Origin of the sequence: Mesorhizobium sp. M0698 (assembly GCF_040320455.1) — a bacterium.
Lineage (GTDB): Bacteria > Pseudomonadota > Alphaproteobacteria > Rhizobiales > Rhizobiaceae > Mesorhizobium.
On the sequence record NZ_JAMYPQ010000006.1, the window covers coordinates 225,028 to 270,009 of the forward strand.

The following is a 44,982-nucleotide window of genomic DNA, read 5'->3' on the forward strand; positions in this document are numbered from 1 at the left end:
GGGGCCGGAGCATTCGTCGGCCCGGCTCGAGCGCTTCCTTCAGCTTTGCGCCGAAGACAATATGCAGGTCGCCAACGTCACGACGCCAGCCAACTATTTCCACATACTGCGCCGGCAGTTGAAGCGGGACTTCCGCAAGCCGCTGATCCTGATGACGCCGAAGTCGCTGCTGCGCCATAAGCGGGCGGTATCGACGCTGCCGGAGATGTCGGGCGAAAGCGCCTTTCACCGGCTGCTGTGGGACGATGCCCAGCTGCTGTCGGGCCAGGCCATCAAGCTCACCAAGGATTCGAAGATCCGCCGTGTCGTGCTCTGTTCGGGCAAGGTCTATTACGACCTCTACGAGGAGCGCGAGAAGCGCGGCATCAACGACATCTATTTGCTGCGCGTCGAGCAGCTCTATCCGTTCCCGGCCAAGGCGCTGATCACCGAACTGTCGCGCTTCCGCAATGCCGAGATGGTGTGGTGCCAGGAGGAGCCCAAGAACATGGGCGCCTGGTCGTTCATCGATCCGTATCTCGAATGGGTGCTGGCGCATATCGACGCCAAGCATCAGCGGGTGCGCTATACCGGCCGGCCGGCGGCCGCCTCGCCGGCGACCGGATTGATGTCGAAGCATCTCGCCCAGCTTGCCGCCTTGCTCGACGACGCGCTTGGTGAATAGAACAGAACCGAAAGAAACGGACAGGCACAATGGCAACCGAAATCCGCGTCCCGACACTTGGTGAATCCGTCACCGAGGCGACCATCGGCAAATGGTTCAAGAAGGTCGGCGACGCGATCGCCGCCGATGAGCCGCTGGTCGAGCTCGAAACCGACAAGGTGACGGTGGAAGTGCCGGCCGCCGCCGCGGGCACGCTCGCCGAGATCGCCGTCAAGGAAGGCGAGACGGTCGGCGTCGGCGCACTGCTCGGCACGATTTCGGCAGGCGCCGGCGCGGCAGCCAATGCCGCCGCTCCGGCAACGAAGCAGGAGGCGGTGTCGCAGGCCTCGGCTCCGACTGCGGCCTCGAGCGTCAGGCAGGCCGCTGCCGAGACGGCCAAGATCGCCGGCGACGCCGGCGCGATCGAGACGCGCACCATGCCGCCGGCGCCGTCGGCGGCAAAGCTGCTGGCCGAGCACAATCTCGCAGTCGACCAGGTGTCGGGCTCGGGCAAGCGCGGCCAGGTGCTGAAAGGCGACGTGCTCGACCTTATCGCCAGGGGCGCGCCGTCGCAGCCGGCCGAAATGCCGAAGGCAGCGCCTGTACCGGCACCCGTTGCCGCGCGCGCGCCGTCCCCGGCCGACGATGCGTCGCGCGAGGAGCGCGTGCGCATGACCAAGCTGCGCCAGACCATCGCGCGCCGCCTCAAGGAAGCGCAATCGACCGCCGCCATGCTGACCACCTTCAACGAGGTCGACATGAGCGCGGTGATGGCGCTGAGGAGCAAATACAAGGACGTGTTCGAGAAGAAGCACGGCGTGAAGCTCGGCTTCATGGGCTTCTTCACCAAGGCGGTCACCCATGCGCTGAAGGAGATCCCGTCGGTCAATGCCGAGATCGACGGCACCGATATCATCTTCAAGAACTACGCTCATATCGGCGTTGCCGTCGGTACAGAGAAAGGCCTTGTCGTGCCGGTTGTGCGCAATGCCGACCAGATGTCGATCGCCGAAATCGAGAAGGACATCGGCAGGCTGGGGCTTGCGGCGCGCGACGGCAAGCTGTCGGTTGCGGATATGCAAGGCGGCACGTTTACGATTTCCAACGGTGGCGTTTACGGGTCGCTGATGTCGACGCCGATCCTCAATGCGCCGCAGTCCGGCATTCTGGGTATGCACAAGATCCAGGAGCGGCCGGTGGTGGTCGGCGGCCAGATCGTCATCCGGCCGATGATGTATCTGGCGCTGTCCTACGACCACCGCATCGTCGACGGCAAGGAAGCGGTGACGTTTCTGGTGCGGGTCAAGGAAAGCCTGGAGGATCCTGAGCGGCTGGTGCTCGACCTCTAGGGGCGGCCGACGTGAGCCGGAGCATGGATCTGCGCCGCCGGATGAGTTCGTCTCGTTTCCGGTCCGGTTTGTTTGTCACAATCTGCGCACTCGGCGTGCAGACGGTCTCCGCGGCCCTCGCCGCCTGCCCGCTCGAGCTCGCCGTCTATGGCGATCCTGAAAACGCCGCCGAGATCGATTTCAGGCCGACCGGCGAGTCGGCCGCCGTCACCAACAGCTTCAAGATGGTGCTCGACAAGGGCGTCGTGCTCGACGGCATCGTCATGTGGACCGAGGGCGCGGCGCGGCCGCATGGCTCGCTGATGTACAAATGCCCGGCCGGCGACGTCACCGGCGACGAGCTCGCCGCCTGCACCGTGTGGGAGGGCGTCATCTACACTGCCGACGACCAGGGCAATATCGCGTTGCTGCCGGGCGAAGGAAAGGATGCGCCGAAGAAGCTGATCTTGCCTGACTTGGGAGCGTCGTTGCAGATGTCGGCCGCCTATGGCGCCAACGGCTTTTCCCAGGTGCCCTGGGACGTCTTTGCCCTGAAGGGATGTCAGGAATGAGCGCGAGCGGAAAGATCCTGCTGGTGACCGGCGGCAGCCGCGGCATTGGCGCCGCTACATGCAGGCTTGCCGCCAAGGCCGGCTATCGCATTGCGGTCAATTACGCGTCGAATGCAAAAGCCGCCGAAACGGTGGTCGCCGACATCGAGGCTGCTGGCGGAGAAGCCTTCACAGTCAAGGCCGATGTCGGCAGCGAGACGGACGTATTGGCCATGTTCGAGGCTGTCGATGGCCGTTTCGGTCGACTCGACGCGCTCGTCAACAATGCCGGCGTGGTCGACCAGAGCGCGCGCGTCGACGAGCTTAGCGCTGCAAGGCTGGAGCGCATGATGCGCATCAATGTGATCGCGCCGATGCTTTGCGCCCGCGAGGCGGTGAAGCGGATGTCGACCAGGCATGGCGGCAAGGGCGGCGCCATCGCCAATGTTTCTTCGATCGCGGCAAGGCTTGGCGGGCCGGGTCAATATGTCGACTATGCCGCCTCGAAGGGCGCGGTCGATTCCTTCACCATCGGGCTTGCCCGCGAAGTGGCCGGCGAAGGCATTCGTGTCAACGCGGTCAGCCCGGGCATCATCGACACCGAAATTCATGCCTCCGGCGGGCAGCCGGATCGCGTCGAGAGAATGCGCAAGGTGGTGCCCATGCAGCGCGTCGGCACCGCCGAGGAAGTCGCAGCCGCAATTCTCTGGCTGCTGTCGGACGAGGCGTCCTACACAACAGGCGCCAATCTGGAAATCGGCGGCGGCCGCTAAAGCAAAAGGGACAGTATCATGGCCTATGACGTCGTTATCATCGGATCGGGACCAGGCGGCTACGTCTGCGCCATCAAGGCGGCGCAGCTCGGTCTGAAGACGGCGGTAGTCGAAAAGAACCCGACCTTCGGCGGTACCTGCCTCAACATCGGCTGCATCCCGTCAAAGGCGCTGCTGCATGCGTCCGAGATGTTTGCCGAGGCCGGCCATTCCTTCGACGCGCTCGGCGTCGAGATCGGCGCGCCCAAGCTCAATCTTGGGAAGATGATGGCACACAAGGATGCGACGGTGACGGCCAATGTCAATGGCGTCGCCTTCCTGTTCAAGAAGAACAAGATCGACAGTTTTCGTGGCACCGGCAAGGTGGTTGCGGCCGGCAAGGTGTCGGTGACCTCCGATGACGGCAAGGTCGAGGAGATCGAGACCAAGAACATCGTCATCGCCACCGGCTCCGACGTCGCCGGCATTCCCGGCGTCAAGGTCGATTTCGACGAGAAGGTGATCATCTCGTCGACCGGCGCGCTGTCGCTGGACAAAGTGCCGGGCCATCTGGTGGTGGTCGGCGGCGGTGTCATCGGTCTGGAGCTCGGCTCGGTATGGGCGAGGCTCGGCGCCAAGGTCACCGTTGTCGAGTTCCTCGACACCATCCTGGGCGGCATGGACGGCGAGGTCTCCAAGCAATTCCAGCGCCTGCTGTCGAAGCAGGGCTTTGAATTCAGGCTGGGCGCCAAGGTGACCGGCGTCGCCAAGGCCAAGAAGGGGGCGACGGTCACCTTCGAGCCGGTCAAAGGCGGTGCGGCCGAGACGATCGAGGCGGACGCGGTGCTGATTTCGACGGGACGACGGGCCTATTCGGACGCTCTCGGGCTGAAGGAGACCGGCGTCGACGTCGATGAGCGCGGCCGGGTCAAGACCGACGGCCATCTCAGGACCAACGTGCCTGGCATCTATGCCATCGGCGATGTCATCGCCGGGCCGATGCTTGCACACAAGGCTGAGGACGAGGGCGTGGCGGTGGCCGAAACCATCGCCGGGCAGGCCGGTCATGTGAACTATGACGTGATTCCGAGCGTCGTCTACACCACGCCGGAAATCGCCTCGATCGGCAAGACCGAAGAAGAATTGAAAAAGGCCGGCGTCGACTACAAGGCCGGAAAATTCCCGTTCAGCGCCAATGGCCGCGCGCGCGCCATGCTGCACACCGACGGCTTTGTGAAAATCCTGGCCGACAAGGCCAGCGACCGTGTGCTCGGCGTCCACATCGTCGGCTTCGGCGCCGGCGAGATGATCCACGAGGCGGCGGTGCTGATGGAGTTCGGCGGCTCGTCGGAAGACCTTGCCCGCACCTGCCACGCCCATCCGACAATGTCGGAAGCGGTGAAGGAGGCGGCACTGGCGACGTTCTTCAAGCCGATCCATATCTGAGCGGTTGAATCGCAGGCGACGGTGGCGATTGGCGAAAGCGGGCTGGTAGCCAATCTCCCCCAAGTGGGGGAGATGTCCGGCAGGACAGAGAGGGGCGCGAAGGATCACCACAGACGGCTTCCATTCTGAACCGCAGATGGATTCCAGGGTCTCCGCGATGTCGCTTCGCTCCTGCTCCGCGCTGGATGACGAAGATGAAGTTAGCCCATGGCTAATCGCAGCTCAGAGCATCGACTGCTGCTCCCAAAAACGAAACGGCCCGCCTTTCAGCGGGCCGTTCATATATTAAATCAGCAGTCTGATCACTGAGCCGGCGCCGGCGCTGGTGCTGGTGCTGGTGCCGGGGCTGGCGCAGGGGCCGGAGCGGGTGCTGGCTCTGCCGGAGCGGGAGCCGGAGCGGGCGTTGCCGGAGCTGGCGCAGGAGCCGGTTCGGCTGGCTTCATCGGCTCGGCAGGTGCTGGGGCCGGAGCCGGTGTGCTGGCTGCGGGCGGTTCGGCAGGCGCAGGTGCCTCGCTACGTCTTCCAAAAACATAATAGGCGACAATTGCCAGGATAACGACGACCAGTGCAATCAGCCAGCCGCTGCCGCCGCCGCGTGGCCGTGCGGTACCCGGTGAGGTGAATGGGTCGTTCGGATTGGGTGTGTTCGCCATAAAAGTGTCCTCCGTGGATGAAAAACATCAAGTAATAGCCATCAACGTACAATCGTTGAATCGGTTTCACATTAGGCGTTGAAAACGCCGAAAACAGGGCAATTCTGATCTGGAATCGCTCGCAGGCATGCATTTCCACCGCAAAATGGGTTCGATCGAGCCAAACCGAACCTTTTTCGGTTTCTTGGCACGAAGCGCGGCTGGTCCGCCGTCGCGCCACGAGTAAGGGCTGGTCCCGCCTCGGCAATGATTCGGTGTGCAACTCCGCCGTGTCGTTCAGTTGACGGCGGTCACCGTATAGCCGGTCTTGCGGAAACCCTCGACCAAGCCTTGCGCTCCGGGAAGGTGCATGGCGCCGACCGCCATGAAGACATTGCCGTGGGCGAGGATCGGCGCTGCACGATCGACCATCACCTTGTTGCGGCTGGTGATCATGGTCTGCTCGAATTCGGCGTAACCCGATTGGTCGTCGACCTGTTCGGGGATGACGGCCCGAAACAGCGGTACATACATGCCAGTGTCGCCACGCCGGTAAAGCACGATCATGGTTTCGTTGACGTCGTTCACCTTGTCGCCAAGCTTCAGCGTATCGACCAGCCCCTTCAGGTGAAAGGCGATCGGCAGCGAAGCCATGGCGCGCAGCTGGTCGGCGATTGTCTCCAGCCCCTCGACCGATTTGCCCGAAGCCTCGGCGTCCTTGGCAAGCTTGACGTCGAGCACCGGCGCACCGCCAGCCTGGCGGGCGACTTCGCATACAGGTAGCGCCACCATCGCCGACAGCAACCAAGGTTTCATCTTGGCGACGGTCGCTGGCGGGATGCCACGCGCATCGAGCGCCTTGTTGACCACCGCCGCATCCTCCGGCGACAGCAGCGACGAAAGCGTCGTCTTGTCGGTGAACATCATCAGATCCGGCTCTTTCAGCAGTGCTGCCATCATCTTCTGCTTGTCGAGCACTTCGGTGGTCTCGATGATGACGGTGCCAGCCGCATCGAATGCCTTCTGCGCGGCGGGTGGCAGCGTGGTGACGCGCGGGTCGGTAACGTGCATGGTGCCGAACAGGAAGGACGGTTTTTCGCCCGATTTTTCGAGCTTCCACAGCAGGCCCTTGCCGTTCGGCGTCGCTGCCGCGTCTGCCTCGATCTTGCGGTAGGCAGCCGGGTCGTCCTTTTGCAGCGCGCTCAGCATATCGCTACCGCCGCAGGCCGAAGTCTCGGCGCGTGCCTTGCCCGCGGCGAGCAGCGCGACGATGAGGAAAGAGAGGAAAAACAGGGCGTTGAGCGCGACGAGCAGCTTCAGCGACATATGGGTCGCGCGGTCGGCGATGGCGATGAGGCGTTTCATGCTGCGCTTCTAGGCGCAAAAAGCGGCAAAACGGTTAACCGGCGCATCAAAATTGTTGCGAGATGGCCACCGACACATGCATCGATCACGCACGAGGATGAGCTGCTTCGTAAATCTCGAGCAGCCTGGCGGTGTCGACGCCGGTGTATATCTGGGTTGTCGACAGGCTGGCGTGGCCGAGCAACTCCTGGATGGTGCGCAGGTCGCCGCCGCGCCCTAGCAGATGCGTGGCGAAGGAATGGCGCAGCGCATGCGGCGTCGCCGTGTCGGGCAGGTTGAGCGCCGAGCGCAGCTTGGCCATGTCGCGCTGGACGATTGCCGGGTTGAGCGGGCCGCCGCGGGCACCGCGAAACAGCAGGCCCTTGGGATCGAGATGCCAGGGACACAAGCGGCGGTATTCGGCAATCGCCCGCAGTGCCACCGGCAGCACCGGCACCAGCCGGGTCTTGCCACCCTTGCCGGTGACGCGCAGCACGGTATCACCAGGTGAGGAAAGATCGGCGCCCGACAGGCCGAGCGCCTCGGAGATCCGCAAGCCGGACCCATAGAGCAGGGTCAGCACGGCGGCGTTGCGCGCGGCAATCCACGGCTCCTCCGCCAGTTGGCCTTCCACCGAGACGACGTGTTTTGCATCGCTTGCGGTCAGCGGCTTGGGCAGCGATTTCGGCTGCCGCGGCGCGCGCAAGGCTGTCGCACCTGCCGCATTGGCGAGGCCGCGCCGTTCCAGGAAACGCAGCAGCGAGCGGATGCCGGCCAGCCCGCGCCCGAGCGTGCGGGCGCCGGCGCCCTCGGCACGGCGGGCAGCGAGAAAGCCGCGCAGATCGGCGGGGCGCAGATCGGCGATGTCGGAAATGCCGGGCGAGCCGCCGCAATGGCCGGTCAGGAAATGCAGGAACTGGCGCGTGTCGCGCTCATAGGCCTCGACGGTTTCGGGCGATAGCCGGCGTTCGCGCGCCAGCATCTTCAGCCAGGCCTCGCGCGCCGCCTGCAGGTCGGGTTTTGCCGGTATGAGGAATTCCTGCATTGCACTCTTCCAGTTCCCCGCCATCTTCCGGCACGCGGGTTAGGAAGCGGTGAAGAGCGGCGTCATTGAAATGACGACGGGCTGGGGTTAGAGCAAGGCAAAGGATTTTCCGCAGATGATCAAGCCGCAAAACCCCGTCCAGATGGCCGTGATCGGTGCCGCGCATGGCATCAAGGGCGAATTGCGCGTCAAGAGCTTTACCGGCGACCCGCTGGCGCTGGCCGATTACGGTCCGCTCTACGCCAGGGATGGCCGCGCCTTCCAGATCGTCGACATCAGGCCCGCCAACACCGTGGTGGTGGTGCGGTTCAAAGGCGTCAACGACCGCAATGCCGCCGAGGCGCTGGCCGGCACCGAATTGTTCGTCGACCGTTCGGTGTTGCCCGATGAGGGCGAAGAGGATGAATTCTACCATGCCGACCTCGTCGGACTGGAGGTCAAGGATGACATCGGTGCCATCATCGGCAAGGTCGTCACCGTGCATAATTTCGGCGGCGGCGACATTCTCGACGTGACGCTGGCGGGGCGCAAAGGCGTGCTCATCCCGTTCACGCAGGCCGCCGTTCCGGAAGTGTCGATCGCCGGCGGCTTTGTCCGCGTTGATCCAGCCGCCGCAGGGTTGGTCGAGGACGAGGACGGCGAGCCTCCCGCTGACGACGGTTTCGACCCCAAGGGCAGGCCGCGCGGGCCGAGGGACGCCGGAGGCAACCGGTGAGTTTTTCGGCTTCGGTGCTGACGCTCTATCCCGACATGTTTCCCGGCGCGCTCGGCCTGTCGCTGGCCGGCCGCGCGCTCGAGACCGGCATTTGGTCGCTCGAAACGATCCAGATCCGCGACTTTGCCAGCGATCGTCACCGTACCGTCGATGACACGCCGGCCGGCGGCGGCGCCGGCATGGTGATGCGGGCAGACGTGCTGGCCAGCGCCATCGACCATGCCTCGCCGGCAGCCGATCCACGTCCGCGCCTGCTGATGAGCCCGCGCGGCAAGCCGCTGACGCAGGCACGGGTGCGCGAGCTCGCCGGCGGGCCGGGTGCGGTGATCGTCTGCGGCCGCTTCGAAGGCGTCGACCAGCGGGTCATTGAATCGCGCGGCCTCGAGGAAGTTTCGATCGGCGACTTCATCCTGTCCGGCGGCGAGCCGGCGGCACTCGTGCTGCTCGACGCCGTGGTGCGCCTGCTGCCCGGCGTCATGGGCAATGCGGTATCGGGCGAGGAAGAGAGCTTTGAAAACGGCCTGCTCGAACATCCGCATTATACGCGGCCGCAGGAGTTCGAGGGCCGGCCGATTCCCGAAGTGCTGATTTCGGGCAATCACAGGAAGATCGCGGCTTGGCGGCGGGCCGAAGCGGAGAGGCTGACGAAGGAGCGACGGCCGGATCTTTCAGCCGCTCAGCCCTTGTCGAAATAGTAGAAAGCCAGGAACAGGCCGACGGCGATGACGAAGCCGCGCACCGCGTTCTGCGGCACGCGCCTAGCGATCCAGACGCCGGCATAGCCGCCCAGCGCGCCACCCGGGATCATGATGATCGCCTGCAGCCAGGCAATGACGCCGCCCGAGACGAAGACGAGGATGGCAACCGCAGCGATGACCACGGCCAGCATGTTCTTCAGTGCGTTCAGCCGGTGATAGTCGCCGGACTGGGTGAGACCGAGCGTCGCCAGCATCATGACGCCCATGCCGGCGCCGAAGAAGCCGCCATAGGCGGCGGTGGCGAACTGCGCCAGCGACCCGACCAGAGAACCCACCGCGGCCTCATGCTCCGGCTTGGGCGCCGGCTTCAGCCATGGCCCGGCAGCAAACAATGCGGTTGCCGCCAGCAGCAGCCACGGCACCAAGGCGCGGAAGGACGGGTTGTCGAGCCCTAGAAGGATGAGCGCGCCAGACAGCGCACCGAGAGCCGAAATGAGGCTGAGCAGCAGTGCGCCGCGCCAGAAATGCTTGATGTCGTGCCAATAGGCGAGCGTCGAGGTGATGTAGCCGGGGAACTGCGTCACCGACGATGTCGCATTGGCGACGATCGGCGGCAGGCCGGCCAGGGTCATGGCGCCAAAGGTTATGAACGTGCCGCCGCCGGCAACGGCATTGACCGCGCCTGATAGAAAGCCGGCGAGAAAGAGCAGGACCGCGTCCAAGATTGGCATGAGGGGTGTCGTCGCTGGAGGAAAATGCTTATCTTCCGGCTTAGGAAGCTTGACGCGCGGGCGCAACCCCCTGGACCACAAGCGATCACGGGATTGCCACAGCGGGCGCCAGCCCAAGAAGCAGCGCAAAAAAGAAACGGCCCAAAAAAGAAACGGCGAAGACGTGACAAAGCGCCGAAATAGCTGTATGTGCGCGCCGAACCGGAAGAAAAATCTGCCAAGAGCGATCTTCTGGCCCGTCAACAATGACGGTGTAGTCGCCCCTGCCCGATGTTCTCGAACAGACGTTCTCGAACGAAGGGCATAGCCGAGCGGTCGATGCGACTGCAAGGCGAGTGTCGGGCGCTCTGACTGTCGGAAGAACAAGAAGTGGATTTTTGAGATGGACATCCTCCGTCAGATCGAGGCCGAGCAGGCCGCCAAGATCGAAGCCAAGCGCAAGCTCCCCGAATTCCAGCCCGGCGATACCGTGCGCGTCCAGGTCCGTGTGACCGAAGGCACCCGCACCCGCGTCCAGGCCTATGAGGGCGTCGTCATCGCCCGCGCCGGCGCTGGCTTCCAGGAAAACTTCACCGTCCGCAAGATCTCCTACGGCGAAGGCGTGGAGCGGGTGTTCCCGGTCTATTCGCCGATGGTCGAGGGCGTCGAGATCGTGCGCCGCGGCAAGGTGCGTCGCGCCAAGCTGTACTATTTGCGAGACCGTCGCGGCAAATCGGCCCGCATTTCGGAAAACACCGGCGTGCGCGCCCGCAAGCTCAACGACGAAGAGCGCGATGCGCTGAACGCCGAGAAGGCGCGCATCGAGGCCGAGAAAGTGGCCGCCGCCCAGGCGCTGGCCGCCGAGAAGGCCGCGCAGGACGCCGCCGAGAAGAAGGCCGCCGACGAGGCCGCCAAGGCCGCGGAAGCAACTGCCGCCGAATAAGGCGTCTTCAAAACTCATGGTTTTGGAAAGGCGGCTTCGGCCGCCTTTTTATTTCACGAGGTGGATTCGATTTTGCCGGTCCGCAATCGATACGGATCGTTCTGTAATTGCCGCCGTTGAAAGCATTGGAATTCATTTTCGTGCCGAGCGGCGCATCAGAGCGGCTTGCAAGGCGCCTGCGGAAAGCTAAAGTCGGCGCCGGATTTCCTGCATGCCTCGGTCGATCGAGGCGGTTCAGTTCCTGGGGAGCATAGTCATGATCAATTCGAAACTGCTGCTGGCCGGCCTGCTGGCTTGCCTTCTCGTGCCGGTCGCGGCTCTGGCGCAGGCGCTGCCCGACCTCGGCGGCAAGAAGGTGGTGGTGGTGACCGAAAACGCCTATCCGCCGCTGCAGTTCATCGATGCCAAGACCGGCAAGCAGATCGGTTGGGAATATGACGCGATGAACGAGATCGCCAAACGGCTGAATTTCAAGGTCGAGTACCAGAATACCTCTTGGGACGCGATGATCCAGGCGGTTTCCGACAATCAGTACAACATCGGCATGACCGGCATCACCATCAAGGACGACCGCAAGCAGAAGGTCGATTTCTCCGATCCGTATATGCGCTCGGAACAGTTCATGCTGGTGCGCGGCGACGAGAAGCGCTTCACCGATGCAAAGACGTTCGCCGCCTTCAAGGACGGGCTGATCGGCGCGCAGGCCGGCACCACGCCCTTCTACACCGCCGTCTACAGCGTGCTCGACGGCAACGAGCAGAACCCGCGCATCAAGCTGTTCGAGACGTTCGGCGCGACGGTGCAGGCACTGAAGGCCGGCGACGTCGACGTCGTGCTCACCGACGGCACTGCCGGCAAGGGCTATGTCGATGCGTCCAATGGCGGCCTTAAGCTGATCGGCGGCCCACTCGGCACCGAGGATTTCGGCTTCATCTTCCCCAAGGGCTCCGACCTGGTGAAGCCGGTCAACGCGGCAATCGCCGCGCTCAAGGCCGACGGTACGCTCGACGCGCTCAACAAGAAGTGGTTCCTTGATTACAAGATGGGGCAGTAGGCCCGCTTGTTGCGCGCATTTCATGACGATTGTGCGCGGGAACTCGCGCTGACTCTGCGCTCGTACACCCCCCTCTGTCCTGCCGGACATCTCCCCCTCAAGGGGGGAGATCGGATTTCGCATCGGCTTTCGCCAATTTTCAGTGTTGCAGAACGGGCCGCGAGGTCAAAGCTGCCGATCTCCCCCCTGGAGGGGGAGATCGCCGGCAGGCCAGAGGGGGGTGTGACAGAACGCTGCCTTCGTGACTCTGTTATCGGTACCGCTTGATGCCGTCGGCGCCTCTCGCCTCAGCCAAATCCGACTTCCCGTGGTGGCTTGCCGTGGCCGTGGCGATCGCCTTGGCCGCCGCCATCTTCATCGCTGCCAGCGACCTCTATGCCCAGGTCTTCGCAACCGTCGCCAAGGGCATCGGCGTCACCATCTTCGTCACGGTGGTCGCCTTCGCGCTGGCTTGCGCGATCGGCCTCGGCGTCGCGCTGATGGGCCTGTCGGGCTCACGCTGGCTCAGCCAGATCGGCCGCTTCTACGTCGAGATCATCCGCGGCGTGCCGATGCTGGTGCTGTTGTTCTGGATCGCCTTTGCCGGGGCGCCGGCCTTCGTCGCGGCATGGAACGCGCTGACGGCGCCGCTGCAAAGCGCCGGCCTCTTCGGTGAGCTGCTGGTACGCGACGTGTCGTTGCTTTGGCGCGCCGTCATGGCGCTGACCATCGGCTATTCCGCCTTCATCGCGGAGGTGTTCCGCGCCGGTATCCAGGCGGTCGAGAAGGGGCAGATCGAGGCGGCCAAGGCGCTCGGGCTGACGCGCACCGAGCGCTTCCGGCTGGTCATCTTTCCGCAGGCGATCCGCACCATCCTGCCGCCGCTCGGCAATGATTTCGTCGCCATGGTCAAGGATTCCTCGCTGGTCTCGGTGCTCGGCGTCGCCGACATCACCCAGATGGGCAAGATCTACGCCGCCGGCTCGTTCCGCTTCTTCGAAACCTATTCGATCGTCGCCTATATCTATCTCATCCTCACCGTCGGCCTGTCGTTGGCCTTGCGGGCGCTGGAGAAGCGGCTCCGCCACCAGCATGGGGAATAGAAGGCAGGCGAAAACGGCGCTACCATCGAGCGGACGCGACCGGGGAGGACCATGATCATCGACAAGGCCAATGCGGCGCTGGAAGCGGTCTATACGGCCGACACGCCTGAGACGCTCGCCAAGGCCTATGCGCAATGGGCCGCGACCTATGACGGCGAAACCGCGGCCCTCGGCTATCTCCTGCCGTTCCTGATCACCGCCTGGGTGGCGCGCCATGCGCCGCCGGGCGAAGGGCCGCTGCTCGACGCCGGTTGCGGCACCGGCCTGTCGGGGCCGTCCCTGAAGGCACTCGGCTACCACGATATTGCCGGGCTCGACCTGTCGCAGGACATGCTGAAAATCGCCGGCAGCCGGCAGGCCTACAGCGAGCTGAAACAGGCGATGCTCGGCGGGCCATTGCCTTGGGCGGACGGGTATTTCCGCGCCTTTTTCTCGACCGGCGTGTTCACCATCAGCCACGCACCGGCGTCGGGCCTGCATGAACTGGTACGCATCACCAGGACGGGCGGCCACGCCATCTTCACGGTCCGCGACCAGGTGTTTGAAAGCGGCGGGTTTCAAGCCGTGTTTGGCGAACTGGAGCAGGCGAAAAAATGGCGGCCGGTCGAGGAGAGCCCGTGGTTCCGCTGCTACGCAATCGCCGAGCCCGACGCGCTGGTGAAGACCTTCGTGTTCGAGGTGCTGTGAGCGAAGGCAGACGCGATTGCTGAAAAGCCAAAACATTGATATGAGCAGCGCCATGGAAGAGCTTTTTGGCGATCCGGCCTATAAAGGTTTCGTGCTGCAGGACAGGAAGCGCCTGCCGTCGCGATTTTCCGCGCGCGTCTGCGGGGCGCTGACCAGCCGACTTAGCTAGGGCAGACTCGCCAGGCTGTTTCGCCGGTCCGACCGGCGTCGTTTTCCCTTTTTAAATCGACGGATTTACGCACATGAGCGCACCGCGCACCCTCTACGACAAGATTTTCGACGACCATGTTGTCGATCGCCAGGACGACGGCACCTGCCTGCTCTATATCGACCGCCATCTGGTCCACGAAGTCACCAGCCCGCAGGCTTTCGAAGGCCTGCGCATAACCGGCCGCAAGGTTCGGCATCCGGAAAAGACGCTGGCCGTGGTCGACCACAATGTGTCGACCTCGCCCGAGCGCAAGTTCGGCATCAAGAACGAGGAAAGCCGCATCCAGGTCGAGGCGCTGGCCAAGAACGCCAAGGATTTCGGTATCGAATATTATTCCGAGAAGGATATCCGCCAGGGCATCGTCCACATCATCGGTCCCGAGCAAGGCTTTACGCTGCCCGGCATGACCATCGTCTGCGGCGACAGCCACACCTCGACGCATGGCGCGTTCGGGGCGCTGGCGCATGGCATCGGCACCTCGGAAGTCGAGCATGTGCTGGCGACGCAGACGCTGATCCAGCGCAAGGCCAAGAACATGCTGGTGCGCGTCGACGGCGCACTGCCGGAAGGCGTCACCGCCAAGGACATCATCCTCGCCATTATCGGCGAGATCGGCACGGCCGGCGGCACCGGCTATGTCATCGAATATGCCGGCGAGGCAATCCGTGCGCTGTCGATGGAAGGCCGCATGACGATCTGCAACATGTCGATCGAAGCCGGCGCGCGCGCCGGCCTGATCGCGCCCGACGAGACCACCTTCGCCTATGTCAAGGACAAGCCGCGCGCCCCCAAGGGCGAAGCCTGGGATGCCGCGCTCGCCTACTGGAAGACGCTGCAGTCCGACGAAGGCGCGCATTTCGACAAGGTGGTCGTGCTCGACGCGGCAAAGCTGCCGCCGATCGTCTCCTGGGGCTCCTCGCCCGAGGACGTGGTCTCGGTGCAAGGCATCGTGCCGAACCCGGACGACATCACTGATGAGAACAAGCGCACCTCCAAGCAGCGCGCACTCGACTATATGGGCCTGAAGCCGGGCACCAAGATCACCGATATCGAACTCGATCGCGTCTTCATCGGCTCCTGCACCAATGGCCGCATCGAGGATCTGCGCGCCGCCGCCAAGGTGATCGAGGGCAAGAAGGTCAATCCGCGGGTCAGTGCGATGATCGTGCCGGGCTCCGGCCTGGTCAAGGAACAGGCAGAGGCCGAAGGCCTCGACAAGATCTTTGTCGCCGCCGGCTTTGACTGGCGTGAGCCGGGCTGCTCGATGTGCCTTGCCATGAACGACGACCGGCTGAAGCCGCATGAGCGCTGCGCCTCGACCTCGAATCGCAATTTCGAGGGGCGCCAAGGCTTCAAAGGCCGGACGCATCTGGTGTCGCCGGCAATGGCCGCGGCGGCGGCGATCGCCGGCCATTTCGTCGACATCCGCGAGTGGAAATAGGGCAGGCGCGCGCAGTCGGATATGAGGAGCCGAGCCGCAATGCGGTTCGGGCATTCTTCAGTCGGGCCGCCTGACGAATTCGTGGAATCCCTCACGACGGCCGGGTTGGTCCTTTGCGACGACCAGCGCCAGTTGGCGCTCGTCGAAGAGTTTGAACCATTCGTCCCATTCGACCAGTTCGTAGCCGCCGGCATTGACCGGGCGTTCGGCCTCATCCTGGTCCTGGTAGGCATGCTGGCCGAAGACCAGCCTCAGCATGGGCTGCGTTCCGGCTTCGGGCGACACGTCGACGATCGCCGGAAAGCCGGCGCGTGCCGCGGCCCATGAGCGAATTGCATCGTGATTGGTCAGCATGATCGTGTCGGCCATCGGAGCGTCTCCTGGTTGCCGTCGTGAAACGCCGCTCGCCGTTCGCGGTTCCGCCCAGCGGCTTTGTCGACGCACCTGTCGTATATTCGATTTCGCTTAACCGCTTGTTTGGGCTTCCGCTCTAAGGTCCTCCAAGGGGAAGCGAGGGGAAATTACAGCGCTTGGACACCGACCTGCTCATAGCGCTGCTCAATCCAGGCATCGCCCTCACACTCGGCGCGGCATTTCTCGTGCTGTGGTTCTATCAGCGCCACCGTCCCTATCTGGCTGTGCTGGCGGCGGGCTACTCGGCCTCGGCCGCAGGCTTCCTGCTCCAGTATTTCACGCTGCCGGTCGGCATGGCACCGACCAAGCTCATCTCGATCCTGTGCTTCACCTTCGCCACCTGCTGTCTCGCCGGCGCGGTCATTGCGCGCTATGGGCGGCGCGTGCCTTACCCGGCGGTCGGCATTCTGGCCTGCGGCGGCCTGGCCGCGTTCTCGTGGTTTCTTTTTGCCCGGCCGGATCTCACCTGGCGTATCCTTGCCATCAATTTCAGCTTCGGCGGCATCAGCCTGGTTGTCGCCGCCGAGTTGCGCGTGGTGCGCAACAACGGCCCGACAGAAATGATCCTGTTCGTGCTGTCGCTGCTTTCCGGCCTGAACTTCCTGGCGCGGACGCTTGCCGTTGTCATCGCGCATGGGCCGTTCACCAGCTATGAAGGGCTTTACTCCTCGTCCTACTGGACGACGGCTCTGCTGTCGCATGCATTGCTGTCGCTGCTTATTGCGCTTTGCCTGTTCGGCGCCGCCGCGCTCGATGTGATGAAGGCCCTGAAGACCGAAACCCTGACAGACCCGCTGTCGGGCCTGCTCAACCGCCGCGGCTTCGAGGAGCGCGCCGTGCTTGTCCTGCAGCACTGTGCCACGACGCAATTGCCGGTTGCGCTGGTGCTTGCCGATCTCGATCATTTCAAGGCGCTCAACGATCAGCATGGCCACGCGGCCGGCGATCGCGTCATCGCCGACTTCGCTGCCAAGCTTTTGTCGGCTGCAGGTACGCGCGGCGTTGCCGGCCGTATCGGCGGCGAAGAGTTCGCCGTGCTGTTGCCGCTCAGCGACCTTGGCGCGGCAAGACTGTTTGCCGAAGCCATTCGCACGGTCTATTCGGCGGGCAGAATCGACGGACTTCCGCCCGACACAAGAGTGACCGCGAGCTTCGGCGTGGCCGCCCGCACCAGCGACGAAGGGCTGGACCCGCTGATGCGCCGCGCCGACGAAGCGCTCTACAAAGCCAAAAGGAGTGGCCGCGACAGCGTATACCTGTCCTATCAGCGGCCTGAAACGGTCGTCCTTCCCAATCGGACCAGTGCTGGCTGAGCGTCAGCGGCGGCTTCGAATTAACGTCTTTTTCGCGCGTTGGTGATTTGCTGTTCGGGGGGAGTGCCAAAACGCCATGGGCAGCGCTAATTTCATCCTGCTGATTAACCTGTTCGTTGCCGGGCTGCTGGCGGCGGCCTTCATGACGATCGCGGTCTATGACGCCGGCCGGGTGTCGGCACGCTGGCTGGCGTTCGGCTATGTGCTCGGCACGGCTTATTTCGCGATCGAGTTCAGCATTCCTGCCTTCGACAATGCGCGCCCCGTGGTTGTCGCCGCCTTTGCCGCCTTCCTTGGCGCTACCGTCGCCTTCAATGGCGGGCTTGCCCATAAATACCGCGTTTCGCCGCCTTGGCCGCCGATGCTGTTCTTCCTGGTCTTCGCCACCCTCGCGGTCTACTTCGTGCAGGACCTGCCACGCCAATCCTTTGTGCGAATGGCGGCCTACCAGCTTCCCTATGCGGCCATGCAGTTCACCGGGCTGGCGATCGTCTTGTCGTCCAGGCAAAGACGCGAGCGGCTCGACTATATGCTGATGGCTGTCCTGGCGGCCAGCACCTTGCAGTTCGCCAGCAAACCCTTCATCGCCCATGCGCTTGGTGGCTGGGGCGCCAATCCGCAATCTTATGCGCAGACCAGCTATGCGTTGGTGTCGCAGTCGGTCGGCACCGTGTTCGGCCTGGCGCTTGCGCTGGTGACATTGGCTATCCTGGTCCGCGACGTGCTCGCCGAGGCGACGTCGAAATCGGAAACCGACACGCTTTCGCGGCTGCTCAACCGTGGCGGCTTCGAGCGCCATGCCGAGATCGCACTGCGTGACGCCATGCGGCGCGCCGTTCCAGCGGCACTGGTCATTGCCGATCTCGACCATTTCAAGCGCATCAACGATACTTACGGCCACGCGTCGGGCGATCGGGTCATCGAGACCTTTGCCGGTTTTCTCCGCGATGCCGCGGCCGACCATCATGTCGCCGGCCGCATCGGCGGCGAGGAATTCGCTATTTTCCTGCCGGGGACCAATCTAGCCGCCGCCCGGCTCTTTGCCGAGGGCACGCGTAGCGCCTTCGGTGCCACGCCGATCGACTGCCTGCCCGCGGATCACCGCTGCAGCGCCAGCTTCGGCGTTGCCGAGCTTGGTCCGGGCGAAAGCTTTTCCGACCTGCTGCGGCGCGCCGACAAAGCGCTCTATCAGGCGAAGGGCAGCGGTCGCGATTGCGTGCGTGTCTCGGTGGGGCCGGCTGTTGCCCTGCCGGCGCCGTCAACCAAGGGCGGCGTGGCCGTCAGCGGCAGGGGCTGAGCTCCGGCATTTCGCCGTCGGAGAGGCCGTACATATAGCTGCGGCCCTTGACGAAAACCGGCGGCCTATAGCAGTCGCCGCCGCGGACATCGTCCGATTCGTTTTCGTAGATCACGTCGGGCTGGCCGGCGCTGGTGTAGTCGGACAATTCCTTGGCCAGCTTGCCCTCGCCAACGAGGATACGCTTGTAGCCGGCGGCGCTGTCGATGACGAGATTGCCGAAGGAATCGGCATAGACGCGGTCATGATGGCGCGTCCCGGCGAATGCCGGTGCGACGACGCCGACGGCGAGCGCCGCCAATAGGAACCAGGGAAGGCGCGATCCTGCTGAATTCGAATGCATGGCGTGCTGCTCCATTGCTGAGAGGCAAGCCTCCTCGAATCAGAAATTAACCTTTTATTAACCTTTGTTAAGAGGGCAACCGCAGCAGGGGCGAGGTCTCGGAAAATATGGTTAATACTCGATCGCCCACCGGCCATCATTCGGCCATGCCTTGTTCCCACCATCCCCAGCATCGGGCGCGACTCAAAAAGCATGAAATCCGGTGGCTTGCCGGAGCATCGCGGCGGGCTCGATACGCGGGGGGAAAGCAGCAAATGAGATTACGCCGCACGTTTCGGATGGCGTTGGCCATTCCGCCGCTGCTGGCTGCCGCCGCCTGCGCGCCGCAGACCAGCGCGCCCAAGCTCGGCAACACGGCCGCCGCTTCCGTGTCGCTTGCTCCCGCCGCTAGCGAACCGACGGCACCGCAGCCGCGCACAGCTACTTACAACTGCGCCGACGGTAGCGTGATGACCATCGAGAATCTCGGCACGTCGGTGCGCGTCCTCGGCCAGAACGGCGCCAGCGCCGAGCTGCCGGCGTCACCGGCCAATCAGACCAGCCGTTACGGCGAGGCGCATGACGCAATCGTGATCGATGGGCGTGAGGCGCTGGTGATGAAGGGCGGTGCATCACCGCTGGCCTGCAAGCGCTGATCCGCCCCTTGCGCCAGCCATATTTTGCAGTGCGGCGACATTGTGCCGGCGCAAGGCGACAGCCCTAATCGATTGAAGATGAAAGCCTTGCTTTCATCAGACTAAATTACGTTTTCGAAACGGTTTTCCGGCTTTGACGCGGTGCAAAAAGAGCATTAGAAACCGGCTGTCCGAAGTCGCAACCGGAAGCGGTAATGCCGCATTCCCACCTGAGGCTCCAGAGACGCCGAACTGGGGGAGCCATGAGCAAATCACCAGCCACCCGCGAATTTGCCAGACGTGAACGGCCGCTTTCGCCGCATCTGACCGTCTATCGGCCGCCGATCACCATGACGATGTCGATCGTCCACCGCATCACCGGCGGGGCGCTCTATTTCGGCACGCTGCTGGTCGCGCTGTGGCTGATGGCGGCGGCGAGCTCGGAGGCGACCTTCAATGCCGTCAACTGGGCCTTCGGCTCGTGGCTGGGACGGCTGGTGCTGTTCGGCTACAGCTGGGCGCTGATGCACCACATGCTGGGCGGTGTGCGCCATCTTATCTGGGACACTGGGGCAGGGCTGGAAAAGCATACCGCATCGAGGATCGCCTGGGCGACGCTGGCCGGCTCGGTCACGCTGACGCTGCTGATCTGGATCGCCGGCTACATGGCGCGGGGAGCCTGACATGAACGGCAAGAACACCGACATGCGCACGCCGCTGGCCAAGGTCCGCGGCCTCGGTTCCGCCCGCGAGGGCACCGGCCATTTCTGGCGCCAGCGGCTGACGGCGATCTCCAACATCCCGCTGGTCCTGTTCTTCGTCGGCTTCCTGATCGCACTCAACGGCGCCAGCTATCTCGAGGTGCGCGCCGCACTTGCCAATCCGTTCGTTGCACTGGTGCTGGCGCTGGTGCTGTTGTCGGTGCTCTACCACATGCGGCTCGGCATGCAGGCGATCATCGAAGACTATGTGCATGGCGAAGGCACCAGGCTGGCGCTGCTCGCCCTCAACACATTCTTTCCCGTAGTCGTCGGCGTCGCTTCGGTCTTCGCCCTGCTTAAACTGGCATTTGGAGGCTGATTTTTTGGCCAAGGACGCGAAGAACGCCAACACGGCTTCCGCCTATAGCTATGTCGATCACAAATTCGACGTCGTGGTCGTCGGCGCCGGCGGCGCCGGCCTGCGCGCCGCGCTCGGCATGGCCGAACAGGGCCTGCGCACCGCCTGCATCACCAAAGTGTTCCCGACGCGCTCGCATACCGTTGCGGCGCAGGGCGGCATCGCCGCCTCGCTCGCCAATATGGGTCCCGACAACTGGCAGTGGCATCTCTTCGACACCGTCAAAGGCTCAGATTGGCTGGGCGACACCGACGCTCAAGAATACATGGTGCGCGAAGCGCCGGCGGCGGTCTACGAGCTCGAGCACTACGGCGTTCCCTTCAGCCGCACCGAGGACGGGAAAATCTACCAGCGGCCGTTCGGCGGCATGATGATGAATTTCGGCGAGGGGCCGCCGGTGCAGCGCACCTGTGCGGCCGCCGACCGCACCGGCCACGCCATGCTGCACACGCTCTACGGTCAGTCGCTGAAGCACAATGCGCAGTTCTTCATCGAGTATTTCGCGCTCGACCTGATCATGGAGCCGGACGGCACCTGCACCGGCGTCGTCGCCTGGAACCTCGACGACGGCACCATCCACCGCTTTTCGGCCAAGATGGTGGTGCTGGCGACCGGCGGCTATGGCCGCGCCTATTTCTCGGCCACCTCGGCGCATACCTGCACCGGCGATGGCGGCGGCATGGCCGCACGCGCAGGCCTGCCGCTGCAGGATATGGAGTTCGTGCAGTTCCACCCGACCGGCATATACGGCGCCGGCTGCCTGATCACCGAGGGCGCGCGCGGCGAGGGCGGCTATCTCGTCAATTCCGAGGGCGAGCGCTTCATGGAGCGCTACGCGCCGTCAGCCAAGGATCTGGCTTCGCGCGACGTGGTTTCGCGCTGCATGACGCTGGAAATCCGCGAGGGCCGCGGCGTCGGCCCGAAGAAGGATCACATTTTCCTGCATCTCGACCATCTCGACCCGGCCGTTCTGCACGAGAGGCTTCCGGGTATTTCGGAATCGGCAAAGATCTTTGCCGGCGTCGACCTGACCAAGGAGCCGATCCCGGTGCTGCCGACGGTCCACTACAATATGGGCGGCGTGCCGACCAATTACTGGGGCGAGGTGCTGAACCCGACGGCGTCGAATCCGGACCAGGTGTCGCCCGGGCTGATGGCGGTCGGCGAAGCCGGCTGCGCCTCGGTGCACGGTGCTAACCGGCTGGGCTCCAACTCGCTGATCGACCTGGTGGTGTTCGGCCGTGCGGCGGCAATCCGGGCCGGCCAGGTGATCGACCGCACATCGGCGATCCCTTCGCCCAACGAGGCCGCCGTCGAAAAGATCATGGACCGCTTCGACCGGTTGCGTCACGCCAACGGCTCGACGCCGACAGCGGTTTTGCGCGAAAAGATGCAGAAGGCGATGCAGGAGGACGCGGCGGTGTTCCGCACCCAGGAATCGCTGGAAAGCGGCTGCAGGCGCATTTCGCAGATCTGGGGTGAACTCGGCGACGTCAAGGTGTTCGACCGCTCGATGATCTGGAACTCCGACCTGGTCGAGACGCTGGAGCTGGAAAACCTGATGGCCAACGCCATCACCACCGTCTACGGCGCCGAGGCGCGCAAGGAAAGCCGCGGCGCGCACGCGCGGGAGGACTTTTCGGCCCGCGACGACGCCAACTGGCGCAAGCATACGCTGGCTCGGCTCAACGAGGCCGGCGAGGTGGCGCTCACCTACCGGCCGGTGCACACCGAAACGCTGCTTAAGGAAGCAGACGGCGGCATCAACCCGGCCAAGATCGCGCCAAAGGCCAGGGTGTATTGAGGTCATGATGAAACATCTGATCGCCTTGGCATTTCTGGTTGGCGTCGGAGTGCACTCGGCGTCTGCCGAGACGGTCTATATCTATGACAACGCTGACAAAATCTCGAAAATGGTGAATGATATTCCCGTTTGGAAAGATGCCGCCACGGCCCAATCGTCAAGTCGAAATTTTTATTCCAAGAACGTCGGGCACATCAGATGTCTGGCAAGGCCTCCGGCCAGTGGCGCACTAAAGCAAATCGGGAAAGCATTTGAAGTGCGCGTATATGCCCGCTGTACCGGCTTCGTGAACGCCCTCTACGTTCATACGGAGAAGTAGAATGGCGTCGGCGGCAGCAGGATATTCCGGCACGCCTCTTCCGGCCAAGCTCGGCCTGAAGGACGGGATGACCGCGGCCTTCATCGCGCTGCCGGCGGAACTGGACGATCTGGCCGACGCCGTCGGTTTTGCCGGTGTCGACCGGCTGGCCGACTGGTCGGCGATTTCTGGCATTCGCCGGAAATATGATGCCGTTCACGCCTTCACCAGGCAGCGTGTCGAGATCGAGGACCGTCTCGGCGACGTCGAAGCGGCGATCAAGCGGGACGGCATGGTCTGGGTGTCATGGCCGAAGAAGGCATCGAAAGTGCCGACCGACGTCACCGACGACGTTATCCGCACAGAGGCGCTGAAGCTCGACCTCGTCGACGTCAAGGTCGCCGCCGTGAACGAGATCTGGTCCGGGCTGAAGCTCGTCATCCGAAAGGACCTGAGGTAATGGTCGAACTCACGCTTCCGAAAAACTCGAAGATCATGGCCGGAAAAACCTGGCCGAAGCCGGAGGGCGCGACCAATCTGCGCGAATACCGCATCTACCGCTGGTCGCCGGACGATGACGAGAACCCGCGCATGGATACGTATTTCGTCGACATGGACGATTGCGGGCCGATGGTGCTCGACGCGCTGCTCTGGATCAAGAACAAGATCGACCCGACGCTGACGCTGCGCCGCTCCTGCCGCGAAGGCATTTGCGGCTCGTGCGCCATGAACATCGACGGGTCGAACACGCTGGCCTGCACCAAGGGCTGCGACGACATTTCCGGCGCGATCAAGGTCTATCCGCTGCCGCACATGGCTGTGGTCAAGGACCTGGTGCCCGACCTCACCAATTTCTACGCCCAGCACGCCTCGATCGAGCCGTGGCTGAAGACGGTGTCGCCCGAGCCGGCCAAGGAATGGCTGCAGAGCCATGAGGACCGCGAAAAGCTCGACGGGCTCTACGAGTGCATATTGTGCGCCTGCTGCTCGACCTCCTGCCCGAGCTACTGGTGGAACGGCGAGCGCTATCTCGGCCCGGCGACGCTGCTGCAGGCCTATCGCTGGCTGATCGATTCCAGGGACGAGGCGACGGGCGAGCGGCTCGACAATCTCGAAGACCCGTTCCGGCTCTATCGCTGCCACACCATCATGAACTGCGCCCAGACTTGCCCCAAAGGGCTCAACCCGGCCAAGGCGATCGCCGAGATCAAGAAGATGATGGTGGAGCGACGGGTGTAGGCGGCGGGCGAGTTGCAGCCGAGATCGTCTCGTCCGCAGCGATCCTTCGCGCCCCCCTCTGTCCTGCCGGACATCTCCCCCTCAAGGGGGGAGATTAGCAGCTTGGAGGACAGCGCCCTTTCTGCAGCCTTGAAAAGTGGCGAAGCGGTGATGACAGCCAATCTCCCCACTAGAGGGGGAGATGTCCGGCAGGACAGAGGGGGGCGCTGTCCCGCCGAGTTCGAAAGGATAGCAAACTTATGACCGATATCGACCTTCCCATCCTCTCTCCCATCGAAGCCCGCGTGCTCGGCTGCCTTATCGAGAAGAAGGAGCTGACGCCGGACGTCTATCCGCTGACGCTCAATGCGGCACATGCGGCGGCCAACCAGAAGACGGCGCGCGAGCCGGTGATGTCGGTCGAACTTGGCGAGGTCAGAAGAGCGCTTGGCCAGCTCGAGCAGAAGGGCCTAGTCAGGCAGGTGTTCGCGTCGCGCGTCGAGCGCTACGAGCATGTGGTGGCGCAGCGCTTTTCCCTGACCTCGGCGCAGATCGCGCTGCTCGGCCTGTTGCTGCTGCGCGGCCCGCAGACGGCCTATGAATTGCTGGCGCGAAGCGAGCGCATGGCGCGGCTGCCGTCGATCGACGAGCTTCGCGGCAATCTCGATCTGCTGATCGGCCGCCGGCCACCGCTGGTGCAGCAGATCGATCGCGGCCCAGGCCAGCGCGAGGATCGCTATGTCCATCTGCTCAGCGGGTCGCCGCAGCTGTCGGCTGCCGCAGCGCCCCTGCAGTCGTCCTCGCCGGCGTCGGATCTGGAGACGCGCGTGCAGGCCCTCGAGGAAGAGGTCGCGGCATTGCGCGCCCGCCTCGACGCGCTCGTTGGCGAAAAAAGCCAATAATCATTCGAGAGGTTGGCGGGACAGCGCCCCCCTCTGTCCTGCCGGACATCTCCCCCACGAGGGGGGAGATTGGCAGCTTCGCCGTCCCGCCTCTCATTCAGCGTTGGAGATTGGCGAAAGGCAGGATGACGGCCAATCTCCCCACTCGTGGGGGAGATGCCCGGCAGGGCAGAGGGGGGCGCGAAGGATCGCCCGCTTTCCGCAGACCAGCTCTCACCCGAGCCTAGCGTCGAGCGATACTTTGATGGCGCCGAGCGCTTTCGAGACCGGGCATTCGGCCTTGGCCTTCTCGGCCAATTCCTTGAACTTGGCGGCATCGATGCCCGGTACCTTGCCGACCAGGGTGATCGCGCTGCCGGTGATGCCGGTGCCGGGAACCAGCGTTACCACGGCCTTGGCGTCGAGTTCGGCGGCCGGAGTGCCGTTCTCGGCGAGAAAATGCGAAAGCTGCATGGCGTAGCAGCCGGCATGGGCGGCGGCGATCAGCTCTTCCGGGTTGGTGCCGGATTTGCCGCTCTCGTCCTCGAAACGCATCTTGGCGGAATAGGGCGTGCCCTTCAGCGTCCCGCTCTGTGTATCGAGCGTGCCTTTGCCTTCCTTGAAACTGCCTTTCCAAACGGCGTTGGCGGTGCGGTCCATCAATTCCTCCTTGATTGTCGTGATTGAGCCCGTGATCGGCATCCAGTCGACTATAGCGCGCGCCGGAGCGAAGGCCACCCACGCTTTCGTATCGGCGGCAGCGTGACACATCATGTCGAGCGAAAAAAAATTCGAAAAAAATACGCGTGCAAAAATGTCGACTTCCATCTGTCCCGGCCGTTCTGCGGGCGGCCATGGACTTGGTGGCCGGATGGAGGACCACATGAACAACCTGTTTTCTGCTCACTGCACAAGCACCGGCTACAGGGCCGGTGAACAACAAGCCGACTGGTCGCGCCTGCAGCCTTCCGGCTTCGGCCGATTGCTTGCGGCGATTGCCATTATCGGGATTGCGGTATCTCTTCTCGACTATGCTGCGGCCGGTCTCGATTCTGCGGCAGGCAAGGGCTCCGCGGAGATTTCCGTAGCCTCGTCTTCGGCTTCAAGCCAGGAATGGAGATAAAAATGAAGTATGTTTGCCTTGGTTTATGGTGAAGAAAAAGATCTCTACGCAATGACGCCCGAGAGGCTGGCCAAGCTCGACGCCGATTCGATGGCCCATGACCGGTCATTGGACCAACGCGGGATGCTGATCATCGCGCAGGCGCTGCAATCGGTGAAAACGTCGAAAACCGTTCGCAGGCGCAAGGGCAAGCGGCTGGTCACCGACGGCCCCTTCGCCGAAACCAAGGAGCAGTTGCTCGGTTTCGTCATGATCGAGGCCGAGAGCCTCGACGAGGCGCTGGAGATCGCGGGCGAGATTCCGCTGGCCGAAATCGGCACGATCGAGGTGCGGGCGATCTATAAGGTGCCCGGGTCATAGAGATGTCTCGATAAGTTCCTCCGCGGAGCGGCGGGGACCAACGACTGGCATGGGCTTTCGTTTTCTTCGTCGGACGCAACTTTTGCGTGTTGAAGCGAAGCAATACTTCTCCTATCGTCGCCGAGATCGGGGGATTTCGGGGCATGCATATATTGATTGCAGCAATCGGCCTGCTCGGAGCAGCGGGCTTCTGGTGGTACCGGCTGAAGATCATGAACGACGCGGCGCGTGAGGTTGCCGACGTCGTTGGCCGCGTGCAGGGCAATGTGCGCCGCAAGAAGCTGCGCAAGCAGGCGGCACTCTCGCCGCTGACGGCGATCGACGATCCGGTCGTGGCGGCCGCGACGCTGATCACCGCCATCGTTTCCGAGAACGGTCCTATCCTGCCGCAACGCGAAGCCGCCATTCAATCGGTCATTTCGGAGATTGCCGATAAAAAGCAGACCGATGAGGCGGTGATCTACGCCAAATGGGCGGCTTCGCAAATCGACGACGCCACGGTCGTCATCGACAAGCTGGCGCCGTTCCTGCGCGAACGCCTCGACGCGGCTGAAAGGAACGATCTGCTGCAGATGGTCGGCCGTGTGGCGGAGGCGGGTGGGCAAAGCCTGCAGATTTCCGACCAGCGAATGCTCAGGCTGCGCCAGAAGCTGGGCTTCGAGGTCAACTGACCGAACGGCCAGTGACGCGCACTTGCCAAGCCTAAATCGCCTCGCCCTTCAACAGTTTCGGCGTGTCGCCGGACAGACCCGACGCGTGGCGGATGAAGAACCCCTTCAGCCGCGGCATGCGTTCGACAAGGCCGAGGCCGATGTCGCGCAAAGTGCGCAGCGGGCCGAAATCGTTGGAAAACATCCGGTTCAGCACATCGGTGGTGATGCCCATCTGCACCGTGTCGAAACGCCGCCATTGCTGGTAGCGCTCGAGCACGTCGAGCGCGCCGATGTCCTGGCCGAGCCGGTCGCCCTCGACCACCACTTCGGCCAGCGCCGCCACGTCCTTGAAGCCGAGATTGAGACCCTGGCCGGCGATCGGGTGGATGCCGTGGGCGGCGTCGCCGGCCAAGGCGATGCGCGGCGCGACGAAGGCGCGCGCAATGGTCAGCCCGAGAGGCCAGGCGCGGGGCTTGTCGGCGATATGGATTTCGCCGAGTTTGAGGCCAAAGCGCTGCTCGAGCTCATATTCCAGGACCAGCGTGTCGCCACTGACCAGTTTCTCGGCATCCTGCGACCGTTCGACCCAGACGATCGATGAGCGGTTGGTGCCGTCCTTGCCCGGCTTGAGCGGCAGCGTGGCAAACGGGCCCGCGGGAAGGAAATGCTCTTCGGCGCGGCCGTTGTGCGGCCGCTCGTGCGCCACCGTGCAGACGATGCCGGACTGGCCATACTCCCATTTCACCGTCTTGATGCCGGCCATGTCGCGCAGCTTCGAATTGACGCCGTCGGCGGCAACCAGCAGCCGCGCCTTCAGCGTCGCGCCGTCGGCAAGATGCACCGTTATGCCGGCGCCGTTGATGTCGAAGGCGCTGACGGCGACGCCTTCGATGATGCCGATGCCGAGTTGTTCGGCGCGCCGGCGCAAGGCGCCGTTCAAATCCTTGTTGGCGACCATATGCGCAAAGGGTTCGCCGGGCGCGACCTCGCCGTCGAAGGTGAGGAACACCGGGCGGACCGGATCGGATGTGCGCGAATCGGTGACAATCATTTCGGTGATTGCCTGCGCCTCCGGCGCGATCTCGTTCCAGACGCCGAGCTGGTCGAGCATGCGGCACGCGGCGGCGGCAATCGCCGAGGCGCGGCCGTCCTTCTGCCAGACGCCGGCCGGCGCGGCATCGACGACGGCGACGGCGAGGCTCGGCCGCGCCTGCTTCAGCGACACGGCGGCGGCCAAGCCGATATAACCGGCGCCGGCGACCAGAACGTCGAGCGAATTCTTGCTGTCGACCATGGGCAATTCCTTTCGCAGCCTGACTGTCGCCGGGCATTCCGCCCTTGACTGCCCGCTGTTCCTGTCGGAAACCGCCATGGTAATTTTGCGGCGAGGTCAAGATGACGGCAGCCATGGACGAGCTTCTCGGCATTCTCGACCTCGAGCAGCTGGAACACAACCTATATCGTGGTCGCAGCCCCAAGCTCGATTGGCAGCGCATCTTCGGCGGCCAGACCATCGCCCAGGCGCTGGTCGCCGCGCAGCGAACGATCGAGCCCGAGCGCCACGTGCATTCGCTGCATGGCTATTTCATGCGGCCGGGCGACACCAAGGTGCCTATCATTTACGAGGTCGACCGCATCCGTGACGGCGGCTCCTTCACCACGCGCCGCGTCGTGGCGATCCAGCACGGCCAGGCGATCTTTTCGCTGGAAGCCTCGTTCCAGCAGGATGAGGTCGGCCTGGAACATCAGGTGCCGATGCCGCAGGACGTGCCGGCGCCCGACACGTTGCTGTCGCAGCGCGAATTGCTGGGTAAGTTCGGCGAAGCCGTGCCCGACGGCATCAAGCGCTATTGGGAGCGCGACCGGCCGATCGAGATGAAGCCGGTGATGCTGAAGCATTATACCAGCCGGGAAAAGCTCGAGCCGAAGCAGAACATCTGGATCCGCACCACCGGCCCGGTGCCGGCCGACCGCGCCACGCAGGCGGCCGTGCTCGCTTACCTCTCGGATATGACGCTGCTCGACACCTCGACCTTTGCCCATGGCCGCGCCATTTTCGATCGTGATATCCAGGCAGCCAGCCTCGACCACGCCATGTGGTTCCACCGCAGCCATCCGCTCGACGACTGGATGCTGTACACGCAAGACAGCCCGTCGACGCAAGGATCGCGTGGTTTTACCCGCGGCTCGCTGTTTGCCCGCGACGGCACCTTGATCGCCTCGGTTGCCCAAGAAGGACTCATCCGGCTGAAGCGGCCGCCTGCGGAGTAGGCATTTTTCGAAATTTGCCTATTTTTTAAGCATATGCACTGCCGCGCCTGTGAACAGGCAGCTGCCAGACCTTCTCGATTTCGTTGTTTAACAACAGCTTAACACCCTGCTTCGGCAATTGGCACGGAGCTTGAATCCTAGCGGGCACTCTCCGGCTCTCATGGGGATCGGCGAAGTCGTGCAAACGCGGGGACCCGCAACAGCAAAGGGTGAAACCTTATGAAGATCGTGATGGCAATCATAAAGCCGTTCAAGCTCGACGAGGTGCGCGAGGCGCTCACCGCAGTCGGCATCCAGGGCCTGACCGTCACCGAAGTAAAAGGCTACGGACGTCAGAAGGGGCACACGGAAATCTATCGCGGAGCGGAATACGCGGTCAGCTTCCTGCCGAAGATCAAGATCGAAGTCGCGGTCGCTGTCGACATGGTCGACAAGGCCGTCGAAGCCATCACCGCGGCGGCCAAGACCGGCCAGATCGGCGACGGCAAGATCTTCGTTTTCGGCATCGACCAGGCGGTGCGCATTCGCACCGGCGAAACAGACACCGACGCGCTTTGAGCTGCGGATACGTATTCCAATGGAGAGTTCAATGAATATTCCTTCCACCTTGAAGATAACGGGACGCGCGGCCGTTTTAGGTTCGCTCGCTCTCGCTGCGCTGGGCACGGTTGCTGCGTTCGCGCAGGAAGCGGCACCGGCGGCACCGGCTGCCCCTGCGCCCGCGCTCGACACCGGCAACACAGCCTGGATGCTGACCTCGACGGCGCTGGTGCTGATGATGACCATACCGGGCCTGGCGCTGTTTTATGGCGGCATGGTGCGCAAAAAGAACGTGCTCGCCACCATCATGCAGAGCTTTGCCATCACCTGCCTGGTGACGGTGCTGTGGTTCATGTTCGGCTACTCGCTGGCCTTCTCGGATGGCGGCGGCATGAATGCCTATCTCGGCGGCTTCTCGAAGTTCTTCCACAACGGCATCACCACCTCCTCGCTGTGGCTGCCGGGCGTGGCGAACATTCCTGAGTTCGTCTTCTCGATGTTCCAGATGACCTTCGCCATCATCACGCCGGCGCTGATTGCCGGCGCCTTCGCCGAACGCATGAAGTTCTCGGCGCTGCTCATCTTCATGGGCGCGTGGCTGCTGGTGGTCTACGCCCCGATCGCGCACTGGGTGTGGGGCGGCGGCTTCCTCGGCACAGCCGGCGTTCTCGATTTCGCCGGCGGCACGGTCGTTCACATCAATGCCGGTGTTGCCGGCCTGGTCTGCGCGCTGGTTCTCGGCAAACGTGAAGGCTACGGCACCACCAACATGGCGCCGCACAACCTCGTCTACTCCGTCATCGGCGCTTCGCTGCTGTGGGTCGGCTGGTTCGGCTTCAACGCCGGCTCGGAACTGGCCGCCGACGGCCTTGCCGGTGCCGCGATGCTGAACACCCAGGTTGCCGCTGCTGCTGCGGCGCTCGCCTGGATGTTCGCCGAATGGATCGTCGCCAAGAAGCCGAGCGTTCTCGGCATCATCTCGGGCGCCGTCGCTGGCCTGGTCGCGGTGACGCCGGCTTCCGGCTTCGTCAATCCGACCGGCGCCTTCATCGTCGGCATCGTCGCCGGCGTGCTCTGCTACGTCTCGGCCGTCAAGCTCAAGCACGCGTTCGGCTATGACGACTCGCTCGATGCATTCGGCGTGCACGGCATCGGCGGCATCATCGGTGCATTGCTGACCGGCGTGCTCGCCGATCCGGCGATCAACAGCCTCGGCTCGGGCGCCTCTGTCGGCAAGCAGCTCTACGGTATCGTCTTCACCATCCTGTGGACGGCGATCGCGAGCTTCGTGATCCTCTACATCGTCAAGGCGCTGGTCGGCCTGCGTCCTTCCACCCCGGAAGAGGTCGAAGGCCTCGACATCAGCCAGCACGGCGAAGTGGTGCCGTAAAGGTATTGGCTGGTACCGGCGTTTTGCCGGTGCCGGGAAGATCCCGTCGTGATGCTCCCGAAAGGGCTCACGCCTTGAGGCCCGGAAGATTTCCGGGCCTCTTTTTTGCGCGCGGATGGCCGTGATGGCTCGATCACGGTCGCTTGATCAAGGTGCTCGATCCGCCGGCGGCGTGAAACAGCGGCCGCAGCGGCTCCGAACTGTGGTGGCGGTCGCCCGTTCCGGTGACGCGGAATGCCCATGGTTAATGCGCCCTTAACCTTCCCGCCGCTAGTCTGACAGCCGAATCTGCCGTGTTGCGCGTCCGCGCCCGGCCGGGGCAACGACAGACGAGGAAAAGCATGCGTTCAGGGGCTTCAGCACCGCTTGCGCTGGCCGATACGGAGCACGGCATCCGGTCGTTCGCGAGGCGCCAGGTCGGGCGCCTGGTCGGTGCCGGGCTGTTTGCTCTGGTTGGCTTCGGCGTCGCCGCCCTTGCCACCTGGAACGTCGCCGATCCGAGCTTTTCGCACGCCACCGATAATATCGTCACCAATGCAATGGGTTATGCCGGCGCCGTCTTTTCCGACATTGCCATGCAGTTCTTCGGACTTGCCGCCGTTGCGGCGCTGGTGCCGGCGGTGATCTGGGGATTTCTGCTGTTTACCGCGCGCGGCGTCGACCGGCTGCCGAAACGGGCGCTGGCCTGGTTCGGGTTTTCGCTGCTTGGCGCGGCAATTGCCGGCTGCGTGGTGCCGCCCAAGACCTGGCCGCTGCCGACCGGCCTCGGCGGCGTCTTCGGCGACATGGTGCTCAATATCCCGGGCCTGGTCATCGGCGGCTATCCGACCGGCCTCGTCGCCAGCGTGCTCGCCGTGCTCCTGGCAGCGCCGGCGCTGTGGGTATTCTTGTATGGCTCGGCGCTGATTTCGCGCAAGAACGGCTTTGCGGTCCTCGAACAGCCTGCAGTGCCCGATCCGCAGGACGACCTGCTTTTCGACAATGAAGAGGACGAGGGCGACGAAGGTATATTGGCGCTTGGCGCCATCACCCACTGGTGGCTGTCGCTGCGGGCCTATCTGCGCCGCCGCGCCGCGCGCCGGCGCGAGCGCGACGATTTCGAGCCGGAGATGGAACCGCGCCCCAGCGCCTGGCGGCGGGCGGCCGAACGGGTCGAATCGGCCGAGTTCGCCGAGGCGCGGATGAGCCCGGGCGGGCGCGCCCGCGTCGAGCCGGAATTCTTCGCCGCCATGGTCAACGACCGCAGTGCCTCGATCGACCCTGACGATGCCGACGTCTTCGATAGCGACGACAATGACGACGACATGGATTTCGCGCCCGAGCCGGCCGGCCAGCGCCGCGCGGCGCCGACGGCGAAGGTGCAGAACTTCCGTTCCGACGCGGCGACACGCGTCGAGGCGCCGGCGCCGCGGCCGGCCCCCGGCGCCCGCGTCCAGCGCGAGGCGCAGACTTCGCTGATCGGCTCGGAAAAATTCGAGATGCCGTCGCTGCACTTCCTGTCGGAACCAAAGAACGTGGTGCGCGACGCCAGCCTGTCCAAGGACGCGCTGGAGCAGAACGCCCGCCTGCTCGAGGGCGTGCTGGAGGATTTCGGCGTCAAGGGCGAAATCATCCATGTGCGTCCGGGTCCGGTCGTCACGCTCTACGAGCTGGAACCGGCGCCCGGCATCAAATCGTCGCGGGTCATCGGCCTGTCCGACGACATCGCCCGCTCGATGAGCGCCATCGCCTGCCGTGTCGCCGTGGTGCCCGGCCGCAACGCGATCGGCATCGAATTGCCGAACGCCAGGCGCGAGACGGTCTATTTGCGCGAGATCATGGCCAGCCGCGATTTCGAAACCACCAAGGCCAAGCTGGCGCTGGCGCTGGGCAAGACCATCAATGGCGAGGCGGTGATCGTCGACATCGCCAAAATGCCGCACGTGCTGGTCGCCGGCACCACCGGCTCGGGCAAGTCCGTCGCCATCAACACCATGATCCTGTCGCTGCTCTATCGGCTGACGCCGCAGGACTGCCGGCTGATCATGATCGATCCAAAGATGCTGGAGCTCTCGGTCTATGACGGCATTCCGCATCTTCTGACGCCGGTCGTCACCGATCCGAAGAAGGCGGTGGTGGCGCTGAAATGGACCGTGCGGGAGATGGAGGACCGCTACCGCAAGATGTCCAAGGTCGGCGTCCGCAACATCGACGGCTTCAACGCGCGCGTGCAGCAGGCCGAGAAAAAGGGCGAAAGGATCTCGCGCACCGTGCAGACCGGCTTCGACCGCCAAACCGGCGAGGCGATCTACGAGACGGAGAACCTCGACCTCGAGCCGATGCCCTACATCGTCGTCATCATCGACGAGATGGCCGATTTGATGATGGTCGCCGGCAAGGACATCGAAGGCGCGGTGCAGCGCCTGGCGCAGATGGCGCGCGCCGCCGGCATCCATGTCATCATGGCGACGCAGCGGCCGTCGGTCGACGTCATCACCGGCACCATCAAGGCGAATTTCCCGACCCGCATCTCCTTCCAGGTGACATCGAAGATCGACAGCCGCACCATCCTGGGCGAGCAGGGCGCCGAACAGCTGCTCGGCATGGGCGACATGCTCTACATGGCCGGCGGCGGCCGCATCCAGCGCGTGCACGGTCCCTTCGTCTCCGACGACGAGGTGGAGAAAATTGTCGCGCATCTGAAGCTGCAGGGCGTGCCGGAATATCTCGACGCCATCACCGAGGACGACGACAAGGATGACGATGAGCCGACGGGCAAAGGCAGTGGCGGCGGCGACGGCGGTAATTTCGAGGATTCCGACGATCCCTACGACCAGGCGGTCGCGGTGGTGCTGCGCGACGGCAAGGCCTCGACCAGCTACATCCAGCGCCGGCTCGGCATCGGCTACAACCGCGCCGCCTCGATCATCGAGAAGATGGAGAAGGAAGGCATTGTCGGCCCGGCCAACCATGCCGGAAAACGCGAAATCCTGGTGCCGACGGAGGACGACAAGTTCTAGAGCGCGTCCGCGCCGGCAACTTTGAACCTTTTGGCGCGTTGCAGCGGACGGGCGCCGTGCGGCCCGCCAAACTTAAGCCCAACTGGGGGGCCAGACCAATATAACGAGCAAGCAATCAGATGATGGTGACCGGCATGAAAAACGCAACTCTCGCCCCAAGCAGGGATTTCGCCCCAACCCGCCGGCAGGTGCTCGGCCTCGGCCTGGTCCTGGCCGGTGCGGCGGCCGCCAACCTCGTGCCCGGCTTCCAGTTGCTGGCGTCGGCGCAAGCAGCGGTTCCGGCGACGGCGCAGAAGATCGCCGATCATTTCTCCTCGGTCAAATCGATGAGCGGCGAGTTCGTGCAGTTCGGACCCAAGGGCGAGCAGACCGGCGGCAAGTTCTTTCTGGAACGGCCGGGCAAGATCCGCTTCAATTACGACGGCGCCTCGAATTTCAGGGTGATTTCCGACGGCAAGTCGGTGGTCATCCTCAACAAGAAGCTGCGGACCTCCGACCTCTATCCGCTGTCGAAGACGCCGCTGAAGCTGCTGCTCGACGACAAGATCGATCTGTCGGGCGGGCGCGTCAGAAGCGTCAAGGAAGAGGACGACCTCACCACCATCCAGCTTGCCGACAAATCGGTGTTCGGCAATTCGAAGATCACCATGATGTTCGATCCGAAATCTTATGAATTGCGGCAGTGGACCATCACCGATGCGCAAGGCAAGGACACGACGGTGATGATCTTCAACACCAAGGAGGGCGTCAGCTTCGCCCCCGACACCTTCGCCATCGACTATACGGCGAACCGCGAGCTGAACACCAAGACGCGGTAACTTTCTACTGCTGCGGGATGGCTTTTCCGCGTTAGTGCGGGCGGCTTGTTTTTGCGGTGCGCGGCTGGCAGTAGTTTCCGCGATTGACTTCCGTCGGACCCATCCGGCGGATCTCGCGTTATCCGGAACCCACATGCCGTTTTCCGTTGCTACCTGGAACATCAACTCCGTCCGGCTGCGTATGCCGATCGTCGAACGCCTGCTGGTCGAGCAGGCGCCGGACGTGCTCTGCCTGCAGGAAACCAAGGTTCCGGACGAATTGTTTCCGGAGAAAGCGTTTCGCAAGCTCGGCTACGAGCACATCGCCTTCCATGGCCAGAAGGGCTATCACGGCGTTGCCACCATAGCGCGCCGGCCGATCGAGGTGGTCGAAAAGCGCCGCTTCTGCGAGATCGACGACAGCCGGCATCTGTCGGTCACCGTCAACGCCGGCGGCAAAACGATCCTGCTGCACAATTTCTACGTACCGGCCGGCGGCGACGAGCCCGACCCGGCCGTCAACCGCAAGTTCAAGCACAAGCTCGATTTCGTTGCCGAGATGAACGCCGTCCGCGCCGAGCATGACGAGCACTCCGGCTCGATCCTGGTCGGCGACCTCAACATCGCGCCGCTCGAGCACGATGTCTGGTCGCACAAGCAGCTCCTCAATGTCGTCAGCCATACGCCGGTCGAGACGGAAAACTTCGAGGCAATGCGGGTCGCCGGCGACTGGATCGACCTGATGCGGCTCAATGTGCCCTACGAGGAGAAACTCTACACCTGGTGGAGCTATCGCGCCCAGGATTGGCAGGCCTCAAATCGCGGCCGCCGCCTCGACCATGTCTGGTCGTCGCCAAACCTGGTGCCGCATTTTGCCGGCTATGAAATCCTGCGGCCGGCGCGCGGCTGGGAACGGCCCTCGGACCATGTGCCGGTGATCGGGCGTTTCAACCTGGATTAGCTTTGTCTCGCCTTAACAACTCAGCGAAACCTGAAGCTATCCGCGATGTAGTCGGGACGGGCGTTCAGCGTGGCGAAAATGTCCTCCAGGTCAGGCGCCCCCGCCAATATGCCCGACAGGACCAGTGTCGTCGCGACGCCGACGCCGTTGCCGCCGGCGATGTCGTGCTCGACGCTGTCGCCGACGCAGACCACGCTGTCGCGCTCCGGGTGGCCGGCCAGTGCCAGCGCTGCCTCGAATATCTGCGGATTGGGCTTGCCAATGCGCACCACGCTGCCGCCGAGGCTCTCATAGAGATCGGCGAGCCGGCCGGCGCCGAAGCGAGGGCCGACGGCAGTCAGCATGATCTTGTCGGGATTGGTGCAGAAGCATGGCACCCGCCGCGCCGCCGCCGGACCAAGAAGCCGGCGATAATGGTCGAGGTCGTAGCGATCGCCCTCGCTGGCGGAAATCAGCACCAGTTCGGCATCGTCGCCGTCCTTGGCCAGGACGAAGGGCAGGCCGTCGACAGCCGAACGGTCATTGTCGCGGCGGATCAGCAGGCATTTTGTCTGCGGGCGCAGGGCTCCGGATGCTGCCATTTGGTGGAAGGAGCGCCACGCTACCTCGCCGGAGGAGACAAAGTGATCCCAGCTTCCCGGTTCGAAGCCGAGCTTCAGCAGGCGGCGTTCATTGGGTTGCGCCCGCTTGCCGGAATTCGAGATCAGTACGACGGTCTTGCCGGCGCGCTTGAGTGCCGACAACGCTTCGACAGCACCTGGATAGGCGCTGGTGCCGTCGTGCAGCACACCAAATTGGTCGAGCAGGAACACCTGATAGCGGTCGGTCAGCGCGGCGATGCCGTCGAGGTGTTGAATTGCCTTGGCCGTCATAAAAGCCCCGCTGCGCTTGCGCCCATCAGCGCCAGCCGCGCCGTGCCGGCAGCGGCCTCCTCCGAAAGAGCCGGCACCAGAGCGACGCCAAGCTTGCGCTGCCGGATCGCTGTCCAGGCCGGATTGGCCGCACCGCCGCCGACGCTCCTGACCGATGTCAGCCGGGGGGCGCCGAGTTCGGCAAGCCGGCGATAGCCGAGCGCTTCGATCGCCGCAATACCCTCGAACATCGCTTTCAGATAGTCGGCGTCGTCGGCGGGCCGCGGCTCGAGGCGCGGCGGCAGCGCCGGATCGGCTATGGGGAAGCGTTCGCCCGGCGCCGGCAGCGGGTAATAATCGAGGCCGGTCTTCGTCGCCGGGTCGATTTTTTTGCTGAGTTCGACAATGCGGGCGACGGGGAAATGCTGGGCCAGCACCTTGCCGCCGGAGTTCGAGGCGCCGCCCGCCAGGTAGGTGTCACCCAGCCGATGGCTGTAGATGCCGAATTGCGGCGCCGAGATCGGCCGGTCGCAGAGGATCTTGATGGTCAGCGACGAGCCGAGCGCGGTAACGCCGTCGCCCGCGGCACTCGCGCCGGTCGCCAGGAATGAGGCGCAGCCATCCGTCGTGCCGGCAACGATAACCACGTCGCGCGGCAGGCCGAACATTTTCGCAGCGCTGGCGGTGAGCGTGTCCGTGACATCGCCCGGCCGCACGATGCGGGGCAGGAATTCCATGCGCACGCCGGTCGCCGCGATCCAGTCCGGCCAGCGCCGGGCCTCGACGTCGTAGCCGGTCTTCAGGGCGTTGTTCTCGTCGCTGACATCGAAGCGGCCGGAAAACTGTCCGGCGATCCAGTCTGCCTGGTGCAGCACAGTGGCGACGCCGGGCAGGTGCTGGAAAGACAGCGCCTTGGCGAGACCGGAGGTCGCCCCAAGTGCAGCGCTCGTTGCCGGTGCCGCGCCGGCTATTGCTGTCAGAATAGTGTCGTCAGCGACCTTGTCGTTGTACATCAGCGGTTCGGCCAGCGGCCGCCCGGCGCCGTCGACCGGCAGCAGCGTGCCCGACGTACCGTCGACGGCGATCGAGCGCACTGCCGCGCGATCGATACATTTGAGCAGTTCCGCCAACGCCGCGCCGACCGCCTCCCACCATATGGCGGGGTCGCGGCCGTTCGGCCCAAATCGCTCGAGGGCAATAGCGGAATGCGCGGCAATGGAAAAATCCGGACGCATGGCGACGGCGCGCGCGCCGGATGTGCCGATGTCGATGCCGATGGCAAGCGGGCCAGACGAACGCGGCATGTCAGCTGCCTCCGGCATTGAGTTTCTGGCGATATTTTTCGGCGTCCCAGTTGATCAGCTCGTCATTCTCCGCCGCTGTCAGATAATTCAGCTTCGCCGCGACATCGATCCGCGCTGTCACGTCGGAAAGGCAGCGCTGCATGGCGTCGGCACCGGCGCCGGCGTCGCCGCGCATCAACACGCCGAGTCCAGGAAACAGGATCGCCGCGGGTGCGGCGCCGCAGCGCTCGATGACGCGCTTCACACCCTCGTCCGGTCTCGCCACGACCGAGCCTTCGCCGAGAAAGATGACGTGGTCGGGGTAGAGGCTGCCACCCGAAGCCATGCGGCAGCTTTCGGCGTCGATCGCCACCGCATGCGCCTCAACGTCCGCCGGCAATCTGTAGTCGCTGTCGCCGGCGCGCGCCGTCAATGCCGCGATGTCCGGTTCCGCCACCTGGCGCGGCGGCCGCGCCAACAGTCGTGTCACGCGCCGCAGCAGCATGTCGGCCGCGGCGACGGTCTCGGCTGCAACGACCAGGCCGTGATTGCCGAGGATCAGGATATCCACGCCTGGCCGAAGGCGCTCGGCGATACCCTGCGCGAGCGGCAGTCCCGGCCGGCGATAGGGAACATACGCCCATTGATGGCCGTCGAGCCGCCTGGCGGCCTCGGCCTCGCAGTCGGCCTGCACGGCCAGCGAAATGGTCTCGACGCAGTGAACATGCAGAACGATGCGCTGCGGCATCAGCGCATGCACGGTGGTCTCGATCGACGGGCGCAAGCCGCGCGCGTTGAGGGCGTCGACAGTGAAGGCCTGCGGCTGTTCGGCGGCCGGGTCGCGCCGTTCGATGGCGTCGAGCAATGGCGGGATGCCGACCGGCACCATGATGTCCGCGATGAGCGCGTCCTTCAGCCAGGTGCCGGAGGCCTTGATCCAGAGCGTGTCGCCGGCTTTCAGCGAGGTGTTGCCGCCGGCGGCCTGGGTCAGATGCGGGTCGCTGCCGATGGCGGCCGAAAGCGACCGCAGCGCTGCCAGTTCCTGCGCATCCGCACTGATCGTCATCGAAATTCCTCCACAAACCGGCCGCGTGGCCACGGCTTTGGACGTCCCGGTGCCGGGACGAAGACCGACGCTGGTATCGCAGATGCGAGTAAGTTACGTCAACAGTGATGTTATCGCGTCAGATCAGGCTTGCAATCCGAGGCGTGTTGAGTAAGTTGCACCAATTGCCGTGCAAGATGGCAATGCCGTGCAAAATGCTTGGGAGGCAAGTGCATTGGGAGGTAAGGGTTGAGCGACTCCGGCCGCCAGCGCCAGATTGTCGAGCTTTTGCGGGACCGGCCTTTCGCATCGGTGCGCGAGCTGCAGGAACGGCTTGGCGTGTCGGCGGCGACAGTGCGGCGCGACATCGACAAGATCGACGAAGCCGGCGAAGCGCGCAAGGTCTATGGCGGCATCTCGGCGCTCGATGGCGCTTCGCAAGCCGGCGTCGCCTATGCCAGGCCCTATGACGAGAACCGCGACCTCGCCGTCGAGGCCAAGCGGCAGATCGCCGCTCTCGCCGCCACCATGGTGCGCGACGGCGACGCGGTCATCGTGCATGGCGGTTCGACCTGCTTCCATCTCGGCGTCAAGCTCGCCGACCGCAACATCCGGCTCTACACCAACTCGATGCCGCTCGCGGCCTATCTCAGCGACCACGGCCATTGCAGCCTCACCGTCGCCGGCGGCGAACTGCACCGCGAGCCGGGCATCATCCATTCGCTGACGCAGACGGTGCCGTTCTACGCCTCGAAGTTCTTTCTCGGCGCGCAAGGCATCGGCCAGGAAGGCCTTCTGGAATCGCACCCGCTGCTGGTCCGCTCGATCGTCGAGCTCAGCCTCTGCGCCGACCAGATCGTCGTGCTGGCCGACAGCCGAAAACTGTCGATCCACGCGCGCAATGTGGCACTGCCGCTGTCGCGGATCGGCACGCTGGTCACCGATGACGGCCTGTCCGAGACAGATGCCCGCATGCTCGAAGATGCCGGCGTCATGGTGCGGATCGCGGCTTGCTCGGGAGGCGCCCAGTGAACATCGCCGTCCTCGATTTCGGCAAGACCAATTCGAAGCTGTTCGTCTTCGGCCAGGACGGACAGATCCTCGACGAGCGCCGCACCCAGCCGAGCTGGATCCGCAAAGGCGGCTTCAGCGTGCTCGACGAGCCAGCGCTGCACGACTGGGCGGCTCGCGCCATCGATGATGCAGTCGACACGCATGGTGTGGAAGGGCTGATGGTATCCGGCCATGGCTGCACCTTCGCGTTGGTCGACGAAGCCGCGCTGACGCATCCAATCCTCGATTACGAGCAGGAACCGCCAGCTGAAATCGCCGCGCAGATCGACCGCCGCATTCCGGATTTTGCCGAGACCTTTTCGCCGCGCCTGCCGCTTGGCTTCAACTACGGCCGCCACATGTTGTGGCTGAAGGAGGTGGAGCCCGGTGCCTTCGCCGCAGCGAAATCGATCCTCGGCTACCCCCAATATTGGAGCTGGCGGTTTGGCGGCCGGCCGGTATCGGAAGTGTCGTATCTTGGCTGCCACTCGCATTTATGGGCGCCGCGCAAACGCGATTTCAGCTCGCTGGTCGATGCCGAGGGCTGGCGCGGCCAGATGCCCGCCTTCGAGCGTGCCGGCGCGGTGATCGGCGAGCAGCGCTTCGGCCAGGCCGCGAAGCCAGTCGCCATCCATAATGGCGTCCACGACAGCAATGCCGCGCTCCATGCCTACCGCCGGCAGCAGCTCGGGCCGGTGACCGTGGTCTCGACCGGCACCTGGGTGGTCGTGCTCAATCCGGACTGCCCGCTCGACGCACTCGACGGCGATCGCGACATGCTGGTCAATGTCGATGTCGATGGCGGCCCGGTGCCAACCGTCCGCTTCATGGGCGGGCGCGAATTCGCCACGATCAGCGCCGGCTGGCAGGGCGCAATCGCGCCGTCATCGATACAACGGGTGATCGACGCCGGCATTATGGCGCTGCCGAGCTTCGCGCCCGGCGGCCCGATGCCGCACCGTCGCGGCGAACTGGTCGGGCGTACGCCCAATGCCGAGGAACGCGCGGCCATGGCGCTGCTCTATGTCGCGCTGATGCTCGATCTGTGCCTCGAGCTGATCCATTCGGACAACACAGTGATCGTCGACGGCGGCCTGAACAATGGCGGGCTGCTTGCCGCGTTGCTGGCGCAGTTGCGGCCCGGGCAGGCTTTCCTGCAGGGCGCAACGCTGGAGGGCAGCGCCACCGGTGCTGCCGCACTTGCCTTCGAAAGCGTCGGACGCGAGTTTGCCACCGAAGCGCCGGAGGCGGTGCATGCGGCAAGTTTCAGCGGCCTTGCCGGCTATCGCAACGACTGGCGCGGCCTTGCCGCCGACCGGGCTGTGGCCAGCGCAGCTGCAGGAGGTGCGCGATGAGCGCCGCCGCCCGGATCGAGACGGTGCGCCAGCCGGTGCTGGAGATGCGCCACATCTCCAAGACGTTCGGTGCGATCCGCGCCTTGCACGATGTGTCGCTGACCGTTCACGCCGGCGAGCTGCACGCGCTGATGGGCGAAAACGGTGCCGGCAAGTCGACGCTGATGAAGGTGCTGTCCGGCGCCTACCGGCCGGACCCCGGCGGCGAAATCCTGATCGACGGCGTGCCGGCCGCGACTGGCGACCCGATCAAGGCGCGCGCCGCCGGCATTGCGGTCATCTATCAGGAGCTGTCGCTGGCGCCTAATCTGTCGGTAGCGCAGAACATTTTTCTCGGCAACGAGCCGCGACGGTTCGGCGTTGTCGACCGCGAGCAGTGCAATCGGCGCGCCAGCGAGATCATCGCGCGGCTCGGCGTGACCTTCTCGGCGCGCACTCCGGTCGCAAGCCTGTCGCTCGGCGAGCGACAGCTGGTGGAAATCGCCCGCGCGCTGTCGACCAATGCGCGCATCATCGTCATGGACGAGCCGACCACGTCGCTGACCTCGCGTGAGACCGACCGGCTGTTCGAGGTGATCGCGACGCTGAAGTCGCAAGGCATCGCCATCATCTACATCAGCCACCGCATGGAAGAGGTCTACCAGCTCGCCGACCGCGTCAGCGTGCTACGCGACAGCGGCTATGTCGGCACGCTCGACCGCGCCGACCTGAACGCCTCGCGCCTGGTATCGATGATGGTCGGGCGCGATCTGTCGACGTTCTACAAGAAGGATCACCGTCCGCCGGACAGCAAGCGCGCCATCGCGCTGTCGGTGCGCGGCATGTCGGACGGCAATCTCATAAAGAATTGTTCCTTCGACCTCCACAAGGGCGAGGTGCTGGCACTGGCCGGCCTGGTCGGCTCGGGCCGCACCGAACTGGCACGGCTGATCTTCGGCGCCGACAGGCACACATCAGGCACGCTGGAGCTCGGCGGCAAACCGATATCCATCGGTTCGCCGAGCGAGGCGCTCGATGCCGGCATCGCCTACCTGACCGAGGACCGCAAGCAACTTGGCCTGTTTCTCGACATGTCGATCTCCGACAATATCAGCATGGGCGTGCTGGCAAAGGACGCGAAGGCCGGCGGTTTGCGCGACTTCACGGCTGCCGAAAAGCGCGCCGCCAAGGCGGTGTCAGACCTCTCCATCCGCACCAGCTCGGTGCAGGCCAATGCCGGCTCGCTGTCGGGCGGCAACCAGCAGAAGGTGCTGCTCGCCCGCCTGCTGGAAACCGAGCCGCAGGTCGTCATCCTCGATGAGCCGACCCGCGGCGTCGATGTCGGGGCGAAGTCGGAAATCTATCGGCTGATCGACAACCTGGCCAAGAAAGGCATCGCCATCCTGATGATCTCCAGCGAACTGCCGGAGGTGATCGGCATCGCCGACCGCGTGCTGGTGATGCGCGACGGCACCATTGCCGGCGAGGTGACGGCGTCGGAGGGCGAGCCGCTGCGGCAGGAAGCGATCATGGAACTTGCAACGGGAGCGGCTCAGCGATGACCGACAAGGTGGCCGACACGATGAAAGCGGACGACCGGGCGGTCGGCAGGAGCACGAGGTGGCGTACCGCCATCGCCGCACTCGGCATGCTGCCGATCCTGATCCTGCTGGCGGTCGGCTTCCAGTTCATCAATCCGCGCTTTTTCACCCAGACCAATCTGCTGATCGTCATGCAGCAATCGTCGATCAACATCGTGCTGGCCGCCGGCATGACCTTCGTCATCCTGACCGGCGGCATCGACCTGTCCGTCGGCTCGATCCTTGCCGCCTCGGCGATGGTGGCGGTGATGGTGTCGCTGGTGCCCGATTGGGGACTGCTGGGCGTGCCCGCGGCCATTCTCGTCGGGCTCGGTTTCGGCGTCATCAACGGGCTGCTGATCGCCTATATCAAGCTGCCGCCCTTCATCGTCACGCTGGGATCGCTGACCGCCGTGCGCGGCGTCGCCCGCCTGCTCGGCCAGGACACGACGGTGTTCAACGCGGACCTGCCGTTCGACTTCATCGGCAACGGTTCGCTGTTCGGCATTCCGTGGCTGGTAATCATCGCGCTGGCGGTCGTCGTCCTGTCCTGGCTGGTGCTCAAGCGCACCGTGCTCGGCACCTGGATCTACGCCGTCGGCGGCAACGCCGAGGCCGCCAGGCTGACCGGCATCAAGGTGCCGCTGGTGCTGCTCTTCGTCTACGGCGTTTCCGGCCTTCTGGCCGGCCTTGGCGGCGCCATGTCGGCGGCCCGGCTCTATGCCGCCAACGGGCTTCAGCTCGGCCAGTCCTACGAACTCGACGCCATTGCCGCAGTCATCCTCGGCGGCACCAGTTTCGTCGGCGGTGTCGGCTCGATCTGGGGCACGCTGATCGGCGGCCTGATCATCGCCGTGCTGTCCAACGGGCTCATCCTCGCCGGTGTTTCGGACATCTGGCAGTACATCATCAAGGGATTGGTCATCATCGTGGCGGTCGCCCTCGACCGTTACCGGCTCCAGGCAGGAGCAAGAACGTGATGGCCCTTAGTCGCCGGCATCCAACGAGCCGGTTTCATGTGTAACGCACCGTGAGAGGCGCGGGGCATCAGGAGGAAAATAAAACAATGAAGACCATCGCTAAACTGCTCTGCGGCGTCGCCCTTGCGGCCGCCGTCATCGCGCCGGCATCGGCAAAGGATCTGAACAAGGTCGGCATCTCGGTCGGACTGCTCGGCAACCCGTTCTTCGTCGCCACCATCAAGGGCATCGAGGACGCGGCCAAGAAGATCAACCCGAATGTGCAGGTGACCTCGGTATCGGCCGACTACGATCTCAACAAGCAGGTATCGCAGGTCGATTCCTTCATCGCTGCCGGTGTCGACGTCATCATGCTCAACGCAGTCGATGCCAAGGCGATCGCGCCGGCGGTGAAGAAGGCGCAGGCGGCCGGCATCGTCGTTGCCGCTTTCGACGTTTCGGCGCCGGGCGCCGACGTCACCGTGATGACCAACAACGTCAAGGCCGGCGAAGAGGCGTGCCAGTATCTGGTCGATCATACCGGCGGCAAGGGCGACTATGTCATCCTCAATGGCCCGGCCTCGTCGTCGATCCTGGAGCGGGTCAAGGGCTGCAAGGACGTGCTGGCAAAGCACCCCGACATCAAGATCCTTTCCGACGACCAGAACGCCGAAGGCTCGCGTGACGGCGGCCTGAAAGTGTTCCAGTCGCTGCTGACGCGTTTCGACAAGATCGATGCGGTCTTCGCCATCAACGATCCGACGGCGATCGGCGCCCAGCTTGCGGCCAAGCAGCTCAACCGCTCGGAGTTCATCTTCACCGCGGTCGACGGTGCACCCGATATCGAGAAGGAACTCGCCTCCGGCACGTCGATGATCAAGGCGTCGGCCTCGCAGGATCCCTATGTGATGGCCGGCCAGTCGCTGACGATGGCGGCTGACCTGCTTGCCGGCAAGAAGCAGGCCGAGCCGACGGTGCTGCTCGACCCGAAGCTGATCACGGCCGACAATTTGAAGGATTACAAGGGCTGGACCGCGGCTCGCTAAGCCTCCCAAGCCTGGTGGGGGGGGGGGGGGCCGGCGCGCCCGGGTTTTTGGGGGCGCGGCGTTGGGAAAAGCCCGAGGGCGGGGGGGGGGGGCGCGAGGGCGGGCGGGGTTTTTAAAAAATGAGCCCGGCCCGCCCGCCAAACGAGAGTAGTGG

45 protein-coding genes and 1 pseudogene (1 of these 46 only partly in view) are annotated in these 44,982 nt (G+C 64.3%); 36 read left to right on the top strand and 10 right to left on the bottom strand.

Going from position 1 to position 44,982, the window contains the following annotated elements; translation table 11 throughout:
* The 5 genes in view from NKI16_RS16025 to lpdA are tightly spaced (at most 29 nt apart) and all read left to right on the top strand, a layout consistent with a single transcriptional unit that may run on beyond the window.
* Window positions 1–664, top strand: the 3' portion of a protein-coding gene (locus NKI16_RS16025; protein WP_023679791.1) for a 2-oxoglutarate dehydrogenase E1 component. It extends 2,324 nt beyond the left edge of the window; 664 of the gene's 2,988 nt are visible here — the last part of the coding sequence; its start codon lies off the left edge, out of view; it ends in the stop codon at window positions 662–664.
* Window positions 665–693: 29 nt separating this feature from the next.
* A complete protein-coding gene (odhB, locus tag NKI16_RS16030) occupies window positions 694–1,992 on the top strand; it encodes a 2-oxoglutarate dehydrogenase complex dihydrolipoyllysine-residue succinyltransferase (protein ID WP_352593782.1) in 1,299 nt (432 codons plus the stop codon).
* Between the two features lie 23 nt (window positions 1,993–2,015).
* Window positions 2,016–2,543 carry a hypothetical protein gene (locus NKI16_RS16035; RefSeq protein WP_245274823.1) on the top strand — a complete coding sequence of 176 codons (528 nt, stop codon included), beginning with the start codon at window positions 2,016–2,018 and terminating at the stop codon, window positions 2,541–2,543.
* Window positions 2,540–3,295, top strand: a complete 756-nt coding sequence (locus tag NKI16_RS16040) for an SDR family oxidoreductase (RefSeq protein ID WP_023679788.1) — start codon at window positions 2,540–2,542, stop codon at window positions 3,293–3,295. The genes NKI16_RS16035 and NKI16_RS16040 overlap by 4 nt, the downstream gene beginning before the upstream one ends.
* Before the next feature lie 18 nt (window positions 3,296–3,313).
* On the top strand, window positions 3,314–4,720 hold the full coding sequence (gene lpdA / locus NKI16_RS16045) for a dihydrolipoyl dehydrogenase (RefSeq protein WP_023679787.1): 1,407 nt from the start codon (window positions 3,314–3,316) through the stop codon (window positions 4,718–4,720).
* Between the two features lie 929 nt (window positions 4,721–5,649).
* On the opposite strand, the gene NKI16_RS16050 is transcribed toward lpdA, so the two are convergent.
* Window positions 5,650–6,717 (bottom strand): TraB/GumN family protein, encoded by a 1,068-nt coding sequence (locus NKI16_RS16050; RefSeq protein ID WP_352593783.1) that lies wholly within the window; start codon window positions 6,715–6,717, stop codon window positions 5,650–5,652.
* An 85-nt stretch (window positions 6,718–6,802) separates the two neighbouring features.
* Window positions 6,803–7,741, bottom strand: a complete 939-nt coding sequence (locus tag NKI16_RS16055; protein ID WP_352456326.1) for a tyrosine recombinase XerC — start codon at window positions 7,739–7,741, stop codon at window positions 6,803–6,805.
* A gap of 115 nt (window positions 7,742–7,856) precedes the next feature.
* Between NKI16_RS16055 and rimM the strand changes: the two genes are divergently transcribed.
* Entirely contained in the window at window positions 7,857–8,456 is a 600-nt protein-coding gene (gene rimM / locus NKI16_RS16060) for a ribosome maturation factor RimM (RefSeq protein ID WP_352572228.1), read from the top strand.
* A complete protein-coding gene (gene trmD / locus NKI16_RS16065; RefSeq protein WP_352572229.1) occupies window positions 8,453–9,151 on the top strand; it encodes a tRNA (guanosine(37)-N1)-methyltransferase TrmD in 699 nt (232 codons plus the stop codon). Before rimM ends, trmD begins: the two co-directional genes overlap by 4 nt.
* On the opposite strand, the gene NKI16_RS16070 is transcribed toward trmD, so the two are convergent.
* Window positions 9,133–9,885 (bottom strand): sulfite exporter TauE/SafE family protein, encoded by a 753-nt coding sequence (locus tag NKI16_RS16070; RefSeq protein ID WP_352572230.1) that lies wholly within the window; start codon window positions 9,883–9,885, stop codon window positions 9,133–9,135. The two genes, trmD and NKI16_RS16070, sit on opposite strands and share 19 nt — an antisense overlap.
* 382 nt (window positions 9,886–10,267) lie before the next feature.
* Here NKI16_RS16070 and rplS point away from each other — a divergent pair, with 382 nt between their 5' ends.
* The 5 genes from rplS to leuC all read left to right on the top strand — a co-directional run bounded on the left by rplS (window position 10,268) and on the right by leuC (window position 15,282).
* A complete protein-coding gene (gene rplS / locus NKI16_RS16075; RefSeq protein WP_352572231.1) occupies window positions 10,268–10,807 on the top strand; it encodes a 50S ribosomal protein L19 in 540 nt (179 codons plus the stop codon).
* Between the two features lie 256 nt (window positions 10,808–11,063).
* Window positions 11,064–11,861 carry a transporter substrate-binding domain-containing protein gene (locus NKI16_RS16080; RefSeq protein WP_031212709.1) on the top strand — a complete coding sequence of 266 codons (798 nt, stop codon included), beginning with the start codon at window positions 11,064–11,066 and terminating at the stop codon, window positions 11,859–11,861.
* Window positions 11,862–12,127: 266 nt separating this feature from the next.
* A complete protein-coding gene (locus NKI16_RS16085) occupies window positions 12,128–12,943 on the top strand; it encodes an amino acid ABC transporter permease (RefSeq protein ID WP_352923218.1) in 816 nt (271 codons plus the stop codon).
* A gap of 51 nt (window positions 12,944–12,994) precedes the next feature.
* The gene (locus tag NKI16_RS16090) at window positions 12,995–13,630 is read left to right on the top strand and encodes a class I SAM-dependent DNA methyltransferase (RefSeq protein WP_352620380.1); all 636 of its coding nucleotides are present in this window, start codon (window positions 12,995–12,997) and stop codon (window positions 13,628–13,630) included.
* 242 nt (window positions 13,631–13,872) lie between these two features.
* Entirely contained in the window at window positions 13,873–15,282 is a 1,410-nt protein-coding gene (gene leuC, locus NKI16_RS16095; RefSeq protein WP_352782332.1) for a 3-isopropylmalate dehydratase large subunit, read from the top strand.
* A 57-nt stretch (window positions 15,283–15,339) separates the two neighbouring features.
* On the opposite strand, the gene NKI16_RS16100 is transcribed toward leuC, so the two are convergent.
* Window positions 15,340–15,651: a hypothetical protein gene (locus tag NKI16_RS16100; RefSeq protein ID WP_352782333.1), complete on the bottom strand. Its 312-nt coding sequence runs from the start codon at window positions 15,649–15,651 to the stop codon at window positions 15,340–15,342.
* Window positions 15,652–15,812: 161 nt separating this feature from the next.
* Here NKI16_RS16100 and NKI16_RS16105 point away from each other — a divergent pair, with 161 nt between their 5' ends.
* Together NKI16_RS16105 and NKI16_RS16110 are read left to right on the top strand one after the other, a co-directional pair.
* Window positions 15,813–17,009: a GGDEF domain-containing protein gene (locus NKI16_RS16105; RefSeq protein WP_352782335.1), complete on the top strand. Its 1,197-nt coding sequence runs from the start codon at window positions 15,813–15,815 to the stop codon at window positions 17,007–17,009.
* 76 nt (window positions 17,010–17,085) lie between these two features.
* On the top strand, window positions 17,086–18,306 hold the full coding sequence (locus NKI16_RS16110; protein WP_352470793.1) for a GGDEF domain-containing protein: 1,221 nt from the start codon (window positions 17,086–17,088) through the stop codon (window positions 18,304–18,306).
* Here NKI16_RS16110 and NKI16_RS16115 read toward each other — a convergent pair.
* Window positions 18,290–18,649, bottom strand: coding sequence for a hypothetical protein (locus tag NKI16_RS16115; protein ID WP_352450158.1), 360 nt, complete (start codon window positions 18,647–18,649; stop codon window positions 18,290–18,292). The two genes, NKI16_RS16110 and NKI16_RS16115, sit on opposite strands and share 17 nt — an antisense overlap.
* A 254-nt stretch (window positions 18,650–18,903) precedes the next feature.
* Between NKI16_RS16115 and NKI16_RS16120 the strand changes: the two genes are divergently transcribed.
* From NKI16_RS16120 to NKI16_RS16155, 8 genes are all read left to right on the top strand, one after another.
* Window positions 18,904–19,284, top strand: a complete 381-nt coding sequence (locus NKI16_RS16120; RefSeq protein ID WP_352450157.1) for a hypothetical protein — start codon at window positions 18,904–18,906, stop codon at window positions 19,282–19,284.
* 242 nt (window positions 19,285–19,526) lie between these two features.
* Window positions 19,527–19,946, top strand: coding sequence for a succinate dehydrogenase, cytochrome b556 subunit (gene sdhC / locus NKI16_RS16125; RefSeq protein WP_292663224.1), 420 nt, complete (start codon window positions 19,527–19,529; stop codon window positions 19,944–19,946).
* A gap of 1 nt (window position 19,947) precedes the next feature.
* Window positions 19,948–20,343 (top strand): succinate dehydrogenase, hydrophobic membrane anchor protein, encoded by a 396-nt coding sequence (gene sdhD, locus NKI16_RS16130; RefSeq protein ID WP_292663226.1) that lies wholly within the window; start codon window positions 19,948–19,950, stop codon window positions 20,341–20,343.
* A gap of 4 nt (window positions 20,344–20,347) precedes the next feature.
* Window positions 20,348–22,186, top strand: coding sequence for a succinate dehydrogenase flavoprotein subunit (gene sdhA / locus NKI16_RS16135; RefSeq protein WP_023679766.1), 1,839 nt, complete (start codon window positions 20,348–20,350; stop codon window positions 22,184–22,186).
* 7 nt (window positions 22,187–22,193) lie between these two features.
* Window positions 22,194–22,505, top strand: coding sequence for a hypothetical protein (locus tag NKI16_RS16140; protein ID WP_352572235.1), 312 nt, complete (start codon window positions 22,194–22,196; stop codon window positions 22,503–22,505).
* A 1-nt stretch (window position 22,506) separates the two neighbouring features.
* Complete coding sequence (locus NKI16_RS16145) at window positions 22,507–22,944, top strand: DUF3052 domain-containing protein (protein WP_352578114.1); 438 nt, start codon at window positions 22,507–22,509, stop codon at window positions 22,942–22,944.
* Window positions 22,944–23,723 (top strand): succinate dehydrogenase iron-sulfur subunit, encoded by a 780-nt coding sequence (locus tag NKI16_RS16150; RefSeq protein WP_292663232.1) that lies wholly within the window; start codon window positions 22,944–22,946, stop codon window positions 23,721–23,723. The genes NKI16_RS16145 and NKI16_RS16150 overlap by 1 nt, the downstream gene beginning before the upstream one ends.
* 239 nt (window positions 23,724–23,962) lie before the next feature.
* On the top strand, window positions 23,963–24,604 hold the full coding sequence (locus NKI16_RS16155) for a YceH family protein (RefSeq protein WP_352623517.1): 642 nt from the start codon (window positions 23,963–23,965) through the stop codon (window positions 24,602–24,604).
* A 213-nt stretch (window positions 24,605–24,817) separates the two neighbouring features.
* On the opposite strand, the gene NKI16_RS16160 is transcribed toward NKI16_RS16155, so the two are convergent.
* Window positions 24,818–25,243, bottom strand: coding sequence for an OsmC family protein (locus NKI16_RS16160; RefSeq protein ID WP_031212702.1), 426 nt, complete (start codon window positions 25,241–25,243; stop codon window positions 24,818–24,820).
* 223 nt (window positions 25,244–25,466) lie between these two features.
* Between NKI16_RS16160 and NKI16_RS16165 the strand changes: the two genes are divergently transcribed.
* The 3 genes and pseudogenes from NKI16_RS16165 to NKI16_RS16175 all read left to right on the top strand — a co-directional run bounded on the left by NKI16_RS16165 (window position 25,467) and on the right by NKI16_RS16175 (window position 26,737).
* Complete coding sequence (locus NKI16_RS16165; RefSeq protein WP_031212700.1) at window positions 25,467–25,706, top strand: hypothetical protein; 240 nt, start codon at window positions 25,467–25,469, stop codon at window positions 25,704–25,706.
* A gap of 2 nt (window positions 25,707–25,708) precedes the next feature.
* Window positions 25,709–26,066 (top strand): annotated as a pseudogene (locus NKI16_RS16170) (YciI family protein).
* Between the two features lie 143 nt (window positions 26,067–26,209).
* A complete protein-coding gene (locus NKI16_RS16175; RefSeq protein ID WP_352578116.1) occupies window positions 26,210–26,737 on the top strand; it encodes a hypothetical protein in 528 nt (175 codons plus the stop codon).
* 31 nt (window positions 26,738–26,768) lie between these two features.
* Here NKI16_RS16175 and NKI16_RS16180 read toward each other — a convergent pair whose 3' ends face one another.
* Window positions 26,769–28,013, bottom strand: a complete 1,245-nt coding sequence (locus NKI16_RS16180) for a ubiquinone biosynthesis hydroxylase (RefSeq protein WP_352578117.1) — start codon at window positions 28,011–28,013, stop codon at window positions 26,769–26,771.
* Window positions 28,014–28,114: 101 nt separating this feature from the next.
* On the opposite strand from NKI16_RS16180, the gene tesB reads away from it, so the two are divergent.
* The 6 genes from tesB (at window position 28,115) to NKI16_RS16210 (ending at window position 35,677) form a co-directional block, all read left to right on the top strand.
* Window positions 28,115–28,990 (top strand): acyl-CoA thioesterase II, encoded by an 876-nt coding sequence (gene tesB, locus NKI16_RS16185; protein WP_352578118.1) that lies wholly within the window; start codon window positions 28,115–28,117, stop codon window positions 28,988–28,990.
* Between the two features lie 219 nt (window positions 28,991–29,209).
* Entirely contained in the window at window positions 29,210–29,548 is a 339-nt protein-coding gene (locus tag NKI16_RS16190; RefSeq protein ID WP_023679755.1) for a P-II family nitrogen regulator, read from the top strand.
* 49 nt (window positions 29,549–29,597) lie between these two features.
* Window positions 29,598–30,920 carry an ammonium transporter gene (locus NKI16_RS16195; RefSeq protein WP_031212694.1) on the top strand — a complete coding sequence of 441 codons (1,323 nt, stop codon included), beginning with the start codon at window positions 29,598–29,600 and terminating at the stop codon, window positions 30,918–30,920.
* Between the two features lie 341 nt (window positions 30,921–31,261).
* Window positions 31,262–33,919 carry an FtsK/SpoIIIE family DNA translocase gene (locus tag NKI16_RS16200; protein WP_352572240.1) on the top strand — a complete coding sequence of 886 codons (2,658 nt, stop codon included), beginning with the start codon at window positions 31,262–31,264 and terminating at the stop codon, window positions 33,917–33,919.
* A 134-nt stretch (window positions 33,920–34,053) separates the two neighbouring features.
* Window positions 34,054–34,737 (top strand): outer membrane lipoprotein carrier protein LolA, encoded by a 684-nt coding sequence (locus tag NKI16_RS16205; protein WP_031213172.1) that lies wholly within the window; start codon window positions 34,054–34,056, stop codon window positions 34,735–34,737.
* A gap of 133 nt (window positions 34,738–34,870) precedes the next feature.
* The gene (locus NKI16_RS16210; RefSeq protein ID WP_352578119.1) at window positions 34,871–35,677 is read left to right on the top strand and encodes an exodeoxyribonuclease III; all 807 of its coding nucleotides are present in this window, start codon (window positions 34,871–34,873) and stop codon (window positions 35,675–35,677) included.
* A gap of 20 nt (window positions 35,678–35,697) precedes the next feature.
* Here NKI16_RS16210 and NKI16_RS16215 read toward each other — a convergent pair whose 3' ends face one another.
* From NKI16_RS16215 to NKI16_RS16225, 3 genes are read right to left on the bottom strand one after another with little or no spacing between them, the layout of a single operon-like run.
* Entirely contained in the window at window positions 35,698–36,549 is an 852-nt protein-coding gene (locus NKI16_RS16215) for a TIGR01459 family HAD-type hydrolase (RefSeq protein ID WP_352578120.1), read from the bottom strand.
* The gene (locus tag NKI16_RS16220; RefSeq protein ID WP_352578121.1) at window positions 36,546–37,832 is read right to left on the bottom strand and encodes an FGGY-family carbohydrate kinase; all 1,287 of its coding nucleotides are present in this window, start codon (window positions 37,830–37,832) and stop codon (window positions 36,546–36,548) included. Before NKI16_RS16220 ends, NKI16_RS16215 begins: the two co-directional genes overlap by 4 nt.
* A 1-nt stretch (window position 37,833) precedes the next feature.
* Window positions 37,834–38,877 carry a class II aldolase/adducin family protein gene (locus NKI16_RS16225; RefSeq protein ID WP_352623510.1) on the bottom strand — a complete coding sequence of 348 codons (1,044 nt, stop codon included), beginning with the start codon at window positions 38,875–38,877 and terminating at the stop codon, window positions 37,834–37,836.
* 228 nt (window positions 38,878–39,105) lie between these two features.
* Between NKI16_RS16225 and NKI16_RS16230 the strand changes: the two genes are divergently transcribed.
* From NKI16_RS16230 to NKI16_RS16250, 5 genes are all read left to right on the top strand, one after another.
* On the top strand, window positions 39,106–39,888 hold the full coding sequence (locus tag NKI16_RS16230; RefSeq protein WP_352623508.1) for a DeoR/GlpR family DNA-binding transcription regulator: 783 nt from the start codon (window positions 39,106–39,108) through the stop codon (window positions 39,886–39,888).
* A complete protein-coding gene (locus NKI16_RS16235) occupies window positions 39,885–41,264 on the top strand; it encodes an FGGY-family carbohydrate kinase (protein WP_352623506.1) in 1,380 nt (459 codons plus the stop codon). Before NKI16_RS16230 ends, NKI16_RS16235 begins: the two co-directional genes overlap by 4 nt.
* Entirely contained in the window at window positions 41,261–42,805 is a 1,545-nt protein-coding gene (locus NKI16_RS16240) for a sugar ABC transporter ATP-binding protein (protein ID WP_023680484.1), read from the top strand. Before NKI16_RS16235 ends, NKI16_RS16240 begins: the two co-directional genes overlap by 4 nt.
* Before the next feature lie 20 nt (window positions 42,806–42,825).
* Entirely contained in the window at window positions 42,826–43,803 is a 978-nt protein-coding gene (locus tag NKI16_RS16245; RefSeq protein ID WP_502894527.1) for an ABC transporter permease subunit, read from the top strand.
* 86 nt (window positions 43,804–43,889) lie between these two features.
* A complete protein-coding gene (locus NKI16_RS16250; RefSeq protein WP_352456306.1) occupies window positions 43,890–44,828 on the top strand; it encodes an ABC transporter substrate-binding protein in 939 nt (312 codons plus the stop codon).
* The last annotated feature ends 154 nt before the right edge of the window (window positions 44,829–44,982 follow it).

Bases quoted from the DNA above. Each gene is read 5' to 3' on its own strand.
- NKI16_RS16140 (WP_352572235.1), top strand. From the start codon at position 22,194: ATGAAACATCTGATCGCCTTGGCATTTCTGGTTGGCGTCGGAGTGCAC.
- lpdA (WP_023679787.1), top strand. From the start codon at position 3,314: ATGGCCTATGACGTCGTTATCATCGGATCGGGACCAGGCGGCTACGTC.
- rimM (WP_352572228.1), top strand. From the start codon at position 7,857: ATGATCAAGCCGCAAAACCCCGTCCAGATGGCCGTGATCGGTGCCGCG.
- NKI16_RS16055 (WP_352456326.1), bottom strand. From the start codon at position 7,741: ATGCAGGAATTCCTCATACCGGCAAAACCCGACCTGCAGGCGGCGCGC.
- NKI16_RS16155 (WP_352623517.1), top strand. From the start codon at position 23,963: ATGACCGATATCGACCTTCCCATCCTCTCTCCCATCGAAGCCCGCGTG.
- NKI16_RS16110 (WP_352470793.1), top strand. From the start codon at position 17,086: ATGGGCAGCGCTAATTTCATCCTGCTGATTAACCTGTTCGTTGCCGGG.
- NKI16_RS16175 (WP_352578116.1), top strand. From the start codon at position 26,210: ATGCATATATTGATTGCAGCAATCGGCCTGCTCGGAGCAGCGGGCTTC.
- sdhC (WP_292663224.1), top strand. From the start codon at position 19,527: ATGAGCAAATCACCAGCCACCCGCGAATTTGCCAGACGTGAACGGCCG.
- NKI16_RS16240 (WP_023680484.1), top strand. From the start codon at position 41,261: ATGAGCGCCGCCGCCCGGATCGAGACGGTGCGCCAGCCGGTGCTGGAG.
- tesB (WP_352578118.1), top strand. From the start codon at position 28,115: ATGACGGCAGCCATGGACGAGCTTCTCGGCATTCTCGACCTCGAGCAG.
- NKI16_RS16050 (WP_352593783.1), bottom strand. From the start codon at position 6,717: ATGAAACGCCTCATCGCCATCGCCGACCGCGCGACCCATATGTCGCTG.
- NKI16_RS16070 (WP_352572230.1), bottom strand. From the start codon at position 9,885: ATGCCAATCTTGGACGCGGTCCTGCTCTTTCTCGCCGGCTTTCTATCA.
- NKI16_RS16225 (WP_352623510.1), bottom strand. From the start codon at position 38,877: ATGACGATCAGTGCGGATGCGCAGGAACTGGCAGCGCTGCGGTCGCTT.
- NKI16_RS16190 (WP_023679755.1), top strand. From the start codon at position 29,210: ATGAAGATCGTGATGGCAATCATAAAGCCGTTCAAGCTCGACGAGGTG.
- NKI16_RS16160 (WP_031212702.1), bottom strand. From the start codon at position 25,243: ATGGACCGCACCGCCAACGCCGTTTGGAAAGGCAGTTTCAAGGAAGGC.
- NKI16_RS16035 (WP_245274823.1), top strand. From the start codon at position 2,016: ATGGATCTGCGCCGCCGGATGAGTTCGTCTCGTTTCCGGTCCGGTTTG.
- rplS (WP_352572231.1), top strand. From the start codon at position 10,268: ATGGACATCCTCCGTCAGATCGAGGCCGAGCAGGCCGCCAAGATCGAA.
- NKI16_RS16085 (WP_352923218.1), top strand. From the start codon at position 12,128: ATGCCGTCGGCGCCTCTCGCCTCAGCCAAATCCGACTTCCCGTGGTGG.
- sdhD (WP_292663226.1), top strand. From the start codon at position 19,948: ATGAACGGCAAGAACACCGACATGCGCACGCCGCTGGCCAAGGTCCGC.
- NKI16_RS16245 (WP_502894527.1), top strand. From the start codon at position 42,826: ATGAAAGCGGACGACCGGGCGGTCGGCAGGAGCACGAGGTGGCGTACC.
- NKI16_RS16215 (WP_352578120.1), bottom strand. From the start codon at position 36,549: ATGACGGCCAAGGCAATTCAACACCTCGACGGCATCGCCGCGCTGACC.
- NKI16_RS16115 (WP_352450158.1), bottom strand. From the start codon at position 18,649: ATGCATTCGAATTCAGCAGGATCGCGCCTTCCCTGGTTCCTATTGGCG.
- odhB (WP_352593782.1), top strand. From the start codon at position 694: ATGGCAACCGAAATCCGCGTCCCGACACTTGGTGAATCCGTCACCGAG.
- NKI16_RS16200 (WP_352572240.1), top strand. From the start codon at position 31,262: ATGCGTTCAGGGGCTTCAGCACCGCTTGCGCTGGCCGATACGGAGCAC.
- NKI16_RS16180 (WP_352578117.1), bottom strand. From the start codon at position 28,013: ATGGTCGACAGCAAGAATTCGCTCGACGTTCTGGTCGCCGGCGCCGGT.
- NKI16_RS16165 (WP_031212700.1), top strand. From the start codon at position 25,467: ATGAACAACCTGTTTTCTGCTCACTGCACAAGCACCGGCTACAGGGCC.
- NKI16_RS16150 (WP_292663232.1), top strand. From the start codon at position 22,944: ATGGTCGAACTCACGCTTCCGAAAAACTCGAAGATCATGGCCGGAAAA.
- NKI16_RS16090 (WP_352620380.1), top strand. From the start codon at position 12,995: ATGATCATCGACAAGGCCAATGCGGCGCTGGAAGCGGTCTATACGGCC.
- NKI16_RS16220 (WP_352578121.1), bottom strand. From the start codon at position 37,832: ATGCCGCGTTCGTCTGGCCCGCTTGCCATCGGCATCGACATCGGCACA.
- NKI16_RS16040 (WP_023679788.1), top strand. From the start codon at position 2,540: ATGAGCGCGAGCGGAAAGATCCTGCTGGTGACCGGCGGCAGCCGCGGC.
- NKI16_RS16120 (WP_352450157.1), top strand. From the start codon at position 18,904: ATGAGATTACGCCGCACGTTTCGGATGGCGTTGGCCATTCCGCCGCTG.
- NKI16_RS16205 (WP_031213172.1), top strand. From the start codon at position 34,054: ATGAAAAACGCAACTCTCGCCCCAAGCAGGGATTTCGCCCCAACCCGC.
- NKI16_RS16080 (WP_031212709.1), top strand. From the start codon at position 11,064: ATGATCAATTCGAAACTGCTGCTGGCCGGCCTGCTGGCTTGCCTTCTC.
- NKI16_RS16145 (WP_352578114.1), top strand. From the start codon at position 22,507: ATGGCGTCGGCGGCAGCAGGATATTCCGGCACGCCTCTTCCGGCCAAG.
- NKI16_RS16100 (WP_352782333.1), bottom strand. From the start codon at position 15,651: ATGGCCGACACGATCATGCTGACCAATCACGATGCAATTCGCTCATGG.
- leuC (WP_352782332.1), top strand. From the start codon at position 13,873: ATGAGCGCACCGCGCACCCTCTACGACAAGATTTTCGACGACCATGTT.
- NKI16_RS16210 (WP_352578119.1), top strand. From the start codon at position 34,871: ATGCCGTTTTCCGTTGCTACCTGGAACATCAACTCCGTCCGGCTGCGT.
- NKI16_RS16250 (WP_352456306.1), top strand. From the start codon at position 43,890: ATGAAGACCATCGCTAAACTGCTCTGCGGCGTCGCCCTTGCGGCCGCC.